This window comes from Shimia sp. Alg240-R146 (genome assembly GCF_947331465.1).
Lineage (GTDB): Bacteria > Pseudomonadota > Alphaproteobacteria > Rhodobacterales > Rhodobacteraceae > Shimia.
Genome location: NZ_CAMZOK010000001.1, coordinates 684,173 through 741,843 on the forward strand (window position 1 = coordinate 684,173; position 57,671 = coordinate 741,843).

53 protein-coding genes (1 of these 53 cut by a window edge) are annotated in these 57,671 nt (G+C 55.3%); 30 read left to right on the forward strand and 23 right to left on the reverse strand.

Annotated features, from left to right (window positions below; all coding sequences use genetic code 11):
* Together PG871_RS03205 and PG871_RS03210 are read left to right on the forward strand one after the other, a co-directional pair.
* Window positions 1–2,655 carry the 3' portion of a P-loop NTPase fold protein gene (locus PG871_RS03205; RefSeq protein WP_270725881.1) on the forward strand. The gene continues 852 nt to the left of window position 1, outside the view, so the window shows 2,655 of its 3,507 coding nt (coding positions 853–3,507); its start codon lies beyond the left edge, outside the window; the stop codon is at window positions 2,653–2,655.
* A 400-nt stretch (window positions 2,656–3,055) separates the two neighbouring features.
* Window positions 3,056–4,213 carry a hypothetical protein gene (locus tag PG871_RS03210; protein WP_270725882.1) on the forward strand — a complete coding sequence of 386 codons (1,158 nt, stop codon included), beginning with the start codon at window positions 3,056–3,058 and terminating at the stop codon, window positions 4,211–4,213.
* A 516-nt stretch (window positions 4,214–4,729) separates the two neighbouring features.
* On the opposite strand, the gene PG871_RS03215 is transcribed toward PG871_RS03210, so the two are convergent.
* From PG871_RS03215 to PG871_RS03245, 7 genes are read right to left on the reverse strand one after another with little or no spacing between them, the layout of a single operon-like run.
* Entirely contained in the window at window positions 4,730–5,602 is an 873-nt protein-coding gene (locus PG871_RS03215) for a dioxygenase family protein (protein WP_270725883.1), read from the reverse strand.
* Between the two features lie 11 nt (window positions 5,603–5,613).
* Window positions 5,614–6,918 (reverse strand): TRAP transporter large permease, encoded by a 1,305-nt coding sequence (locus PG871_RS03220; RefSeq protein ID WP_270725884.1) that lies wholly within the window; start codon window positions 6,916–6,918, stop codon window positions 5,614–5,616.
* A complete protein-coding gene (locus tag PG871_RS03225) occupies window positions 6,915–7,466 on the reverse strand; it encodes a TRAP transporter small permease subunit (protein WP_270725886.1) in 552 nt (183 codons plus the stop codon). Before PG871_RS03225 ends, PG871_RS03220 begins: the two co-directional genes overlap by 4 nt.
* A 34-nt stretch (window positions 7,467–7,500) precedes the next feature.
* Window positions 7,501–8,571 carry a C4-dicarboxylate TRAP transporter substrate-binding protein gene (locus PG871_RS03230; protein WP_270725887.1) on the reverse strand — a complete coding sequence of 357 codons (1,071 nt, stop codon included), beginning with the start codon at window positions 8,569–8,571 and terminating at the stop codon, window positions 7,501–7,503.
* 41 nt (window positions 8,572–8,612) lie between these two features.
* A complete protein-coding gene (locus tag PG871_RS03235; protein ID WP_054001081.1) occupies window positions 8,613–9,065 on the reverse strand; it encodes an OsmC family protein in 453 nt (150 codons plus the stop codon).
* Between the two features lie 24 nt (window positions 9,066–9,089).
* Window positions 9,090–9,755 (reverse strand): malonic semialdehyde reductase, encoded by a 666-nt coding sequence (locus tag PG871_RS03240; protein ID WP_270725890.1) that lies wholly within the window; start codon window positions 9,753–9,755, stop codon window positions 9,090–9,092.
* The gene (locus PG871_RS03245) at window positions 9,752–10,621 is read right to left on the reverse strand and encodes a fumarylacetoacetate hydrolase family protein (protein ID WP_270725892.1); all 870 of its coding nucleotides are present in this window, start codon (window positions 10,619–10,621) and stop codon (window positions 9,752–9,754) included. The genes PG871_RS03240 and PG871_RS03245 overlap by 4 nt, the downstream gene beginning before the upstream one ends.
* Before the next feature lie 84 nt (window positions 10,622–10,705).
* Between PG871_RS03245 and PG871_RS03250 the strand changes: the two genes are divergently transcribed.
* From PG871_RS03250 to PG871_RS03315, 14 genes are all read left to right on the forward strand, one after another.
* Complete coding sequence (locus tag PG871_RS03250; protein ID WP_270725894.1) at window positions 10,706–11,092, forward strand: YciI family protein; 387 nt, start codon at window positions 10,706–10,708, stop codon at window positions 11,090–11,092.
* Between the two features lie 53 nt (window positions 11,093–11,145).
* Window positions 11,146–11,802 carry a GntR family transcriptional regulator gene (locus PG871_RS03255; protein WP_270725896.1) on the forward strand — a complete coding sequence of 219 codons (657 nt, stop codon included), beginning with the start codon at window positions 11,146–11,148 and terminating at the stop codon, window positions 11,800–11,802.
* Between the two features lies 1 nt (window position 11,803).
* Complete coding sequence (locus tag PG871_RS03260; protein ID WP_270725898.1) at window positions 11,804–13,102, forward strand: malonyl-CoA decarboxylase; 1,299 nt, start codon at window positions 11,804–11,806, stop codon at window positions 13,100–13,102.
* Entirely contained in the window at window positions 13,099–14,598 is a 1,500-nt protein-coding gene (locus PG871_RS03265; RefSeq protein WP_270725901.1) for a malonate--CoA ligase, read from the forward strand. Before PG871_RS03260 ends, PG871_RS03265 begins: the two co-directional genes overlap by 4 nt.
* A 402-nt stretch (window positions 14,599–15,000) precedes the next feature.
* Window positions 15,001–15,618 (forward strand): D-sedoheptulose-7-phosphate isomerase, encoded by a 618-nt coding sequence (locus PG871_RS03270; protein ID WP_270725903.1) that lies wholly within the window; start codon window positions 15,001–15,003, stop codon window positions 15,616–15,618.
* A gap of 24 nt (window positions 15,619–15,642) precedes the next feature.
* The gene (locus PG871_RS03275) at window positions 15,643–16,980 is read left to right on the forward strand and encodes an HAD-IIIA family hydrolase (protein WP_270725905.1); all 1,338 of its coding nucleotides are present in this window, start codon (window positions 15,643–15,645) and stop codon (window positions 16,978–16,980) included.
* Window positions 16,977–17,969 (forward strand): GHMP family kinase ATP-binding protein, encoded by a 993-nt coding sequence (locus PG871_RS03280; protein WP_270725906.1) that lies wholly within the window; start codon window positions 16,977–16,979, stop codon window positions 17,967–17,969. The genes PG871_RS03275 and PG871_RS03280 overlap by 4 nt, the downstream gene beginning before the upstream one ends.
* Window positions 17,966–18,742: a sulfotransferase gene (locus tag PG871_RS03285; RefSeq protein WP_270725911.1), complete on the forward strand. Its 777-nt coding sequence runs from the start codon at window positions 17,966–17,968 to the stop codon at window positions 18,740–18,742. Before PG871_RS03280 ends, PG871_RS03285 begins: the two co-directional genes overlap by 4 nt.
* 17 nt (window positions 18,743–18,759) lie before the next feature.
* Window positions 18,760–19,524, forward strand: a complete 765-nt coding sequence (locus tag PG871_RS03290) for a hypothetical protein (RefSeq protein ID WP_270725914.1) — start codon at window positions 18,760–18,762, stop codon at window positions 19,522–19,524.
* Between the two features lie 12 nt (window positions 19,525–19,536).
* Window positions 19,537–20,349 carry a hypothetical protein gene (locus PG871_RS03295; protein ID WP_270725916.1) on the forward strand — a complete coding sequence of 271 codons (813 nt, stop codon included), beginning with the start codon at window positions 19,537–19,539 and terminating at the stop codon, window positions 20,347–20,349.
* Window positions 20,346–21,440: a hypothetical protein gene (locus PG871_RS03300; RefSeq protein WP_270725919.1), complete on the forward strand. Its 1,095-nt coding sequence runs from the start codon at window positions 20,346–20,348 to the stop codon at window positions 21,438–21,440. Before PG871_RS03295 ends, PG871_RS03300 begins: the two co-directional genes overlap by 4 nt.
* A 2-nt stretch (window positions 21,441–21,442) precedes the next feature.
* Window positions 21,443–22,450 (forward strand): hypothetical protein, encoded by a 1,008-nt coding sequence (locus PG871_RS03305; RefSeq protein WP_270725922.1) that lies wholly within the window; start codon window positions 21,443–21,445, stop codon window positions 22,448–22,450.
* A gap of 55 nt (window positions 22,451–22,505) precedes the next feature.
* Window positions 22,506–23,435, forward strand: coding sequence for a hypothetical protein (locus tag PG871_RS03310; protein ID WP_270725924.1), 930 nt, complete (start codon window positions 22,506–22,508; stop codon window positions 23,433–23,435).
* Window positions 23,436–23,664: 229 nt separating this feature from the next.
* The gene (locus PG871_RS03315; RefSeq protein WP_270725927.1) at window positions 23,665–24,552 is read left to right on the forward strand and encodes an FAD:protein FMN transferase; all 888 of its coding nucleotides are present in this window, start codon (window positions 23,665–23,667) and stop codon (window positions 24,550–24,552) included.
* A gap of 45 nt (window positions 24,553–24,597) precedes the next feature.
* On the opposite strand, the gene PG871_RS03320 is transcribed toward PG871_RS03315, so the two are convergent.
* The 7 genes from PG871_RS03320 to PG871_RS03350 all read right to left on the reverse strand — a co-directional run bounded on the left by PG871_RS03320 (window position 24,598) and on the right by PG871_RS03350 (window position 32,760).
* Entirely contained in the window at window positions 24,598–25,506 is a 909-nt protein-coding gene (locus tag PG871_RS03320) for a DMT family transporter (RefSeq protein ID WP_270725930.1), read from the reverse strand.
* The gene (locus PG871_RS03325; RefSeq protein WP_333559661.1) at window positions 25,499–26,494 is read right to left on the reverse strand and encodes an NAD(P)-dependent oxidoreductase; all 996 of its coding nucleotides are present in this window, start codon (window positions 26,492–26,494) and stop codon (window positions 25,499–25,501) included. Before PG871_RS03325 ends, PG871_RS03320 begins: the two co-directional genes overlap by 8 nt.
* Window positions 26,461–27,963 carry a UxaA family hydrolase gene (locus PG871_RS03330; RefSeq protein WP_270725932.1) on the reverse strand — a complete coding sequence of 501 codons (1,503 nt, stop codon included), beginning with the start codon at window positions 27,961–27,963 and terminating at the stop codon, window positions 26,461–26,463. The genes PG871_RS03325 and PG871_RS03330 overlap by 34 nt, the downstream gene beginning before the upstream one ends.
* A 12-nt stretch (window positions 27,964–27,975) precedes the next feature.
* Window positions 27,976–29,604, reverse strand: a complete 1,629-nt coding sequence (locus PG871_RS03335) for a TRAP transporter large permease (protein WP_270725934.1) — start codon at window positions 29,602–29,604, stop codon at window positions 27,976–27,978.
* Window positions 29,604–30,476, reverse strand: a complete 873-nt coding sequence (locus tag PG871_RS03340; protein ID WP_270725935.1) for a TRAP transporter small permease subunit — start codon at window positions 30,474–30,476, stop codon at window positions 29,604–29,606. Before PG871_RS03340 ends, PG871_RS03335 begins: the two co-directional genes overlap by 1 nt.
* 15 nt (window positions 30,477–30,491) lie before the next feature.
* A complete protein-coding gene (locus tag PG871_RS03345; protein WP_270725937.1) occupies window positions 30,492–31,658 on the reverse strand; it encodes a mandelate racemase/muconate lactonizing enzyme family protein in 1,167 nt (388 codons plus the stop codon).
* Window positions 31,659–31,743: 85 nt separating this feature from the next.
* Window positions 31,744–32,760 carry a TRAP transporter substrate-binding protein gene (locus tag PG871_RS03350; protein WP_270725939.1) on the reverse strand — a complete coding sequence of 339 codons (1,017 nt, stop codon included), beginning with the start codon at window positions 32,758–32,760 and terminating at the stop codon, window positions 31,744–31,746.
* A 191-nt stretch (window positions 32,761–32,951) separates the two neighbouring features.
* On the opposite strand from PG871_RS03350, the gene PG871_RS03355 reads away from it, so the two are divergent.
* On the forward strand, window positions 32,952–33,647 hold the full coding sequence (locus PG871_RS03355; protein WP_270725942.1) for a GntR family transcriptional regulator: 696 nt from the start codon (window positions 32,952–32,954) through the stop codon (window positions 33,645–33,647).
* On the opposite strand, the gene denD is transcribed toward PG871_RS03355, so the two are convergent.
* Both denD and PG871_RS03365 read right to left on the reverse strand, forming a co-directional pair.
* Complete coding sequence (denD, locus tag PG871_RS03360) at window positions 33,617–34,582, reverse strand: D-erythronate dehydrogenase (RefSeq protein ID WP_270725945.1); 966 nt, start codon at window positions 34,580–34,582, stop codon at window positions 33,617–33,619. The two genes, PG871_RS03355 and denD, sit on opposite strands and share 31 nt — an antisense overlap.
* Window positions 34,579–35,457: an NAD(P)-dependent oxidoreductase gene (locus PG871_RS03365; protein WP_270725948.1), complete on the reverse strand. Its 879-nt coding sequence runs from the start codon at window positions 35,455–35,457 to the stop codon at window positions 34,579–34,581. The genes denD and PG871_RS03365 overlap by 4 nt, the downstream gene beginning before the upstream one ends.
* 189 nt (window positions 35,458–35,646) lie before the next feature.
* On the opposite strand from PG871_RS03365, the gene PG871_RS03370 reads away from it, so the two are divergent.
* Both PG871_RS03370 and PG871_RS03375 read left to right on the forward strand, forming a co-directional pair.
* Window positions 35,647–37,443: an IlvD/Edd family dehydratase gene (locus PG871_RS03370; protein ID WP_270725951.1), complete on the forward strand. Its 1,797-nt coding sequence runs from the start codon at window positions 35,647–35,649 to the stop codon at window positions 37,441–37,443.
* Entirely contained in the window at window positions 37,444–38,400 is a 957-nt protein-coding gene (locus PG871_RS03375) for a 2-hydroxyacid dehydrogenase (protein ID WP_270725952.1), read from the forward strand.
* A gap of 7 nt (window positions 38,401–38,407) precedes the next feature.
* On the opposite strand, the gene PG871_RS03380 is transcribed toward PG871_RS03375, so the two are convergent.
* From PG871_RS03380 to PG871_RS03390, 3 genes are read right to left on the reverse strand one after another with little or no spacing between them, the layout of a single operon-like run.
* Window positions 38,408–39,172, reverse strand: coding sequence for an SDR family oxidoreductase (locus PG871_RS03380; protein WP_270728699.1), 765 nt, complete (start codon window positions 39,170–39,172; stop codon window positions 38,408–38,410).
* 2 nt (window positions 39,173–39,174) lie between these two features.
* Window positions 39,175–40,212, reverse strand: coding sequence for a zinc-dependent alcohol dehydrogenase (locus PG871_RS03385; RefSeq protein ID WP_270725954.1), 1,038 nt, complete (start codon window positions 40,210–40,212; stop codon window positions 39,175–39,177).
* 12 nt (window positions 40,213–40,224) lie between these two features.
* Window positions 40,225–41,316: a mandelate racemase/muconate lactonizing enzyme family protein gene (locus tag PG871_RS03390; protein WP_270725957.1), complete on the reverse strand. Its 1,092-nt coding sequence runs from the start codon at window positions 41,314–41,316 to the stop codon at window positions 40,225–40,227.
* A 193-nt stretch (window positions 41,317–41,509) separates the two neighbouring features.
* Here PG871_RS03390 and PG871_RS03395 point away from each other — a divergent pair, with 193 nt between their 5' ends.
* The 4 genes from PG871_RS03395 to PG871_RS03410 all read left to right on the forward strand — a co-directional run bounded on the left by PG871_RS03395 (window position 41,510) and on the right by PG871_RS03410 (window position 44,705).
* Complete coding sequence (locus PG871_RS03395) at window positions 41,510–42,226, forward strand: FCD domain-containing protein (protein WP_270725958.1); 717 nt, start codon at window positions 41,510–41,512, stop codon at window positions 42,224–42,226.
* 14 nt (window positions 42,227–42,240) lie between these two features.
* Window positions 42,241–43,263 (forward strand): Gfo/Idh/MocA family protein, encoded by a 1,023-nt coding sequence (locus PG871_RS03400; RefSeq protein ID WP_270725960.1) that lies wholly within the window; start codon window positions 42,241–42,243, stop codon window positions 43,261–43,263.
* 96 nt (window positions 43,264–43,359) lie between these two features.
* Window positions 43,360–43,968 (forward strand): OmpA family protein, encoded by a 609-nt coding sequence (locus PG871_RS03405; protein ID WP_270725963.1) that lies wholly within the window; start codon window positions 43,360–43,362, stop codon window positions 43,966–43,968.
* Window positions 43,969–43,994: 26 nt separating this feature from the next.
* A complete protein-coding gene (locus PG871_RS03410; RefSeq protein ID WP_270725966.1) occupies window positions 43,995–44,705 on the forward strand; it encodes a caspase family protein in 711 nt (236 codons plus the stop codon).
* Here the strand turns inward: PG871_RS03410 and PG871_RS03415 are convergent.
* Window positions 44,700–45,443, reverse strand: a complete 744-nt coding sequence (locus tag PG871_RS03415; RefSeq protein WP_270725968.1) for a family 16 glycosylhydrolase — start codon at window positions 45,441–45,443, stop codon at window positions 44,700–44,702. The genes PG871_RS03410 and PG871_RS03415 overlap by 6 nt on opposite strands.
* A 368-nt stretch (window positions 45,444–45,811) precedes the next feature.
* Between PG871_RS03415 and PG871_RS03420 the strand changes: the two genes are divergently transcribed.
* The gene (locus PG871_RS03420; RefSeq protein WP_270725971.1) at window positions 45,812–46,903 is read left to right on the forward strand and encodes a peptidoglycan-binding domain-containing protein; all 1,092 of its coding nucleotides are present in this window, start codon (window positions 45,812–45,814) and stop codon (window positions 46,901–46,903) included.
* A gap of 66 nt (window positions 46,904–46,969) precedes the next feature.
* Here the strand turns inward: PG871_RS03420 and PG871_RS03425 are convergent, their stop codons facing one another.
* Entirely contained in the window at window positions 46,970–47,497 is a 528-nt protein-coding gene (locus PG871_RS03425; protein ID WP_270725974.1) for an OmpA family protein, read from the reverse strand.
* A gap of 156 nt (window positions 47,498–47,653) precedes the next feature.
* On the opposite strand from PG871_RS03425, the gene PG871_RS03430 reads away from it, so the two are divergent.
* From PG871_RS03430 to PG871_RS03450, 5 genes are all read left to right on the forward strand, one after another.
* Window positions 47,654–48,796: an acyltransferase family protein gene (locus tag PG871_RS03430; RefSeq protein ID WP_270725976.1), complete on the forward strand. Its 1,143-nt coding sequence runs from the start codon at window positions 47,654–47,656 to the stop codon at window positions 48,794–48,796.
* 13 nt (window positions 48,797–48,809) lie between these two features.
* Window positions 48,810–50,306 (forward strand): sugar phosphate nucleotidyltransferase, encoded by a 1,497-nt coding sequence (locus PG871_RS03435; protein WP_270725977.1) that lies wholly within the window; start codon window positions 48,810–48,812, stop codon window positions 50,304–50,306.
* Window positions 50,303–51,061, forward strand: coding sequence for a hypothetical protein (locus PG871_RS03440; RefSeq protein ID WP_270725979.1), 759 nt, complete (start codon window positions 50,303–50,305; stop codon window positions 51,059–51,061). The genes PG871_RS03435 and PG871_RS03440 overlap by 4 nt, the downstream gene beginning before the upstream one ends.
* Before the next feature lie 137 nt (window positions 51,062–51,198).
* Entirely contained in the window at window positions 51,199–52,917 is a 1,719-nt protein-coding gene (locus PG871_RS03445; RefSeq protein WP_270725981.1) for a glycosyltransferase family 2 protein, read from the forward strand.
* On the forward strand, window positions 52,892–54,196 hold the full coding sequence (locus PG871_RS03450) for a DUF3131 domain-containing protein (protein ID WP_270725984.1): 1,305 nt from the start codon (window positions 52,892–52,894) through the stop codon (window positions 54,194–54,196). The genes PG871_RS03445 and PG871_RS03450 overlap by 26 nt, the downstream gene beginning before the upstream one ends.
* Before the next feature lie 104 nt (window positions 54,197–54,300).
* Here PG871_RS03450 and PG871_RS03455 read toward each other — a convergent pair whose 3' ends face one another.
* Window positions 54,301–55,428, reverse strand: a complete 1,128-nt coding sequence (locus PG871_RS03455) for a hypothetical protein (RefSeq protein WP_270725986.1) — start codon at window positions 55,426–55,428, stop codon at window positions 54,301–54,303.
* A 73-nt stretch (window positions 55,429–55,501) separates the two neighbouring features.
* Window positions 55,502–56,776: an ATP-binding cassette domain-containing protein gene (locus tag PG871_RS03460; protein WP_270725987.1), complete on the reverse strand. Its 1,275-nt coding sequence runs from the start codon at window positions 56,774–56,776 to the stop codon at window positions 55,502–55,504.
* 375 nt (window positions 56,777–57,151) lie between these two features.
* On the opposite strand from PG871_RS03460, the gene PG871_RS03465 reads away from it, so the two are divergent.
* Window positions 57,152–57,352, forward strand: a complete 201-nt coding sequence (locus tag PG871_RS03465) for a hypothetical protein (protein WP_270725989.1) — start codon at window positions 57,152–57,154, stop codon at window positions 57,350–57,352.
* Window positions 57,353–57,671: the final 319 nt, after the last annotated feature.

Here is a 57,671-nt window from a genome sequence, read left to right on the forward strand (position 1 = left end):
GTCCGTTCGATTTTTTCGAGAACCCATGGTGAGAAGAGTTCAGGGAAGCAACGCAAACACAAAGAAATAACCGCAATTGTCCCCTTTGCTCGGAAACAAATTGAAGCGGGAGTTAACGAAAGCGAAAGTAATGGCGATGGGTTCTCGACGTCGCACAGTCTCAGCAGCCTTGCTTCTCGGGAGTTGTTTTCAAAAACCTTTGACGAGGTGTTGGTTGTGGCACCGCCCGTCTTATCGAATGCAAGAGAGTTCTTCGCAGCGAAACTTGAAGAAGCGCTGCCAAGGCAGGTTTCGGCCGATGTTAGGTTTCGAACATATCGAATTTTTTGCGAACTCTTGAACGTTGAAGGCGGCACGACCACGCCGCGACAAATTGTTTCTTTCGTCAATGATCTGAGCGGACTTTACGAACTACATGATGGCAAATTCGAATTGCCAACAGTGGCAACTTTTCTGGCACATCAAGACCTTTTGTCAGAAAAACCATCAGTCTTGAATTCCGACAAAGGTTTGAATGAGAAAATCGTCGAACTGGCCGGTGACGAAAAGCTGGTTCAAAACTTGGCTGCGATGGTCTTCAACGTTGAAGTGGAACTGGCTTTTCAGATTTTGTTGGACGACGAGATTGCCAAAGCGATGATCGCTGAGGACGCTAGTCTACTAGTCAATTTGTCTGACGCGCCTGGTTTCGATTTGCGTGTTGACGATGTGCTTCAGGATAATGTCGAAGAATGGATGAGTACAGGTGAGTTTGGGAAGTCGGTGGGCAACATCTCAACGCTGCTCAAGACTTACAGTGGCGATGCAAAGAGCCACATAGTAAACTCCATTTTGGAGGCGTTTTGCCACGTAGAAACTATTCTGATTACGGACGATGAACATAAACCGTTTTTACCTATTTTCGAAATCGCTGATGAACAGCAAATATCAGGTGTTACGACGCATTTCATTGATGCAGTTTTTGCGGGTATTCATCAGCAAAAAAGCCACCGATACCTTGATGGCCAAAGTCTTTCTTCCGTACTTCGCCAGCTAAACGAAGCGCTTTCCCCATTAGCTGCGGGGAGAGAACTGCAGATCGCTCTAGGACGTCAAAGCCCGCCGAGTACGCCGGAGTTCATGTTCGGGCTAAGTTCAGAGATCAAAAAGGCTGGTTTTGAACTTTCAGATTTCGGTTCTGTTAGAATCGTCACACCAGACGACAGCGACTATTTTGAGACAGAGTTCACTAAATATCCGGCTCTAGCGATCCCAGCATTAACTCAATTTGAGGAAAACGGATTGCTCGACGATAATCAGTGGTTGAGCATTGCAAATTCATGCCTGTCATCGCTTCAAGAAGATGAGGTAGAGCCCGAGAACGTCGCAAATCTAATCGAAATCGTCGCTATGACTTGGCGAAAAATCGACGAAGATCGTCGAGATGAAATTGAACTCGACGATGCGCTCACCGAAGGCCTATTTTTTCACAATTTGGGGGAGGGTGAAACATCCTCTAGCAAAGTCGCACAGGCGAACTTGTTGTTTTTGTTGCAAAAAAAGATTGGGCAAGAGATTTCTATACCCACGACATTTCAAGAAGATGGAACACACTCTACTGACACTTCAGATGCATTCGAAACCTTCAATGCTACACTCAAGGGTGAGGTTGAAATCGGGGACGGCCAATCAAGGCGCATTGCAGATATGGCGATTGCTTCCGAGCAAGCTAGCCTCTGGATAAATTTTGGGAAGAAGCACCGCGAACATAGAGCCGTTTCTCAGGTCGTCTTCCAACTGTTCAGCGGAGAAGGCTTGCCAGCCATTGGGTTAAAGTCGTTACTTACCAATTTTGCCTACCTCCATGAGCTTCTTGCTGAAGCAGGTATGACCGACGCTCTTAGAAAATTTGCGGCGCAGCTAGAAAATGAGAATTTGGAAGAGCTTACATTGCAAGAACTGCCCACCGGCTTTCTTAGAGCCACAAACGCCGTGGGAGATGGCCTTTGGGAAGACTTGCACGGTCATGTCGACCGGCTGCTGAAGACTATTGCGTCGGATGAATGGTCGGAGCACATCGCCAAAATGGACCACAACGCACTTATTCTCATTGAGAAGTTGGATTCGTCTGGATGCGAATTGGACGGTGGTAAGTTCAGAAAGCCGTATGTAAGGGTTGTGAAAGATTTGCTCGCGGGGCGTTTGACCATCAGAGCCAGTACAGGGTCGCTTGATACTCTTTTGTCCGCTATTGATGAGCGGTACCATGGAGACATCTGGAGAACTTTGCGTGAAGAGGTGACGCACGTTACTGCTGAGTCCCTCGAAGTTGGTATGGAGTCGTTTCCGCAGTTGATCGCCAACGTTGCGCATCGCGGCGACAGAATTATGAAGGCGGAAAAGGACAACGTCATTCGTCAACTCCTGATTCCAGCTCTTGAAGGCCGGAATTCAGCCGCACTGCAAATCTTTATTGGAATGGGTTATGCGAAACTAAAGGACTTTCAGAATGCAGCCGAAACCAGCACAACCAAAATGCTGGAAGGGGCGTGGCAAAGCTTCTCCAATGCTGAGGAAGATCGCGATCTAATTCGTTCTGTTTCGGAAGCGATCTACGGTGTGAGAAAGACCAAATCTGTCTTCGACCCAAGTTTTTGGTTCCCTACCAAAAAATAAATTGGAATTGGGGATGTTAACTGTCCACTCGGCTTTCTGCTGCTTGAGTGTTCGCCGACTTATTGGTTTGTTCAAAGACATAACGGTTACTTGCTCTTACTTTCGCTATGAAATCTCAAACACTGCACGCCATTTTCCACTTTATTGCCGTCCGAGGGCGTCTACGACAAATCAGGTAATCCGCACATCTTGCTTCAAACACTCCCGCGATATTTCGCGAGCATAACCACCTTCCTTGACAACCTACCATCGATGGCGGATTGTCCAAAGTAGGCCCTTACGCGGGCCTGTGTGCCCGCCATGCGAAGCGATGCAGCGTTCATTCTTCAAACAATCACCTTGCAATATGCAGGGTCTGATTAGCAGCGGGCACCTAGTCGGATTCAGATGGAAATGAATCATGGCATCGAACCAAAAAATCAGAGACATCAAAAGACTCGCCAAGCGTTTTGCAAAGGCTCAACGCATCTCGCAACAAGAGGCACTCGACTTCTTCGCAACCGAATTTGGGTTCCGACGTTGGAACGGGTTGCAGATTGAATCCAAAAGAGGTTGGGCTGCGAAAGGAGAGGAGTTGGCAAGGCTGGAAAGCATGGTCGATGAGGCAAATCCGTTTGGCAACGAATGCGAAGGCAATTTCGGAGCGCTATTCGATACCTCGGACGCCGTTAAAACGGGGATACTTCAAGACCAGCACTACGAGTTGACCGTTTCCGCCGACGATATCCACATGGATGGCGAAGGCTGGCGCATCATTGTTCCGGAAGCACCGAACGCGTCCCCAATTGTTGAAATAGACCAAGGGTACTCAAAGACTAGCCCTGTCCGCAATTCTGAATTTTTGCGCGAGGCTGTCAAAATCGCTTGCAGGGAGAGCGAGAGCATTCACGCAAGAATAGCGTCTGATTGGCCTCGAAGATCGACCAAGCCGGACGCGAAAGGAGTGGTGCGCCATCCTTTGTTCCACAGCAAGGAAGGGGTTCGAAAAGACGGTGATACATGGTTTTGCTTGCACTGCAATGGCAAGATTAGCGGAATCCAAATTGCAAAAAATCTTTGGCATTGTCCTGCTTGCGGAGCATCTCCGATCGACATTTTTAGCGAGCCATTTTGGCTGGATGAGAGTGATGCGCCGCCGCAATTGATTGAGGGGCCAGCACAGGGTGGCCGCGGTGAACCAATTGTAAAAATAGTGGATAGAACAATGAAACTTGAACTCGATGAAGAGAAGGTAACCGCCCTCATAAGAAGCGCCTTGATGGACGATGCAAATAACTTCGCCGAGCGCCTCGGGGCGCAACTGGCTAGGGTGAGTGTGGATGAGGAAAATGACGTTTGGATCACATTTGAAACGCACTACTGGCCTGAAGAAAAACAACCAGTCCAAGCAATGGCCGTTGCAGAAGCGCTGGGCCTAAGTCTTGACTGCGATATGGTTTTCAATGACCCGCTCTTCGCTTGGCCCGGAATAGCGGAATTTAGTTCGAACACTTTGGAGTATACGAAGTCTATGATGGCGGCATATGAAGAGCATGCAGATCGCCGGAAGGCAAAGTAGACCTGAAAGTTATTTGGGGGGCAAGGCTATGCAATGACCTCCCATTTCAATCTGTGTTTCCCAGTGTTCGTTATATAGTCAGTCTTTTGACGGGCGATGCTGGCAGCGCGGCGAATGCGCGCCATTTTTTCGTGAAGAACGCGAGAATTCCGCTGGCTTGAGGGAGGGTGCCCGACCAAGAAAACAGGTTAATCAGGCGCAAAAAACTTCACAAAAGACGTGTGCCTGTTCGAGTGGTGTACCGGACACTACGCTCAAAGTACACCTCGCGCTTGGCCGTTTTTGTTTTTCAAAAACAATGGTTTGCGTCGTTTCTGGCGGCGTTTGACGACTCCTCCTGCCGGGGTCGCCACTCAATCTTCGTAAATATCTGTCTATCTTCAGCGCCTATGTGGACCGATAGGCGCTGCGTTAGTCATTCAGGGCTAGAGCCCGCCGGCGCCGGAAACCATCGTTCCGATGGAAACCAGGCCAATCATCCACTCACTCTCAAACGGGACCACTTACGTGGGCGGCTCAGGAACCCTCGGCGGCCAATGTCACGTCAAATTCCACATGCAGGAACGGCTCTGTCACCTTGCCGGACAGCTCCATTCCTTCAGGGAAATCGGCCGCTGGTTTCTTGTGATAGGTCATCACAAGGTCATCGCGCACGCCAAACACTGTGTCCTGATCCAGATAGGGATCATCCTCAGGGAAAATCTCTGTGACCAACGTGCGATATCCGGGGGCTTTGACGATGTAGTGCAGATGCGAGGGGCGCCATGGATGGCGACCGCAGGCACGCAGGATGTCGCCCACGGGACCGTCGGATGGCACGGTGTATTCCACTGGTTTGACGGTGGTAAATCCATACCGGCCGTCATCCCCCACAGTCATCAAACCATGAAACGAGAACGTGTCCTGTTCGTCGTCCTGGCTGGCATACATCCCATTGGGTGCGGTTTGCCAAATATCGAGTTCTGCCCCTGCAATTGGATTGCCTGCTTCGTCTTTGATCATGCCTTCGGCAAGCAAAACCGGCCCGCCATAATGGCGTTTCATATCACCTCCGATTGCCAAGGGCGGCGCGCCTGAAACGTGGAACGGCCCCAACACCGATGAACTGGTCGCGGTGGGACTGGAGTGCAGCATATCGACCAGAGACGACAGGCCGAGCACGTCAGAGGCCAGCACAAATTCATGGTGATCTTCAGTTTCAATGGCCGCACAGCCTTCGAGGAAAGCAATGCCGGTCCGCCATTCTTCATGGGTGAGGTTCGTTTCGCGGGCAAAGTCGTGCAGGTGGCGAACAAGCGCACCCATAACTTCGCGCACGCGCGGATTGGTGTCTTCGGACAAGTAGCCCATAAAAACATCGGTGATGTTGTCTTTGGTAACGTTGCGCATGAGATGGCTCCTTAGGTGAGAGCGAGGCTGAGAATTGGGAAGGCGATCAGGATGAACAGGATGATCAGCATGACGAAAGCAAACGGCAGTGCGCCCATGAAGACGTCTTTGAGCGATATCCTGTCATCGTTGATCGTGGATTTGATCACAAAGCAGGAAATCCCGAGCGGCGGTGTAAGCAGGCCGATCTCAGCGCCAACCACTGTGATGATGCCAAACCAGATGAGCGACATATCCAGCGCTTCGGCAAGCGGCAGGAACAATGGCACGACAATCAGGATGATCGACGCCGTGTCCAACAACGTTCCGAGAAACAACATCAGCACGACATAAAGCAACATGATGGTCCAGAACGATGATGTGTTGCCCGCCAACAGATCCTGGAGCTGATTGGGCAGTCCGGCAAGGCCTAGCATCCGGCTATAGATGGACGCCGCGGTGATCAGGAACAGGATGGCCGCCGTGATGTGGCCGGTTTCCAAAAGCGCGTCCCAGAATGCGCGGCGCGACATGGATTTGCGCACAACCGCGATCAACAGGGCGACCATGGCGCCGGTCGCGCCGGCCTCAACCGCGGTCAGCCAGCCGGTGTAGATGCCACCAAGAACAATGGTGATGAGACCCAATGTCGGCAAGGTTTTGGAGGCGATTTCGCGGCCAGACATCCATTCGGTGTCCGCAACAACGCGTCCGCCCACAAACCCTGGCGTAAAACGACCCATGAACCAGATTGCACCGACGTAAGCGACAGCAAGCAGGATGCCGGGAATAACGCCAGCGAGAAACATATCGCCCACTGATTGTTCGGCCACAAAGGAGTAGATGATCAACATCGCCGACGGCGGAATGATCATCCCCAGAACGGAGGACCCGGCCACAACACCGACGGCGAAACGAGGATTGTAATCCTGCGCCATCATCTGCGGCACCGACACTTTGGTGAACACAGAGGCCGAGGCGATGGATGATCCGGTGACGGCGGCAAACACCGCGTTTGCCCCGACCGTGGCCATGCCAATGCCACCTTTGACTTTGCGAAACCGCATGGTCATGACTTCGTAGATGTCTTTGCCTAGCCCCGCCTTCGAGACTATGAGCCCCATAAAGGTGAACAACGGAATGGTGGCAAAGCTGTATTCCATAGCGCTGTCGCCGACTGCAATTTTCAGCAGGTTCAGGGACAGAGTGAAGTTGTCGCGCATAATCCAGATGGACAGGAACGACACGACGCCCAAGGCCACCGGAATGTAGACGCCGGAGTAGATAAGAAAGACGATAGCAATGACCGAGATCAGGCCAATTTCGATCGGGGTCATTTGGACGCCTCATCATGTTCAGGGGCTCGGATCATCTCGGGGCGATCTTGCGCGCTGATGACCTTGAATACGAAGATCAGGCAAGACAGCGCTGTGCCGCTTGCTATGACCAATTTGACCGGCCACCAAGGCAGGGTGAACAAGCCGGGCACACCGAAGTAATCCTGTGTGTCCCACATGTGCAGGAATTCGGGGAATGTGACGTATGCAATCAAACCCATGAAGATAGCAGAGACCGCGTTGATGATGCGGCGCATGCTTCTAGCCACACCTGGACGGCGGGCGTGGATGACCCCAAGAAACCCGTCCGATCGGGTAAGCCGGTCCACCCGCACAACATCGGGCAACTGCAAAAACACAATCATCACTACAGAGAATTGCACAATCTCGTAGGTGCCACGCAGCGGTGCGTCAAACAGGCCACGAGCGATGACATCGACGTTTAGAATGACCACCAACGCCAGCACGACAAGCGTGCCTAAAGCGTTGGTGGCAATGGCAAATGAGTTGGCGACCCGGGACAGTCCAGAGGCGGCTGACTTTAGCATTTTTCGGGCCTTTCCTAGGTCGCCAAAACAGAGATTATTTCTTGGTCCAGTCGCGAACGCCGGTGTGTCCGGCATCGGCGAGTTTGCCAAGATAAGCCGCAAGCATTGCTGTGCCATCTTCGCCTTTGCCGTTCAGCGTTTCGGCCCATTCCTGTGCCACGTTTGGCATGGCATTGGCCCAAGCTGCACGATCTTCGGCAGACAGTTCGACAATTGTGCCACCAGCAGCGACATAGGCGTCACGCGATGCGGCTGCGCGATCCATGGCAATACCCGCAACGTGGTCACGGTACTGGATGGCAACATCTTGCAGGACCTCTTTTACGCCATCAGGCAGTTTGGCCCAATAATCCGCATTCACGGTCACTGTCTTGGAGTTCACAGCACCAAGGTCTGCGCGCAGCATGTAAGGCGCCACTTCGGCAATTTTGAATGTTTTGGCGGCTTCAGGCCAAAGCATTGCGCAATCTACCAGACCGGTTTGCACCATGTTGTAGAAATCGGTCAGACCGCCACGTACACCAGCAGCATCTTTGATGCCTTCCAAGTAGCGCAGGTTCAGGCCCGCACCGGCGATCTTGCGGCCTTCGAGATCAGAAACCGAGGAGACTTCTTCGGAGCAGAACACCTGATAGGTGTCCAGCACGACGCCGGTCGCCAGATAGACTTGGTTCTGGGCTGCAAATTCGTTCTGCATCGCAGGGAACTCACGTGCGATTTCGTCCACGGCCTGAGCCACAGCACGGGCATCTGTGGCAACGAATGGCGTTGAGCCGGAAATGCCTTGGCTTGGCAATTTCGAGGAATGGAAGATCGTGGTGACAATGCCGATGTCGCCAAGGCCCAACTGGACGCCTTCAAGCACGCCTTTGGGCTTTACGATCGACCCGCCATAGTTTTCCTGCCAGTTCATTTTGTATGCGCCGGCTTCGCCAAGCTGGCGGTCCACTTCGGGAATGAAGAAATTCGAGAATTCCTTTACCCACAAGGCCCGGTCCGGATAGCCATCGATCACGACAGCAGACACGCTTTCTTGCGCGACGGCCGGTACAGCCATAACAGCAGCCACAGCGGCGCCGATCAGGTTGATTTTGGTGCGTTTCATCATTTTTTCCTCCCAGAAAGTCAGGCCTTTCAGCCTCTTGATTAAACTTCGCCGGTTTTGACCCAATTCACAGTCAGGTCCGTTCCGGCCGCTTCGAACAATTTAGCAATCGCACAGTACTTTGCCGTTTCCGCGCCCACCTCTGCCAGTTCCTCCAAACTGGCAGAGGTGGTGCAATTCACCGTGAGTGTGATTTCGGGAAACGGCAGGTCGATCTCTTCTTCCATCAACACGCCGCGGCGGTCGAATTTGCAGTCCGCATCAATTGTGACTGTGCCCAGATCGACGCCCAGACGTTTGGCGTTCTTGTGGCCAATGACATTGGTGCAGGCGATCAGCGCGGTCAGCGCGGTTTCAGTCGGGGTCGCGCCCAGATTTGTGCCGCCACGTTCGGCAGGCTCATCAACTGTGACGTTCAGATCGCGGATTGGAATTTCCGTGCGCGCGGGTGTCGGACACTGAGCAGTGGTTTTGTAGGTCACTACAGTCTTCATTCGAATGGCCACGGTGGTCCCCCCTCAGGCGTATGTGCAGACTTGGTCAAAGGCGAATCGCGGCAATTTTTGAAACAACGCTGTTTCATCCGCGTAGCCAATGTTGCAAAGAAAGTTGGATTTCAGAGTTGTGCCTGCGAAGAATTCTTCGTCGACGATCTTGTTGGAAAAGCCCGACATGGCACCGACATCCAACCCGACCGCGCGAGCGGCGATCATGAAGTAGGCACCTTGCAGCGTGGCATTTCGGTCGGCCGTGTCCTCTACATAATCCGGCTTGCCATCAAACAGGTGGCGGCGGTCCTCATGTGGGAACAGAAACGGCAGTTCTTTCCAGAAATCCATGTCTTGCGCAATGATGGCAGTGACTGGCGCGCCCATCATCTTGGGCACGTTTTGTGGTTTTAGCGACTTGGCGAGTCGCGCTTTGCCCTCAGGCGTTTTCACAAACACAAACCGCGCCGGCAATGTGTTCATGCTGGTCGCGCCGTTGATGGTGATGTCGTAGATCTCTTCGAGCAAACCATCCGGAATGGGTTTGTCCGTCCAAGCGTAATGCGAGCGCGCCTGACGCAAAATCAGATCGATCGCATCGCCGGACAGTCGTCCGATACGACCACGCAGGTCGCGATGCTCTTGCTGAGCTTGGGCGCGCAACGCGTCCAGTTTTGCACCTGTTGGGGCATTCATTCTGCAGCAGCCTTTTCATCGATGATGGGGCTTGCACAAATGCCAATGCCTTCGATTTCAATCTCGACGGTCTCACCTGGTTTGAGCCAGCGTGGGTTGGGCTTTTTCGCATGTCCAACGCCAGGAGGGGTCCCCAGGGCAATCAAATCGCCGGGCTCAAGTGTGGTGTATTCCGAAATTGTCGCAATCACTTTGCGCGCATCCCAAATCATATTGGCGGTGTTGGAGCTTTGCAAAATCTCGGAGCCAACGCGGCTCTCGATCTTGAGACCGGCCGCGCCTTCGGGAACTTCATCAGGTGTGACTGTGAACGGGCCAATGGCGCCGGTGTCGTCAAAGTTCTTCCCCGGTGTCCATTGATGGGTTTTGCGCTGGTAGTTGCGCACCGATCCGTCGTTGAACACTGTGTAGCCAAAGACGTGATCAAGCGCGTCGGCTTCGGAGATGTGTCGCCCACCTTTACCGACGATCAGCATCAGTTCGGCTTCATAATCGAGTTGTTCGGAACAAGACGGGCGCACCATCGGCTTACCTGCAGCCATGATCGAATTTTTGCCGCGCATGAACAGAGCGGGATATTCTGGAATATCGTAGCCGCCCTCTTTGATGTGGTCAGTATAGTTCAGCCCCATGCAGATAATCGTACCAGGCGCCGCGACGGGCAAAGCCGGCGTGATCGAATCAACGGCGACCTTAGGCGCGGCTGCGATTTTCTCTGAAAGTGAGTCGGCAAGGCCCGGCTGTGAGATCACACCCATCAGGTCCGCACCCACAGAACTGTCCAAAGCCGTTAAATTAACGGCATTCTCTCCGTCTACAGCAAAAACAGAAGTGCCTTCTGTCGTCTCGCCCACCAGGTATTTCATTGTCGTCATCCTCGTCTGTTCTCTTGATTTCTGACGACTATTTTGTCATATGTCAAATAATATCGATATTTTTGGAGAGGCAAAATGGTTGCTTGGGCGGACTACAAATCAGAAGCAAAGAGCCGGGGCGCTTTGGCATTGGAGCTGTTCGTTGCGCACAGTACTCCGGCAAAATCACCGGAAGATGTGAAGGCATCGCTTGCAAACCACCTTGCTTATCAAGCGGATCTGGAACGTGCGGGACAACTGGCCTTTGCAGGCCCGATGTCGGATGAAACCGGAGAGCATATGCAGGGGGTCGGCCTGATCATCTATCGCGCCGACAGTTTGGAGGCCGCGCGGCAGTTGGCCGAAAATGACCCTATGCACAAAAGTGGCGCGCGCAGTTTCGTGCTGCGTCGCTGGCTGATAAACGAAGGCTCTCTTAACTTGTCGGTCGGGCTCTCGACCGGCGGGAGCACACTAAGTTAAAGGGTCTTGCACGCGATAAGCAGCAATTCGGGGACAATGCGATTATGAACGTTATGCCTGACAGAGACAGCAAAGAAACCTCAGCCACTCACGGGGCGTATCTGAAGCTGCGCGAGCTGATACTCACGGGTGAGTTGCCGCCGGGCGACAAGCTTAAGATCGAGCAGCTGCGCAAGCTTTTGGAGACCGGAGCGAGCCCTGTTCGTGAAGCGCTCAGTCTGCTGACATCTGACATGTTGGTGGAACGGATTGATCAGCGTGGCTTTCGCGCAGCACCTGTCGGCAAAGCCAACTTCGAAGAGATCCTGATGTTGCGCTGCACGCTTGAAGAAACGGCCTTGCGCGCATCAATCCGCAATGCCGATGCCGAATGGGAAGACCGCTTGGTGCTGCGCCATCACCACATGCAGCGCGCAGGCCTGCGCAAGGCGCCGGATTTTGAAGACGCGCACAAGGCCTTTCACATGGCGCTTTTGGACAATGCTCATCTGCCAATGCTCGAGCGCTACTGTTCGCAGCTTTATGACCTCAACATCCGCTACCGCTATCTGGCTGCGGGTGGCCCAAGCTATAAGAAACGTGACATCGCCGCTGAGCACCAGAATATTTTAGATGCGGCGCTCAATCGCGATGCGGATGCCGCAACGGCCCACCTCATCGACCATTACCGCAGCACCGGTGAATACCTCAGCAGTCAAATGGACGGCTAACATGCAACGAAACTGGTTTTTAGGCGATCTACTGTCACAATTGTTCGACCGCCGCGGTCAGATGCACGGCAAAGACGACGCCCGCTCCATTACCGAACTTTGTGAGGCACTGCTGTCCGCCGAGGGCGAAGTGTCCGGATTTCAATTGGCGTCCACCGTTTTGGATCGCTACCGCGCCCTAAGCGAAGACGACAAAGTCGCGTTTTTCAAATACCTGAACGACGCATTGGACATCGACGCCAATCAGGTTTCCGATCTTGCGTCTCAATACGCCAAAGAACACAACATCGATGCGTTCAAGGCGTTGAGCGCCGCTGCAGAGCCGCGCCGGCAGGAATTGTTGCGTCGCCTGAACCAACCAACCGGCGCAACCCAAGATTTGGTCGCGATGCGTGTGGATCTCTTGCGTATTCTAAAAACGCATCCCGATCTGCGGCGCACGGATCTTGATTTTGTGCATTTGCTGCGCAGTTGGTTTAACCGCGGCTTTCTGGTGTTGAAGCAAATCAGTTGGGACACACCCGCCCGAATTCTGGACAAGGTTGTGGCCTATGAAGCGGTCCACCAAATCAGCGACTTGGAAGATTTGCGTCGCAGGCTTTATCCGCCGGACCGCAGATGCTTTGCCTTCTTTCATCCCTCAATGCCGGATGAGCCGCTTATTTTTGTCGAAGTTGCCCTCACCGCCACCGTCCCCGGTTCGATCGATGAAGTGTTGTCCGAACAGCGCGACCCGCTTGACGCAGATCGGGCGGAAGTGGCCGTGTTCTATTCGATTTCGAACTGCCAAAAGGGACTTGCAGGGATCAGCTTTGGCAATTTCCTGATCAAGCAGGTGGTCAGCGAACTGGCGTTGGATCTTTCAGGTATCCAGACCTATGTGACCTTGTCGCCCATCCCCGGTTTGAACCGTTGGCTGGAAACCCAAAGGGATGACGAGGCCCACGGGCATATTGCAGAGGCCATCCTTGCAGGGACGGCCCGACCGGAAGATCAGCGCGCAATGACGGCGCGGTATCTGCTGACAGCCAAACGCAAAGACGGGGTGCCAATCGACCCTGTTGCCCGGTTTCATCTTGGAAACGGCGCCGAAGTACACGACATCCACGCGGGCGCCGACACCTCTGCCAACGGCATGGCGCAATCAAGCGGCGCGATGGTCAACTACCTTTACGATTTGAAAGTCACTGAACAAAACCACGAAGAATTCGCAACACACGCCACCATTGCCGCATCCCGTTCCGTGCAATCTCTGGCCAGTGCCGCGTTCGTCTCAAAAACCAAGGAAGCAACCGCATGACCAACACCCTATATGATGCATTGTTCGCACCACATGTTGGAAACCTCGCGCCGTTTCTTCACTGCGATGACGGCACAACGCTGAGCTATGACGCGTTTCTCAAACGGGCCGCGCAATTGGCCCACACCTTGTCTGATGCTGGCGTTCGATCCGGTGACCGCATCCTTGTGCAGGCGCCAAAACTCAGCGACACAATTGCGCTTTATGCGGCCGCCGTGCAGGCAGGCGCGGTCTACCTGCCATTGAATACGGCCTATACGCAGGCCGAATTGGAATACTTCATTGAAGACGCGGACCCCAGTTTGATTGTGTGCGATAGCAAAGACGAAGCGACCGTCGGCGCACTGGCAAAATCGCGCGGCACGCCTGTTTTGACTTTGGGCGGCGATGTCGGCAGCCTGAGCCGCACAGCTGATGACAAGCCGACCAGCTTTACAGCCGTTGAACGGGGACCGGATGATCTGGCGGCCTTGCTTTATACGTCGGGCACAACAGGCCGCTCCAAAGGTGCAATGCTCAGCCATAAGAACCTTCTGTCCAATGCCGTTTCGCTGACAGAATTGTGGGAGATCACCAGCAACGATCGGCTTGTTCACGCTTTGCCCATTTTTCACACGCACGGATTGTTCGTTGCAATGAACACCTCGCTGCTGGCAGGGGCAGAAGTGCGGCTGTGCGCGGCCTTTGATATCGACACCATCTTGGGCGAAGTTGCTCACTCTACACTCCTGATGGGCGTGCCGACGTTTTACACCCGACTTTTGGCCGATGCGCGATTCACAAAAGACTGCGTTCAGAACATGCGCCTCTTTGTGTCTGGCTCCGCGCCCCTATTGGCCGAAACCCATCGTGATTTTGAAGAGCGCACGGGTCATCGCATCCTTGAGCGCTACGGCATGACCGAGACCAACATGATCACCTCCAACCCTCTGAATGGCGCGCGCATTGCCGGCACCGTTGGCTATCCGCTGGCTGGCACAGAGGTGAAGATTACGGATCCGGACACGGGCGCGACCCAGCCGTTTGGAGAGATCGGCATGATTGAAGTGCGCGGGGATAATGTTTTCCAAGGCTATTGGAACATGCCGGAAAAGACCGCCGAAGAACTGCGGGCGAGTGGGTTTTTCCTGACCGGCGATCTGGGTGTACAAAGCGAGGATGGGCGGATTTCGATCGTCGGTCGCTCCAAAGACCTGATCATTTCAGGTGGCTACAACATCTACCCCAAAGAGATCGAGGATGTTCTCAACGACATGCCGGAAGTCAACGAAAGCGCAGTTTTTGGCGTCCCGAACCCGGACTTTGGCGAGAGCGTTATTGCCGCGATCGTTGCGGAGCAAGGTGGAACGCTCACGATTGAAGCCATGAAAGACCGCGTGCAAACACAATTGGCCCGATTCAAGCACCCGCGCGAATACCTGCTGCTCGAGGCGTTGCCCCGAAACACGATGGGCAAAGTGCAAAAGAACGTTTTGAGAGAGACTTACGGGTCCTAGCCCGCCCATTCCTGAATTTGCGCCTCATTGGCAATCGGCAAGCCCAGTGCCACCTCGAGCGAAGTGGCTCGGGAAAGGCAAGGTTCGCGTTGTTTTCGGAGAGTATGCGGCTTGTTGTCACAGATTTTTTTGCCGCTCCGGACTTAGGGCCCGGATTGCGATAAAAATTCAGCGCTTCAACCTTCGATCACGCCTGTCTGGGTGGATGTTTCATGTGCCATTACGCGTCTGAGGCCAAGCATTCTCTCGACAGAAAACGCTCAAATATCCTGCGACTATAACTACATGCAATGCTTCCGTTGTTCTGCTAGGATGCTGCCTGAGTATTGTATTGATTTTGGTTTTTGATTGGTTATTAGTTCGCTCAAGTGAGCTATGTTCCAGGTGTTTAGGGTGACTGTAATGTCTATTGATCCTCGTTTTCGAAACATCGTTTTTGGCGGCTCTTCCCCGCAAGATTACTTAAAAGACTACGCCGAATCGCTGAGCAACGGATTACGCTCGGTGGACGGTGACGCGCTCGCATCTGCAATCGCCGCGATCCAGACATGCGCCGAAAATGGCGGGACCCTTTATTTGGCTGGCAACGGCGGGTCTGCTGCAATTTGTGATCATTTGGTGTGCGACTTTGTCAAAGGCACCTACCACGAAGATCACCCGACGGTCCTGGCGGTTTCGATGACGGAAAACGTCGCGCTTTACACCGCTGTCGCGAACGATTTTGGCTTTGAAGGTGTGTTCGCTTTTCAGGTGAAGGCCCGTATGAAGCCGCAGGATGTGCTGCTGGCGGTGTCCTCTTCGGGGACCTCCAAGAACATTGTGCAAGCGATAGCTGCTGCCAAGGAAATCGGCGCGACGACGATTGGTCTGTCCGGGTTCAGCGGCGGTGGTCTCAAAACCGACAGTGACATTTCATTGCATGTCCCATTTGACAACTATGGCGTTGTTGAAGACGCGCACTCTGCGTTGCTGCATGTGATGGTGCAGCAAATTTCCAACGCCCGGGACGGGCGAGACTAAATCGGGGCTTGGGGGCCACGGTCAATGCACACAATTGAGAAACATTCTATCGCCGTAGCTCTTTTGCTCGGCGGCAAAGGCACGCGTCTTGGTCTGGACGGAATTCCTAAGCCGATGGTTGAAGTGCTTGGCACGCCGCTGCTGGAACACCACGTGGTGCAATTGCGCGATCAGGGGTTCACCAATCTCGTTTTCCTGACGGGTTATCAAAGCAACGTCATCGAGGCCCATTTTGGCGATGGGTCCAAATGGGGCGTGCAGATCAGCTATAGCGTCGAAGAAGAGCCTTTGGGCACGGCACGGGCAACGTGTGCTGCGCTTCCGATGTTGGGCAATGAATTTGTGCTGCTTTATGGTGATGTGGTTTGCGATGTGGATATCGCGCGTTTTGTAGAGCAGTCGCGTGAAAATGGCGGTCACGGCACGCTTGTTGTGCATCCCAATGATCACCCCCATGACAGTGATTTGGTGGTCACTGACCCTGACAGCCCACGCATTGCTGCTTTCCTTAACAAACCGCATGCCGAAGATCTGCGCACACGCAATCTCGTTAATGCAGGGCTGTATTATCTGAAACCGGACGTCTTTGAGGCCATCCCTGAAGGCGAAGAGCTGTTTGACTGGGGCCGCGACGTGTTTCCCAAGGCAGTCGCGGATGGCTACGAACTTTATGCTTACCGGTCAGCGGAATACATGAAGGACATTGGCACGCCTGCGCGCCTGCAAAAGGCGCAGCGCCACATCCTAAGCGGCAGCGTGGCGGCGCGGTCCATGCGTAATCCGCAGCGGGCCGTGTTTCTGGATCGTGACGGTGTGATCAACCGTGAAATCAACGGCGTTCACAAGCCGGATGATATGCAGGTTCTGCCCGCGGTTGGCAGCACGATTGCCAGCATCAACCAATCGCCCTTTTTGACGATTGGCATCACCAATCAACCGGACCTCGCCAAAGGGTTCTTCGGATTTGAAGACCTTGACGCTGTACACGCCGAGATGGACCGCCAATTGGTCGAGGATCATGCGTTTTTGGATGATTTGCTGTTTTGCCCACATCATCCTGAGACCGGATTTGACGGAGAAGTGGCCGCGCTCAAGCGGGTTTGCACTTGCCGCAAGCCGGCGCCGGGAATGCTGCTAAAAGCGGCGCAGCGCTACAATATTGATCTTTCTCGGTCTTATATGGTCGGTGATCGGCTGAGCGACCTTGTGGCGGCGGAGGCTGCGGGTGCAATACCAGTGCTTGTGCACCGAAATGGCGAGAAGGATTTACCGAAGGATGCGCGCGATGCGCATCCTGCCAAGTATGTGGCAATTGACCTCGCTTCGGCGTGGGAGTGGATTAAAGAGGATATGAGTGAATGATTGTTGTACGCACGCCATTTCGGATCAGCTTTGTCGGCGGCGGGACCGATCTTCCCTATTTCTTTGAGAAATTCGGCGGGTGCGTTTTGTCGATGGCCTTCAAGAAATACTCCTATCTGTCCCTCCACAAGGGCTTCCACGACCGCCAATCCGACATCAAGTATTCCCGCACCGAGACGGTGAAATCGATCGACGAGATCCAGCACCCGATCATCCGCGAGGTGTTTGGCATGTATGATATCAACGGTGTGGATTTCGCCAGCGCCGCCGATATCCCGGCGGGCACCGGCTTGGCCTCCTCGTCTGCGTTTACCTGCGGATTGCTGCGCTTGTGCGACACCTATACCGGTCGTACCCGCTCGCAGCTCGACATTGCCGAAGCCGCCTGTGACGTGGAAATCAATCGGCTGGGCGAACCCATTGGCAAGCAGGACCAATATGGGTGCGCGCTTCCGGGTTTGAAAAAGATCGAATTTGCCACCGATGGCAAGGTCACAGCTTCGCCGGTTCTGTTGGACGACAAAGCCGGATCGCGGTTACAGGACAGCCTGTTGATGGTCTATTGCGGCGGCAGCCGGTCAGCGTCCAAAATGCTGACTGAGCAGCAAAAACACGTCACAAGCTCTGAGCAGTTGAATGCGAACTTGCAGGAAATGGCGCAGCAAGCGCGCGATCTGACCGAATGCATTGCAACCGACCCGGATGTGCTGGGTGATTACCTGCGTGATGGTTGGGAGCGTAAAAAGCGCCTGTCTCCGCACGTGTCCAACCCCGAAATTGATGCGCTTTATGACCGGGCCTTGGCGGCCGGTGCGCGGGGCGGCAAATTGCTGGGCGCTGGCGGTGCGGGCTTCCTTTTGCTACACGCACCCGGTAACCGGGATGCGGTGCGCGACGCTCTCGCCGGTGAAAAAGTTGATACAGTACAGATGGATATGGCCGGTACTACGGTGATTTATAACGATCAGGACACTTTGGACGCAGCATGAGTTCACAAATAGTCATCTTGGGGTATCACCGCAGCGGCACCTCGGCTTTGTCTCAGAACTGTCAGGCGGCAGGCCTGTTTCTTGGTGATACGTTGTTGGGCGCCAAGCCTTCCAACCCCTTTGGCCACTTTGAGGACAAGAACTTTTTCCAAGTCAACGAGGCCATTCTCCAGACAAACCTTGCGCGGTGGGACATGCCCCATGACTTGGTGCCGGTGATCCGCCCCGAGATACGGCAAGTCGCGATGGAATTGGTGTCGCGCCGCAACGCACAGTATGATCTGTGGGGCTTCAAAGACCCCCGCACCTGTATCTTGCTGGACTTCTGGCACTCACTGCTGCCGGACCCAAAATATCTGGTGTGTTTGCGCCACTATACCACCTGTGTGGATTCCATCGTGCGACGCCACGTGTTGGATATCTATTCCCGCCAGCAACTGGGCCTTGACCAAAGCGTTGAGCAGTATTCGCTGGACTATAATGGTGTCTGCGCCAACTGGTGCGTCTACATGGCCAATCTTCTGACCTTTCTGGAAACCCGCGATGCCGACAGAATGGTGGTGCGGATCGACAAAATGCCCAAGGAAATCTCGATCATTGGGGAAATGAACGACGCGTTCGGGGTCGGTCTGGACCCAATTCCGCTCAGCCAGACTTTCAGGCCCGAGGTCTTTCAGGGCAAAGAAATTGACGATCTGCCGCTTGATCCGGCCGTAAAAGAAACCGCCGATAAATTGTGGGCCCGTCTGGACACCCACATTTCGCTGCAATAACCGACAAAGGTCCTGTGATGACAAAACCCGAAGACGCCGATCCAAAGCCGGGCAAAATGGTCCAGGCAGAAGTTGTCACCCTTCCGGTGTTTCCAGCAGTGGACCCGGTAAGCCGCCTTCAAGCGGTTGCCCTTGCAGGTAAGTTGCCGGTCAAACTCCAGTTCAAAGAAGTGAACAAGACGGGCACACGAGACAACAAGCCCTTTGAATTGCCATTGGCCGATTTGATCGAAGGGCTCAAAATCAAGATGTTCAACGAGAGCATTCCGGATCAATCGGTATACGACCTTTTGTTTGAAGACCGCCTACAGGAGCATCTGTCAAAACAACTTCTCAGCGGTGCCAAACTTGAGGAGTTGACCCAGGCGCTCAAAGTCAAAGCCTTTGAAGATGGCCTCGAAGATCAGACGACATTCGATTTGCTGTTTGATGAACAGGCCCAAAAAGGTTTGGCGGGAAAAAACCTCGGGCCAAGCGAACTTGAAGAGCTTATCGAAGCTATCAAGATCAAGATGTTTGACGATGGTGTTGCGGATCAGGACGTCTTTGACACGTTGTTTGAGGACAGATTGCAGCCGCATCTGTCAAACAAGTATTTTCAGGACATGAAATTTGATGACGTTCTCGAGATGCTCAAAATTAAAATGTTTGACGAGAAAGTTGGCGATGAAGAGGTGTTCACCCGCCTGTTCGAAGGCCGGCTCTCGACAAGCTGGGCGGGCAAGAAATTAACGTCGGCAAAGTCGATTGCGCGTGCCGTGGCCCGCAAGAACCGCAACTAGACGGAGCGCCTTATGTCCTGTGTGTTCATCGGTCCAGATGCAGTTGTCCGCAAGCTGACCCAACCCAACGTCAGCCCGGTTGATTGGAAGGACCCCGCCTCGTTCCAAAAATCGTTGCGGTTTGCGACCCGATTGGTTGTGGCTGGGCTGCGCGGCTTGTCGGATCGTGATTTTCTGGCGATCAACCAGCTCCCGACGGTCTTTGTTCTGACCTCCGGTGTCGATCTGACACACCTGATTATGCACATTCAGCACGGTCGCCTGTGCCTGACGCCGTGGGATCGGATTGTCTGTCTGGGTGACGTGGATCCGCATTTTTTTCGCGCCCCGTGGATCGGGTTCTTTAACGGTGGGCTGACGCTCGAACCGTCGTTGTTTGCGGCACTGAAAGAAACCCCATGGGGATCGCTGCCGGCACCTGCGGGCTTTGACAAGATTGCCAAACCGACGCTGATAAAATTTGCGATCAAGATGCGCGCCGTCAACACCTTTCCGTTTTCACCTGTGGTGGCAGGGTCCAAGAGCGCACTCGGTCTGATCGATTGTTGTTTTGATGTGACGGATGCAGTGGTTTCAGGCGCCGAGATGATGCCGCCCGATGCCCTGATTGCCGCCCCCGAAGAGATTGAAGCCACGCTAAGTGCCCATCCGCAGGCCACGCTTTTGGTGTGTCCGGCCATCGTGAATGGTGACATCCCGATGGAGCTGATCCATCGTCGCGTGGCTTTGGCGGCTCGCCGGCCTGTGAACCTTTTGAATGTGAATGCCATCGGCACCCTTCCGGATCAGTCTGTACTGGCCGGGCTGACCTATGAGCTTGGATGACCGTTATGAAGTGCTTTATCGTTTGCAATATGTTTCCGGCGCTGGTGTCAAATGTGGTGCGCGCGCCGGGATTGCGTGCAGAGCAACTTGCTTTTCAGGCGCGGCCACATTTTGATCAGGTTCAATATCTTATGCTGCGGTCACGCTACGACCTGTTGTGTCGTGGACCGCAAGTCACAAGCAACCTGACGGCGCATCGCGATTTTCTGGTGATTGATGATGCTCGGGTGAAGGATTTCCTCAACCGGCAGCCGCCTTCGGTTTTTGTGTTCAGTCAGCCAGAGATGGCCGGCATGCTGTCCCCGGCGATCAAACGCCACACCGTTGTTTATGATATCCTCGCGCCAAAAGAGCTGGAGCTGCGCAGCGGCAAGGCCGACGCCACCCAGATTGCCACCGCCAAGCGCCGCCATCAGACGTTCCTGAAATTTGCAGACAGGGTTCTGGTGAACGGTGAAAAAAACCGGTTGTTGTTTGAAAGTGATCTGGCTGACCAAAAAGATGTGGTGACAAACGCTTTCTGCCCGCTGACACCGCCCTCTGATAGCCCCGAGCCGCCAAAGCGCGACCATATCCTGTTTTTCTCCAGCGCGCAGAAATGGACACAAAACACTCCGTTTCTGGATGCTATGGCAGAGCTGATGGAAACCAAAAGTGATGTCAAAGCGGTGCTGATGTCTCCGCTCAAACACCACGAAGATCCGGAAAGCCTGGCGATTTCGCAACTGATCCAGATACCCAATGTGCGGCGGATCAAATCCTTGTCCTATCCGGCTCATGTGTCGCTTTTGGAGCGCTGCGCCGGGGTCATGGATTGGTCGATCGTTAATGATGAAAGGGTCAATTCGACGTCGACCCGCCTAATACAGGCGGTTGGCAGCGGCGCAGCGATTTTTGGCAACGCCGGCACGGGCCTTGATGCGTTTTGGGGGGGGTATCCGGGGGCCACGTCACAGGATGCGCCGAACGCGGCAAAGCTGGAGGCCTTTATCGACGACGCGCTAGCGGGTACATTTGCCCCTGATCTGGAGCGCGCTGGCAATTGGAATCGCCAACTTCTTGAGAACCCATCTGTGTTTGGAGGTCTGTAGTAATGATGAGAATGGTATTTTTTGTGCCCACGGATAAACCCGTTGGAGGCATTGCAAAAGTGTTGGACTATGCGGTGCATGCCGCACGGCAAAATCTGGAAGTTGTGTTTTGCTGCAATGACTTTCACTTTGAAAACTTATCCAGTGCGCTGTTTAAAAAGCCCTACTTCCAGCAATATGGCGGCACTATCCGGATTTGCGACAGCGCGACGTTGGACCCTAAAGACACCGACATTTTGTTCTTCACTCTGCCTTCCAGTCACGAACGCCTAAGCACGCTGTATGCCGCTGCCGGGTGTCGCAATATGCCGTATATCCACTTGCTGCAAAACGTGCGCCTGTCCAACACCGCGTTTGACAACGGCTATTCCTATCGCCTGTTGCCCAAACCTTTGCACCGGATTTGCATCACGCAGGAAGTGGTCAACTCCGTAGCGCCCTTTGTCGATCACCCTGACGACATGGAGCTGATCCCGCACGGATTTGATTTTGCGGCCTTCGATTCTGCGCCTCAACAAGACGACCCGATCATGATCAATTTTAACACGTTCAAAGGCGACTTGGGCCGCGAAATTGTTCGTCCCTTCAACCAAGATCCGCGTGTGGAAAAGGTTCGGGTGTCGTCGACCGGCATCAGCTGGAAAAAACTGCAAAACAACTACAAGAAGTCCAGCCTGTTCCTAGGAACACCGTTGCCGGAAGAAGGTCTGTATCTTCCGGGACTTGAAGCAATGGCCGCTGGTCAGCTCGTCATAACACCAGACGCTTTCGGCAACCGGTTCTACTGCGATTTTTCAGAGAACTGCGCGTTGGTCCCCTGGGGGGACGTCGACGCGTATCGAACGCAAATCGAGTGGGCGATCGAAAATTGGACCGGCGCGGCCTTTGAGATGCGCAAAAAGGCCCATGCAAAGGCTGCAGGGCTGGGGCTTGAAACAGAATGCAGCCGTTTCGCAGACAGCCTCAAGGCGCGCTATGCCGATAGAGGTATGGCTCTTGAATGCGCATGATGTCACCTTATAAGGGTCTGGTAAATCTCGATTTCTGCACTACAGTGAGCCCACCATGGCACCCAAAAGACATCTCTTTTTGCATTGCGGCTATCCGCGCACAGGTACGACGAGCTTTCAAAGCATTCTCGACCTGAACCGCAATGGGCTTGCGAGCAACGGCTACTGCGTGCCGCCCACGGTAGGGAACCGGCACCGCCATCTACAGGCCGGTGTGCAACTCTCGTTGACCGCCAATGTGCAGAAGCTGATCCAACTGCCCGAAGGCTGTGAGCCCGAAGCACATTTGGACAATTGGCTGACCGGCATTGTGGCTGATGCGCCGGATTTTGAGCGCTTCATCATGTCCGAAGAGACACTCGCGAAGGGCGACTTCGGCAAGATTGCAGGGTTTGAAGCCCAACTCAGAAAGCACTTTGACGAAATAACCATCCTGATCTGTTTCCGCCCGCACGGCTCCTACCTGCGCAGCGACTTTTCCAATCGGGTTCGCGCCGGATATTTTTCCAAAGCATTCAGAGCCTATGCCACCGCTCAAACCGAGCAACCGTTCATGTCTTATTGTGACGTTTTGTCGAGGTTCATGGAGGTCTTTGGCGCCGATAACGTCAAGGCGGTCGCCTACAACCCCAAAGGCGACGATAGCTCTCACAGTCAGCTTTTCGCGGCGATGGGTCTCGATTTAACCCGACTGAGGCAACCGCCAAGCGCGCTCAACAGGTCGCTTAGCCCGCAAACTATCGATCTCAAGCGCCGTATGAACCGCCGGTTGGAGATCAGCTTGAAGGAAATGGGTCTGCAAGCGCCGGGCGTTTTCCATGATGCGTTGATGGCCAACATCGAGGATGCGATGCGGCACACGCGCCAGATCGGGACAGATGTCGACGAACAACCGTTTGATGTGCCTTCCCGCCTTAACGTTCAGTGGGATGCCGATTGGGACCGCCTGACCGGCCCCGAGTTCTCGACGCAGTTCAAGATTTAGAAAACTGACGATCCGCGCCATTTCCTTAAACGGCGTCGGGTAGGATCCGGACTTCAGGGTTTGGTTTTGTGGGTGCGCATGCACCTTTTGGCCGGCGCCCCGGTTGCAGTTGGCAAGGCTGCGCGGGATATTGTACTTTTGGGATGATATTCGTGAAACCGCACGAGGCTACCCCGGACAGAACGGCCTTTGGCGCCGTTGATCTTGAAGCACCATTGGAGACCCCAGCATGAGTCTTTTGAACCGCCGTCGTTTCCTTGCGATCTCCGCTTGTGCTGTTTCAAGCGTCGCAGGCCCGTCAAGTGCAGCCCCGGCAGAATGGCGCGGCATCGCGCTTGGCGCGCAATCCAGCCTCAAGATTTCCGGACTGTCACAAGCCGAGGCCGAAGGGGTTTTTGCCGAGATCAAAGCGGAGCTGGATCGGCTGGAGAAGATATTCTCGCTATATCACGACAGTGAGCTGACTCGTCTCAACCGCGAGGGCACGCTAGCTGCGCCTGCGCCAGAGTTGCTGGAGGTTCTCGGTCTGGCGGATCAACTGCATCGCGCCAGCGACGGGGCGTTTGATCCAACGGTACAGGTGCTTTGGAATGCCCATGCCACAGGAGGCGATCTGACCAAGGCAGCGGCGTTGGTGCGCTGGTCAGATGTCAGCTTTGACACCCAAGCCGTGACGTTTGCGCGGCCCGGAATGGCATTGACGCTCAATGGCATTGCTCAAGGCGCGATTACCGATTGCATCGCGGCGCTTCTGGTCGCGCGTGGCCTGCGCAACGTGTTGATCGATATGGGGGAAATTGTAGCCCTTGGCGAACGTGAAACAGGCGCACCATGGCGTGTCGGCGTGATCACACCGGACGGTACTTTGGTGCGTAAACTGACGCTCAAAGACCGCGCTTTGGCCACCTCGGCACCCGACGGATTCCGCCTGCCCGATGGAGCGTCCCACATTCTGAACCCTCAAGGCGGCGCGCCGGTGCAGGCATTGGCCAGCATCGCGGCACCTTCCGCGGCACTGGCGGATGGCCTATCCACCGCGGCCTGCCTTATGACTCCTGAAAAGACCGAAAAGATGGTCGAACAATTCGCGGGGGCCGAGGTTGTCTCGACCATTTGACACGTGAACGCGCTGCGCGGGGTGCGTGGCCCGACTGAACGATGATTATTGAATGGCACGTCGCTCGCTCTGGCGCCGATGGTGCCAGATCAGGATGCCTGACAGGGTGATCAGGCCCGCGCCCATCGCCGTTGGCAGGTCGGGCGCATCGCCAAATACAACCGCGCTCATGATCGCCATATAGATCAGATAGCTGTAGGAAAACGGCATCAGAAAATGTGCTTCGGCCATTTTATGTGCCCGGATCAGCATCTCGTGCCCCGCCCAGGCAAAGGTACCGATGGCCCCCATCAGCAGCCACTCACGTGGTGTGTCGGGTGTGGTCCAGACCGCCATCGCCAGCGGGGCCAATACGACCGTGCCAACCAACCCCAACGCCAATTGCATAATTGCGGGCGACACATCCGCCGCCAGCTTGCGCGTCAGAATCGAATAAAACGCCATCCCCAAGGCGGGGATCAACATCATAGCCGCAGCCCATTCCATCTGCGCATCAAACGGGCGGATCACCACCAGAACGCCTGCAAAACCGATACCGACAAAGCCCCATTGTCGCGCACCGATGTGTTCGCCTAGCAAGGGGCCAGACAGCAGGCAGACAAATATCGGGGCTGAAAACATGATCGCCGAGGTCACGGTCAGGGACAGGAAGCGCAGCGCGAAAAAATTAACCATTGTCGCCCCGACAAGGATCATCGCGCGCAAAAACAGCACTCCCCAGATCCGGCGTGGCAGGCGCAGCGATGCCCGCTCGCCTCGGGCCACGGTCACACAGGTGATCGCGCATTGCACCGCATAACGCATAAAGGCCAATTGCAAAGCGCCAAAACCTGCGGCCAACAGCCACTTTGTCGAGGTGTCTGTCAGAGTAAACAAGGCATTGGCCGCCAGCATTAAGCCCACGGCGAAGGTGGCCACACTCGGGCCACCCGCGCCTTGGGGCGTGTTAGCCATTTTTGAATTGCGCCACGTAGTGTTCCAGCACTTCGGGCACAAGATTTTCGCCCATGCCCGCATCCACCGCGCCTTGCAGCGCATCCAACGTGTTGCCGCCCATCAGCGTCTCAAGGCCCGCGTCTTTGGTCATCTGCACATAGTAGCCCACGTCTTTGGTCGCGTTCTTGATCGAGAACTGCATCTTGGAGGCATCGCCCTTAAGCGCATAACCGGCGATGAAATCCATCATCATCGAATGCAGCGGGCCAGAGGACACAACGTTGTAAAGGTCCTGACGTTCGATGCCCATTTTATCGGCCATCGCAAAGCCTTCGGTCAGGCCGTTGACCATGCATTGCGCAAAGAAGTTGTTGATCAGTTTGGTGGCATGGCCCGCGCCAAGTGGCCCAAGGTGGAAAACGTTCTCTCCCAGATCGTCGAGCACCGGTTTGACCTTATCAAACGCGGCCTTGTCGCCTGCGCCCATGATGTTGAGCAGTCCGTCAATCGCCTGTTGTGGCGTACGGCCCAGCGGTGCGTCCAGATAGGCGCTGCCGGCAGCGGCAGTTTCCGCGCCAAGCGCTTGGGTGGAAGCGGGCAGGGAGGTGCCAAAGTCGATAACCGTGCCGCCCGGTTTCAGGCCCGCCAGGATGCCATCCGGCCCGCGCATCAGGCTTTCGACTTGCGCGCTGGTGGCCACGCACAGCATGACAATGTCGCTGGCTTCCGCAACTTCGCGGGCGTTGGAGACCTCGGTTGCACCTGCGGCGACGACCTCGTCCACCAGAGGGCGCGACCGGTTCGCGGTTACGGTGACGTTGTAGCCAGTGTTGAGTAGGCGTTTCACCATTGCGCTGCCCATTAGGCCAATGCCGATATATCCGATGTTGGGTTTGCTCATGTCTCGGTTCCTTTTCTTCTGGTGCGGTCGGGGCGGCTTGCCGCGACCTGAATGGGAGTGTCTGTCGCGGCTTACATCACCGCGCCGATTTGCCAGGGGACGAATTCATAATCGCCTAGTCCCTGCGCCTCGGATTTGCTTTCGGTGCCGCTGGCGACGGCGAGGATCATCTCGTAAATCTCACGTCCTTTGTCCGTCAGACTGGTGTCTCCTGTCAGGATTGTGCCCGCGTCCACGTCCATGTCTTCGGACATCTTGCTGGCGAGTTCGCTGTTGGTCGCGATCTTGATCGTCGGAGCAGGTTTGGAGCCGAAGGCGGACCCACGTCCGGTTGTGAAGCACACGATATTGCATCCGCTGGCGATCTGCCCTGTGACAGACGCCGGATCATAGCCTGGACTGTCCATAAACATCAGCCCCGCCTCGCGGATGGGTTCGGCGTATTTCAGCACACCATTGAGCGGCGAGGTGCCCGCTTTGGCCACGGCGCCCAAAGATTTCTCCAAAATGGTCGTCAGCCCGCCCGCCTTGTTGCCCGGCGATGGGTTGTTGTTGATCGAGCCGCGGTTTCGCTCGGTGTAGTCCTCCCACCAGTGGATAAGGCCGATCAGCTTTTCACCGGTGGCTTGGTCTTTCGCCCGCTCAGTCAACAAATGCTCGGCGCCATAAACCTCTGGCGTTTCCGCCAAGACCGTCGTGCCGCCTTGAGCGACCAGCAGATCGCTGGCGTGCCCCAAGGCAGGGTTCGCCGTGATGCCCGACCACGCGTCCGAGCCGCCACATTGCAGCGCCACTTTCAACTCCGAGGCCGGACAAGGTTCGCGTCGCGCCTCGTTGGCCAGCGGCAACATTGCGCGCACCTTGGCTATTCCGGCCTCCACCGTTTTGCGCAGCCCAGCCACGTTCTGGATGTTCATCGTCTGAAACAGCGGGCCGTGTTTCAGCCCGTAAGCCTCCAACAACCAGTCAATCTGGTTCATCTCGCAGCCCAACCCCACCATCAGCACACCGCCATGGTTGGGGTGGCGCGCATAGCCCCACATTACGCGTTGCAGGGCTTCAAATCCGTCGCCAGAGTCGGCCATGCCGCACCCTGTGCCATGCACATAGGCCACGACGCCGTCCACGTTGGGGTAGGCCGCCATTTCCTCGGGCCCAAACGCCGCCGCGATCATCCGCGCGGCCGTGGCTGAACAGTTCACCGAGGTGACGACCGCGATATAGTTGCGCGTTCCTACGCTGCCATTTTCGCGGCGATAGCCCATAAAGCGGTCGATGTTCGATGCCGACGCTGGCGGGTGAAGGTTGGTTGAAAAGCGATAGTCGCCCGCAACCCCGCGAAAGGCCACGTTGTCGGTGTGAACATGTGCACCCACCTCAATCGCCTCGGTCGCGTAGCCGATCGTTTGGCCGTATTTGCGCACCGCCGCGCCATTGGCTGTGGCTACCACGCAGACCTTGTGCCCGCGCGGGATCGCCGCAGAGACCGTCACGCCATCCACCACCGCGCCGACTTCCAGACGGGTGGTGGCGACGGCGACGGTATCGCTGTCAGCGAATTTCACAAGCGACATGTCGGACCTTTCTCAGAGCAAGACAGTGACGATATTGGGCCAGATCAACAGCACTGCCAAGGCCGTCATCTGAATTCCGATGAATGGCAAGAAGCCTTTGAAAATATCGGTCAAAGAGATATGCGCCGGGGCCACGGATTTCAGATAGAACGCCGCCGGTCCAAAGGGGGGCGACAGGAAGCTGACTTGCATGTTCATACAGAACAGGACCCCGAACCAAATCGAAACGTGATGCGGTGCCAGCTGGCCGATAAACCCGATTTCCTCAATCGGCAGTCGTTTCACAATCGGCAGGAAGACCGGAATGATCAGCAAAACAATGCCCACCCAATCCATAAACGCGCCCATAAACAGCAGGATCACCATCATCGTCAGCAGGACCAGCATCGTCGGCATCTCGCTGCCCACAATCAGGTTGGCGATATAGTTCGGCCCACCCGCAAGCGTATACGCCCCCGCCAGTGCCGCCGCACCAACCGTGACCCAGATGATCGTACCGGTTGAGCGCAACGTGCGCATCAGGCTGTCCCAGATCAGCGCCACCGACGCTTCGCCGCGCGCCACTGCGATGATGAACACGGCCAATGCGCCCATGCCAGCGGCCTCGGTGATGCCGGTGATGCCGCCATAGATCGAGCCAAGCACAACGCCGATCACGGTGAACGGCGGCACAAGGCCTTTGCCATGCTCCCAGCCGGCTTTGGTGCGTTCGCGGCCAAAGACAAGGAACGCCATCACCGCCGCGCCGGCCACAAAGATCGCCAAAGGCATCAGGTGATACCCCATGCCAAGTGTGATCGGATCGGCAATAAGATCAGGATCTGCGTTGATGCCAGTCAAGGTGAAATAGAGTGCCCGGAGAAACAGGAGCGAGCCAAAGCCCATGCCCATAACACACAGAAACGCGCCAAACATGCCGAGTTTCTGCACGCCCGTCGGATCACCCGGTTGTGGGTCCGGCAGCGGTGCGTCCTCGGGGCGGATCTGCGTACGGATCACGATGTACAGAATGATGAAACTCGCCAGCATGAACCCCGGCACAAAGGCACCGGTAAACAGCGCCTTGATCGAGGTTTCTGTAATCAGACCATAGATGATCAGAACAATCGACGGCGGGATCATTGTGCCCAAAGACCCTGATGCACAGATCGTACCAATTGCGAGGTTCTGGTTATAGCCAAGCCGCAGCATCTGGGGCAGGGCGATTAGGCCCAGCAGAACCACTTCGCCACCAATGATGCCCGACATCGCCGCCATGATCACCGCCATCAGCGAGGTCACAATCGCCACGCCACCGCGCACACGGCTGAGCCAGAAATCAAGTGAGGTGTACATCTGTTTGGCGATGCCAGAGCGCTCCAGCAAAGCCGCCATAAAGATAAACAGCGGCACGGATATCAGCACGTATTCCGTCAACAGATCGAATATCTTCTGCGTTAGAATATATAGCGCACCGGTGCCCGGTCGGCTGGTCAACATGCCCTCGCCAAAGGTCCACGGCTGCAACAAAAGCGTGGGTTCAAATTTCATCACCAGCACAACAAGTGCCAGCACAGCAGAGGCAAAGCCAAGCGGCATGCCAATGGCCAAAAGGATGATCAGGCCAAAGACCAGAACAAGTGAAATTGTGCCAATATCCATTAGTCTGATCCAACGCTTTTCTTGAGAATTTCCAGCTCTTCCTGGTCAATGTCGTCCGCGGCCGTGTGCACCTCGGGTTCCAAATTCCAGTCCGAGATCACGTTGATCACCGCCTGCACTGCGATCAGCGCCACGATGATCAAAATCATCGGCTGCACGGTTGCGGGAATGGGGGGATCAAAGGCTGTGCCGAACATCTCCCACTTGTAGAATTTGGTGATGAAGACCTGTTTGTAGCTTCCAAAGATCAGGAAGCCTGCGAAGACCACAATCAACGCAGCCCCCATCACGTCGAAACACCGCTGCGCCCAACGAGGCACAACGTCATAGAGCAGAAAAATACGGATGTGACAGCGTTGCTGCATCGCATAAAGGCCTGAGAACAGGAACACATATCCCGCAAACCAAAGTGTCAGCTCGTTGGCCCACAGCGTGGGCGCCTCAATGGCGTAACGCAGGAACACTTCATAGAGCATTACCAGCGTCATCGAGATGATCAGGATCATCGTGATGCGTCCGACAAACAGCGCGGTGCGGTCAATCGGGCGCCAGTTCTGAAACTCCATGGGTGCGACGCGTATAGTGCGCGTGCCAATGACAAAGATGATGGGCAGCAAAATCAACGCCAGCCAGTCCAGAATGTCGGCATACCCGCCAAACAGACCGGGCATATCCGGCGTGACGTCCTTGCGATAATGCAGCTGGCTCATTTGCTCCACGAGGCTGTCGCTCGCGGGTGGGATGAAACTCAGGATGTAGGCGGGTGTGTGCCACACCGCCCAACCCGCACAGACGAGGAACGCAAATGGCACAAGCCATTCAATCAGCGCCCCCGTTGATACGATCGGTGATCTCTCTGTTGTGTCGGTCACGACGCCCTCCCCGCGCTATGCCACCTTATGGTGTTCTATGAACGCTCGGTCCGGTGTGACACCGATCCCTGCGCCCGTCGGGATTTTGACCCGACCGTTGTTGTTTTTGACCTGCGCCTGAATATTGAGCGGCTCTTGCAACAGGTTGTCACGGAATTTGTTGTCCGTGGTGTCAAATTCCAGCATGGGCTCCCAAGGGTGCAATCCTCCCGGCAACGGCGGCATCGCGGCCAGCAACTGCAAGTTGGTCGCCACCGCTATGGCGCTGCCCCACACATGGTTTATGACTGGCGTGAAATGGGCGTGACACAGCGCCAAAACCCGCAAATATTCGCTGATCCCGCCCAAGGCGCAGACCTCGGGCTGGGCTATATCGAGCGCGCGCGCTTCCAAAAGGCTGCGCCAGCCCCAGCGGTTGAACTCCGCCTCGCCGCCAGAAATGTTGACCTTTAGCTGCGCGCGCAATTCGCGATAGCCGTCCAGATCTTCGGGGGCGATAGGCTCTTCAAACCAATAGGCGTCCAACTCTTCCAGCCCACGGCCCACATAAAGCGCGTCGCTGGTGGTGTAACAGTGATTTGCGTCGGCCATGAATTTGAACGTCGGGCCAACGCCTTCGCGGACTGCTGCCGCCAGCGCGACATCTTCTTTCGGACCGAGCCCGACTTTCATCTTTGTCGCGACAAAGCCGGCATCGCGGATCGCGGCGGCCTCGTCGATAAATCTTGCCCGCAGGCTGTCGAAACTCTCAGGCCGCAGCATCATGCCGTATCCGTAAACCGGCACATCTTCGCGGTGACGTCCGCCGATCATCTGCGAAATCGGCAGGTCCGCAATCTTGCCCGCGATGTCCCACAGCGCAATATCGACGCCGGACAACGACTGCATCGGCATACCCTTTTGGCCGTGGTCGCGCAGCAGATTGTAAACTTTGTGCCAGATCACATCGCGATCCAGCGGGTCCATCCCAAGCACCATTGGCTGGATCACCGTTTCCACAATCGCCTTATTGGCCAGCGCCACGTTGCCCGGACCAAAGCATTCGCCCCAACCGGTCACGCCCTCATCGGTGGTGACTTCGACCAGATGCGCGCTGCGTTTGTCGTAGTATTGCTGCGAATATCCGAGCACTTCCGGCATGTCGTATTGCAGGACGTGGCTGGTGATTTTGGTGATTTTCATGGGATTATCAGTGCATTACCGCAGGAAACCTGCTGAGTGTTGTCGGCCGCGAGGGGAAGCAGCCGACAACGGGGAGGCAGCGCGATCAGTCCGCAGACATTGCGCCCATGCCGACCAGGAAGTCGATGTGGCTCTGCAACAGCGCCTTGGCTTCCGGTGTGGTGGCGAACTCCTGCCAGCCTGCTTTCACAGCAGCGCGGAACTTGCCGAGTTCCTCAGGGGACCACTCATAAAGGTTGACGCCTTTGTCACGCAGCACTTTGGCGTTTTGGGCGTTCTTGACCTCGTTTATGGTTGCATTGTGCAGCGCGAGGCTGTCCATCGCCACTTCCATGATCTTCTTGTGCGATGCTGGCATTGCGTCCCACACGTCCTTGCGGCACGCGAGGTGGTCAGCAGGCATCGAGTGGAAGCCCGGATAGTTGGTGTGCTCGGCGATGTCATAGAGACCCAGACCGATGTTGTTGGTCAGGTTGGCCGCATCTGCACCGTCAATGATACCGGTTTCAAGCGCGGTAAAGATCTCGTTGAAATCCATCACGATGGGCGAGGCGCCAAGGTTTTTGAACACCAATGTTGCCATGCCGGGGGGCGAGCGGAATTTCCAGTCTTTGAAGTCTTCTACGCCACGGATCGGACGTGTGGACGCCAGTGATTCAGGACCAGGGATCCACCAACCAACAAATTCCATGTTGTGCGCGTTGTAGAGATCATTCACCGCCGCGCGGCCGTTGCCGTGCAGCAACCAAGCCATCTGCTGGTAGGGGTTGGAATAACCACCCATCAAATCGCCGGTGAACTGGAACGCAGGGTTTTTACCGGTCTGGTATGCACCGCCAGTCATGTCGCAATCCAGAATGCCGGTTGCGGCCGCGTCAAATGTCTCAGCCGATTTTACGACCGAGGATGAGTAGAACATCTCGATTGCGATGTCTCCACCGGACATTTCCATCACGTCGTTGACATATTTCTCCGCCAGTTGGCCCGACAGGGTTTCCGGCGAGAAGTGTGTTTGAATACGCAAAGTTGTGGTCTGAGCAGACAGCGCAGATGCGCCGACGGTCAGCGCGGTTGCCACCGCGAACAGTTTATTGGCCTTCATAGATCTTTTCCTCCCTAGATCTGTCGTGTCGAGTCCCAACGGTTTGCCGTTGATGTATTTGGTATGACCAAACTAGGTGCCGTTCGGTAATGTGGCAACAAAATAGTTGAAATATCGAAATTTTCGAGATTTTATTCGACTCTCAAAATATTTTTGGTGTGACCATATTGGCTGAGGGTGGGCCGTAGACGATGATGAGTATCTACGACGCGATGCGCGACCGGTTGGTGAATGGACATTTCAAACCAGAACAACGACTTAAGGCAACTGACCTTGGGGTTGAGTTCGGATGTTCCGCCAGCGCTATGCGCGAAACCCTGTTTCGCCTGTCCACTGTGGGTTTGGTCGATTTTCAGGAACAGCGTGGTTTTCGTTTGCCCGCCAGCTCTCTGAAGTTGCAACAGGAACTCACGCAGATGCGCATTTTGCTGGAATGTGAAGGTGTCTGTTTGTCGATTCGCTTTGGCGATTTGGGATGGGAGGCGCGTCTGACCGCAGCCCACCACAAGCTGCGCCACATCGAATCGCGGGTCAAAGTTGACACCACAGATCGCGATACCCTGATCCTATGGACGCAGGCGGAGTTGGAGTTCCACCAGACCCTGCTCGAGGCTTGCGGCTCTACGCTGCTGATGACGATGCACGAAATGGTCTATCAACAGTTTCGCCAACAGTTGATCACCAATGATCGCATGTTCCGCTTCGTGCCAGAAAACATCGATCAGCATCAGGACATCATCGACGCGGCCCTCGGACGCGACGAAGAGCTGGTCTGCAAGCGACTGATCACCCACCTGTCCCGCAGCCTTGTGGATGCAGAAGCCGCGCCTTTGAACGTCAGCCAAGCCGCCCGCCGTCAGCCGGGTGTGAAATCTTCTTCCAGATAAACCGCGACAATCTCGTCAAAATCGCGCTCGGCCTCAAACCCCAAATTGGGGGCTCGTTTGGGCGCAAAATCACGCGGCCAGCCTGCGACGATGGCGGCTATATCTGCGTCCGGCTTAACATCAATCAAATCAACGGCGGATTGACCGGCAACACTGCGCAGCGCTTCAATTTGTTCCTCGACCGTGGCGCTCAAACCCGGCATGTTCAACGCCCGGCGGCCTGACAGTTTGGCGCTGTCCAACGTCGCGGCGTGGGTCAGAAACCCCGCCGCAGAGCGGGGCGATGCGTGCCAGTGCCGCACAGTTGTCGGTACCGGAAGCACGGCACGCTGGCCATTCAACGGCTCGCGAATGATGCCTGAGAAAAAGCTGGAGGCGGCAAGGTTCGCCGCACCTGGCCGCACACAGATTGTCGGCAGTCGAATCGAGATCCCGTCGACAAACCCTTTGCGACTGAAATCGGAGATCAGCGTCTCACAAATCAACTTTTGCGCGCCATAGCTGGTCTGCGGCGCACACAGAAAGTCGTCGTCAATTTTGTCGGGGAAAGGCCCGCCAAACACGGCAATCGACGAGGTAAACACCAAACGCGGACAATAACCGTCCTGCGCATTTAAGGCTCGGATCGCTTCCAGCATTTCCCACACGGGCGCCATGTTTTGCGCGTACCCCTTATCAAAATCGGTCTCGGCTTCGCCAGACACAATCGAGGCGAGATGAAAGATCACGTCCGGCTTTTGCCCGATCAATCCGCGCAACGCAGCAGTGTCAGTCAGCGTTGCCTCAACATACGTCACACCCGCAGCGGGATTGGCTGGTGCGACGATATCGCAGACGGTTATTGTCTGATGCGCCGCAAGAGGCGTGCCTTGCAGTCGCGCAATCAGTTTGCGCCCAACCATGCCAGCGCCGCCAAAGATCAGAATACTTGTCATGAGCTTATCCCATTCAGGTCGCGCAGTTCTTCGTAGAGGCCCGAATGGTCGCGCTCGCCGCCATCTAAATCATCGACATAACGCTGAAACCGCGCCCGCACCTGTTCCGTCATCGGCAGATGTAGCGACACTGACGCCGCTTCTTCCAGTGCATTGTTGAGGTCTTTCACCTGCAGCCGCGACAGACCGCCGGGATCAAAATCACGGTTTGTCATGCGTGCGCCGTGTTGTTGCAAGATCGTGCTGTCGGCAAATCCGCCCTTGAGCGCATCCCGCACCGCCGCCGGATCGGCACCGCCTTCTTCAAGCAGCAACATCGCCTCTGCCACCGCGCCGATGGTGGTGGCAACGATTGCCTGATTTGCCAACTTGGCCAGCTGTCCGGCCCCAACGGGCCCAACCCGCACAGGCCGCCCCATCAGGCCCAACACCGGCGCGACACGGGCAAAGGTCTCCGGCGTGCCGCCAGCCATAATGGCCAGCGTCGCCTGCTCCGCGCCTTTGGTGCCGCCTGACACCGGCGCATCGACAAAGCCGACACCTTGCGCGGCCAGGTCCTCTGCGACGGCACGGGCATCCGCCGGCTTGGTGCTCGACATATCGATCCAAACAGCGTCGGTCCGCAGCGCGGCCCGACAGGCGTTGACCAAGGTCTGCGTAATGGCGCCATCCGCAACCATACTGATCACCACCCCGGCGTCCGCGACAGCTTCGGGCGCTGAGTTGGCCACTGTGATGCCCTGATTTTCCAGTCCGACGCATTTGTCGGCGCTGCGGTTCCAGACCGTCAGCGGCACGTCGCCGCGCATCAGATTGAGCGCCATAGGTCGACCCATGAGACCCACGCCAAGCAAGGCTGTTTTGGGCTGTGACATCGCAATTTTCCTCCCGCCAAAAATTGGCTCTGTTGCCAATACTGACAGCATGCGCTTGACTGTCGCAAGATTTCTCGGTGATTTAAGCGCCAATGTTAGCGCGTAAACTGTGCGGCGCTGCGACCAAAACCGCACTGTCGCGATGCCGACGCAATACCGACATGATACCGACGGGTCAGGGAGGACCTCATGGCTAAGATCACCAAAGACCAACTGCGTTCGCGCAAATGGTTCAACGACCCTGAAGATCAGGAAATGACTGCGCTTTATCTGGAGCGGTACCTAAACTACGGGTTGACCCGCGAAGAGCTGCAAAGTGGCAAGCCGATCATTGGCATTGCCCAGACCGGTAGCGACCTAAGTCCCTGTAATCGCCACCATATCGAGCTTACGAAGCGCGTGCGGGACGGGGTGATTGCAGCCGGTGGCACTGTGATTGAAATCCCGGTGCACCCTATTCAGGAAACCGGAAAACGCCCCACGGCAATGCTGGATCGCAACCTCGCTTACCTGTCTTTGGTTGAGACGCTTTTTGGCTATCCCATTGATGGCGTTGTTCTAAATATCGGCTGTGACAAGACAACTCCAGCTCTGCTGATGGCCGCCGCAACCGTCAACATTCCAGCGATTGCCTTGTCGGTTGGCCCCATGCTGAACGGTTGGTTCCGTGGCGAACGCACAGGTTCCGGCACCATCGTCTGGAAAGCCCGCGAGCTGCATGCTGCTGGCGAAATCGACGACGAAGGTTTCATGGACGTGGTTGCTTCCAGCGCTCCTTCTGTGGGGTATTGCAATACCATGGGCACAGCGACCACGATGAACTCTCTGGCCGAAGCTTTGGGGATGCAGTTGCCAGGTTCTGCGGCGATTCCGGCACCTTATCGTGAGCGCGGGCAGATTTCTTATGAGACCGGCAAGCGCATCGTGGACATGGTTTGGGATGATCTGCGTCCCTCTGACATTATGACCCGCGAGGCCTTTGAAAACGCAATTGCAATCAACTCCGCGATTGGCGGCTCAACCAATGCGCCGATCCATTTGAACGCCATTGCCCGGCATCTGGATGTGCCGCTGGACAACAATGATTGGCAGAATATTGGCCATAAAGTACCGCTTTTGGTGAACTTGCAGCCAGCAGGTGAATACCTTGGCGAGGACTATCACCGTGCTGGCGGGGTGCCTGCTGTGGTGTCGGAGCTGATGAAGGCAGGGCTATTGCCACATCCCGATGCGATCACGGCAAATGGCCAAAGCATGGGCGCAAACTGCGGTGGGCGTGAAGTGATCAATCCGGATGTGATTAAGTCGGCCGATGCGCCGATCGTCGCCGAAGCAGGGTTTATCAATCTCACCGGCAACTTGTTTGACAGTGCAATAATGAAGACTTCGGTGATCTCGAATGAGTTCCGGGCCAAATATCTGTCGAACCCCGACGACCCGGAGGCGTTTGAAGGCCGTGCGGTGGTGTTTGACGGGCCCGAGGATTTTTATGCGCGCATCGATGATCCTGCTGAAAATATTGACGAAAATTGCGTTCTCTTCATGCGTGGAGCGGGGCCGAAAGGCTATCCCGGGGGGGCCGAGGTAGTGAATATGCGCGCGCCGTCCTATTTGTTGAAACAGGGCATTAACGAGTTGCCTTGTGTCGGGGACGGTCGGCAATCGGGAACGTCCGGGTCGCCTTCGATCCTGAATGCATCACCTGAGGCCGCAGACGGCGGCGGTCTGGCGCTTTTGCAGACTGGTGATCGGGTTCGGTTTGACTTGGGCAAATGCACAGCAGACATGCTGGTGGATTTTGAAGAGTTGCAAAAACGCGCCTCGGATTTGGTGGCGCGTGGCGGGTATGCAGTGCCTGAAAGCCAGTCGCCGTGGCAGCAATACTTCCGCGAGATGGTGCAGCCGTTCGACAAAGGCATGACCCTGCGGGACGCGCCGAATTATCGTGACATTGCCCGCAAACACACGCCAAGGAATAATCATTAAATGACTGATTTACTTGTTCTTTGTTCTGTAACGGACGACATGCGCGCGCGGTTGGATGCCGGTTTCACATATCAGCTTGCCAAGGATTTGGACGATGTCGATGCGTGGCTCGAAACCCAAGGCGCTGAGGTGAAATACTTGCTGACGGATGGTCATATCGGCGTGCCGCAAAACGTGCTGACCGGGTTGCCAAACCTCAAAGCGATCAGTTCTTATGGCGTAGGATATGACAGCATCGATACGTCGATCACCAACGCACGGGGGCTTCCGGTCTCGCATACACCTAGCGTGTTGGACGACGAAGTCGCGACGACCGCTTTGTTGTTGTATCTCAGTGTGATGCGAAATTTTCCGGCCGAGATTGCGCAGGCCAGATCGGGGGCTTGGGAGGCGGAAGGCGGACTTGGTCTGTCGAGGTCTGCCGACAATCGCAAGATTGGTATCCTAGGTCTTGGGCGTATCGGCAAGGCGTTGGCCCGCAAGCTGGAACCATTTGGAACGGACATTTGTTACACTGGGCGCAGCAAACAGGATGTGCCCTACACATATTTTGCGGACCTGAGCGAAATGGCATCTGAGGTGGATGCTCTAATCTGTATCGCACCGGGCGGTGCTGCGACGCATCATCTGGTCAATGCCGCCGTACTGCGTGCATTGGGGCCGCAAGGTGTGTTGGTCAACGTCGGACGGGGGTCAGTTGTTGATGAGTCCGCATTGATGGCGGCATTGGCAGCCGGAGACGTTGGTGGCGCCGGTTTGGACGTGTTTGAAAATGAACCGCATATTCCGCAGGGCTTGCGCGATGCCCCAAATGTGGTGGTGACGCCGCATATTGGGAGCGCCACGGTCGAAACGCGCCGTGCCATGGGCGACTTGTCGATTGATAATCTGCTGGAGATGAAGGCAAAGGGGCGAATGATCACCCCCGTGCCGGAATGTGCGCATTTGTTTGAATGATGGGGCGTTAGCGCCCCATCCACCCACCATCTACAACAAGAATTTCACCGTTCACATAGCTGCTCGCGCCAGAGGCTAGGAAGACTACCGGACCGGCAAAATCCTCCGGTGTGCCCCAGCGGCCTTGCGGGATACGCTCCAGAATGGCCTTGGAGCGTGCAGCGTCGTCCTGGAGCGCTTGGGTGTTGTCGGTGGCAATATAGCCTGGCGCAATGGCGTTGACGTTCACGCCTTTGCCTGCCCATTCGTTGGCCAACGCCTTGGTCAGTTGGCCGATACCACCTTTGGATGCCGCATACCCCGGCACTGTAATGCCGCCTTGGAACGTCAACAGTGAGGCGGTGAAGATGATTTTGCCGGAACCGCGCGCAACCATGCCTTTTCCGATTTCGCGGCTGAGGACAAATTGCGCCGAAAGGTTCACTTCTACCACCTCGTCCCACCACTCATCGGGGTGCTCGGCAGCCGGTTTGCGTTTGATGGTGCCGGCATTGTTTACGAGGATGTCGGGCGCGACCCCGTCCGCTTCAAGTTGGGCCACAAAGGTATGCAGCGCAGCGCGATCTGAAAAGTCACATTGATAGGCGCGGAAGCTCCGGCCCATCGCGGTGACCGCCTTTTCAACCGCAGATCCGCTGGTTTCGAGTGAAGCGCTGACGCCAATGATGTCGGCACCCGCAGAGGCAAGGGCTTCGGCCATACCGCGACCAATGCCCCGCTTGCAGCCGGTGACAAGGGCGGTTTTTCCGGAAAGGTCAAAGCTTGAAAGGATAGTCATGCGTCTTCTCCGACTTGGATGAGGCTTTTCATTGCGGTGGGGCTTTTGTCTAGTGATTCAAAGGCCTTTTGGATATCGTCCAATGGGCTGACGTCGGTGATCACACGTTCGGAATCGATCGCGCCAGAGATCACCAGTTTGATGGCTTTTTCATAATCTTCGGGCTCGTAAACCCTTGCGCCGATCAGTTTTAACTCGCGCCAGAAAAACTGGAATAGGTCGATCTGCGGTTTTTGCGCGTGGATCGCGACCATGACAATGCGCGCGCGGGTGGCGGCGCAGGCGGTCATGGCGTCCACGCCGGGCTGCGTGCCGGAAACCTCAAAAACCACATCGGCGCCCTTGTCGCCGGTGCGGGCGTTAATGGCGGTGGGCAAGTCGGTTTCTGCCGGGTTGATCGTGTCAAATCCCATAGCCTCGGCGATGGCGAGGCGGTGCGTGTTCACTTCGGAAATCACCACGTTCCCGCCTGCATCCCGCGCAACCATCGCGCAAAGAATGCCGATGGGGCCGCCACCGATGACGAGCACGTCCTCACCTTGCGTCAGACCCGACAGGCGGACATCGTGGCAGGCTACGGCGACCGGTTCTATCAATGCGGCATGGTCCATGCGTATGTCGTCAGGCAGAACATGCAATGTGTGGGCCGGCACGTTCCACACCTCCTGCATCGCGCCGTTGGTATCAAGGCCGAGGAATTTCAGGTTGTGGCAGATGTGGATGTGGCCAGCGTTGCAAGCCGGACAATCGCCACAATGATCCAGCGGGCGCACAACAACCTTTTGACCCGGAGATACGTTTGTGACGCCGTCGCCGACAGCCTCGACGGAGCCGGACATTTCATGCCCGATGATCCGCTCAAAGCCGACGCGGGCATCCATATTGCCGTGATAAACGTGCATGTCGGTGCCGCAGATGCCGCAAAAAGCGATGCGCACGGCGACCTCGCCCGCGCCCGGCGCGACTGCGACGATGGGCTCTACGGTAAAGGTTTTGTCGCCCCGATAGTGGGCAGCTTTGATATGCGTGTTCATGGTGTGACCCTTTCAGGCGTTGTGAGTGTCGCGCAGTTTGTCCCAATCAAACGTTACCCCGGTGCCGGGGGTGTTGGGCGCAACTGCAAGATGGTTTTCGACCACCAGCGGACGTGTGGTGTATTGATCGATCGGGAAGCTGTGAACCTCAAGCCAGCCCGGGTTGGGGCGAGCGGAGACGAGGCTGACGTGCAGTTCCTGCATGCCGTGGCTGCAAATCGGAATGTTGTGGCCAATGGACTGTTCGGCGACCTGTAGCCAGCCGGTGATACCGCCACAATTGGAGGCATCAGGCTGAATAAAGCTGAGCGCCGCATCGCGGAAGGCATATTCAAATTCATGCAATGTGTGCAGGTTTTCTCCCATAGCAAGCGGCATGCCAGTGGTGCGGGCGATTTCGCCAAAGCCGTGATAGTCGTCCGGAATAGTTGGTTCCTCAAACCACAAGAGATCAAAGGGTTCGAAAGCGTGGCAAGCCTCGATGGCTTGTGGAACCGACATTGCATAATTGGCGTCGACCATAAACGCGCGATCAGGACCAAGCACATCGCGGATGGCGGCGATACGGGCGACATCGTCGGCAAGCTTGGGCTGCCCAATTTTGATTTTCACGGCGTTAAACCCAGACGCCAGATATCCTTTGGTCTGGTTGATCAGTTTTTCTAACGGGAAGTTCAGGTCAATACCGCCGCAATATGCCTTGCAACGGTCGGACGCGCCGCCGGCCATTTTCCACAATGGTTGGTCGGCCTTTTTACACCGGATGTCCCAGAGCGCGATATCAACTGCGGAAATCGCAAAAGAGGCCACGCCACCACGGGCGACATAGTGCATATGCCATTGCATAGCGTCATAGAGTACTTCGACGTCAGTGGCATCACGCCCCATAAGGAAAGGGGCCAGATCGTGATGGATCATAGCCGCGATCGAACGTCCACCGCGCCCGCCAGTATACGTATAGCCAGTGCCTTCGGCGCCGTCGCTAAGGCGTAGCGTGACAGTGATCAACTCAAAATGGGTATGGTCGCCGTGTTTTGCGTCAGTAAGCACTTCTGCCAGCGGCACATTGAAGCGCTGCACGTCGACATCCTTGATTGTCGTCATTGTGACTGTCCCTCATACACTTGGCTTCGCGTTGGATCTGTAGGGGATTCGCGCAAAGCTTGATGTTTGGTATGACAAAAAATATCCATCACGTCGAGAGTTCGGGAAAAACTTGGCGTTTACTTGGCTTTTGGTTGAGTTTTTGTCATACAAAAGTCACGACGCGCGGTGGTCGCGTCAGGAGGCACGTGGAATGCAAAACCTTTCCGAAGCTACACAAAAGAAACGCGCCGCAGATCGATTGATCCGCACGTTTGAACAGCAAATACTTGATGGAACACTCAAAGATGGCGACCCTTTGCCACCGGAACGCGAGATCGTTCAGGAATATGGGGTGAGCCGTACGGTTGTTCGGGAAGCCGTGGTGGCCTTGTCCAACAAGGGGCTGGTCGAGGCCAAACCGCGGTTTCGACCAGTGGTTCGTAAGCCTGGTTATGACACTGCCATTGAAACCGTTGGGTCCGTTGTTGAAAGCCTGATCCGACAGTCCGGCGGTGTCCGCAATCTGTTTGACTTGCGGATAATGATGGAGGTCGCATTGGTCCGCGAAGCTGCGCTGAGCGCAAATAGGGACCAGATTTCCCAAATGAAAGAAGCGCTTGCGGCCAACGAAGCTGCGATTGACGACTCGGAGTTGTTTTACGAAACCGACGTAGATTTTCATGGGGTACTTTATCAGATTCCCGACAACGCTGTGCTGCCGTCTATCCACAAAGCTTATACCGGTTGGCTGTCGCATCATTGGCGTCAGATGCCACGGTTGCCGGACCGAAACCGCATAAACTTTGAGTCTCATAGCCGCATTTTCGAAGCGATTTTGCATCGCGATTCAGATGAAGCGGAACGGGCGTTGCGCAAGCATATGGCCGATGCCTGGCGGCAAGTGCGGGCAACGTTTGGCGAAATATAACGAGGGGTGCTGACATGCGGATTGCGGTATTCGGTGCCGGCCTTATTGGACGGAAACACGCGGAGCTGGTGGCAAGGCGCGGTCACCTTGTCGCGCTTGTCGATCCGGATCCTGCTGCGGATGCGTTGGCGCAGCAATTGGGCTGCGCATATTTTTCATCTCCTGAAGAATGCTTGGACGCAGTGCATTTGGATGGCGTTATCATTGCAACGCCAAATCAGTTGCATGTGAAACACGCACGCTTGTGCATGTCATATCGACTGCCAATGTTAATCGAGAAACCAATATCAGGGCAGGCCTCTGATGCTCGGGCCTTGGTAGCGGAGACAGAGGCGGCGGGCATTCCCATTTTGGTAGGGCATCACCGGCGCCACAATCCCATGGCCCAGCGTGCAGCACGCGCGGTTCAGGACGGAGATCTGGGGAAAATTGTCGCCGTAACCGGCCACTTCCTGCTTTATAAGCCTGACGATTATTTTGACGTCGCTTGGCGGCGGCGGCCGGGCGCGGGTCCGATTTTCATCAATCTAATCCATGATGTCGATTTGATGCGGTTTTTTGTCGGAGAAGTCGCCGAAGTTATGGCGATGCAATCGTCGGAGGCGCGTGGCTTTGAAGTTGAGGACACTGCCAGCCTGTTGTTTCGGTTCGAAAACGGGGCGCTGGGCAGCTTTGTGCTTTCTGATGCTGCGGTGTCGCCGTGGTCTTGGGAATTTACCGCCGGCGAGAACCCAGCCTATCCCAATGTGTCTGCGAGCGCCTATCAGATTGCTGGTACGCATGGGGCGCTGTCGGTGCCAGATTTGCAGTTGTGGCGTCACCCGCAAAAACGCAGTTGGTGGGAGCCCATCGAGAACCGCGCACTTTCAGTTGCAAAAGGTGATCCATTTGAGCGGCAGTTTTCTCATTTCCTGAAAGTCTGTGACGGCGCCACACCTCTGGTTTCGGCACGGGAGGGGCTGCGTAGTTTGGAGGTTGTCGAAGCCGCCAAACAGGCGGCGGCAACAGGTGCATTGGTGAGATTGGATCATTCCTAGGCTTATCAATTCGAATTTTCGGAGCTTCCTGAACCTTTGATTAAGGGTTTTGCCGCAAATTAGGCGCAGTTTGTTTGGTAAATTCGAGGCCTTGGTTTGTTTAGGTTCGCCCATTTGTTTCTAAGCGCTCCGGCGTGGATTATCGCTGTTTTGTTCTCAAGCACGCCATTGTCTGCCGAAGTACGTGAGTTGCCGATTGCCGCAGACCGTTGCGCCATTTTCTATGCCTTGACGGGTCGGGTTGATGCCGGGTGCGCGATGCCAGATCCGTTGGCACAGGGACCGCTACGCAGGCTACCGAATGGCTCTGAGTTCTCCAAAAAAGCTGCACCGCTGCGGGGGATCGCTGAGGAGCAGGGGTACTTTGTGAGATTCGCCTTTAACTCGGACAGTCTGACATCGGAGTATACCGCACATCTGGACCGCTTGGCGCAGGTCCTTGGCAGCAGTGCGCTGGATGGCAGTTGTTTCAAGTTGGTTGGACACACAGACACAGTTGGTGGATTGAGCTACAACTTGGCGCTGTCAGAACGACGCGCTTCGCAGGTGGCGGCCTATCTGGTGGCTAAGGGCGGAGTGCCGTTGGCGCGGCTTGGGACCGAAGCCCGAGGCGAGGCAGTAGGCCTGCCTGGCGTGCCCGGCGCGCATCCCTTGAACCGACGGGTGGAGATTTTGGCCAAACGCCAAACCAGCGACGGGTGCTGAGATGTGGCATTCTTGGGGTGTGTTTGTTGTGGCTGAGTTTTGTAAATGTCGCGGCTGCGCAAAACAGCCACGTCGCCTTGGTTATCGGAAACGGTCACTATCGGGATCTGCCGAACCTACCAAATGCAACGAGAGATGCGCGTTTGATCGCGCATATGCTTAAGCGCCTTGGGTACAAGACCGTTTTGGTCACCGACACGACCCGTGAACAGATGTTAGGCGCGGTCGAGCAGGTACGGGTCTTTGCAAAGAATGCGTCGCAAGTAGTGATTTACTATTCCGGCCATGGTGTGGAAATCAACGGAGCCAGTCTGATTTTGATGCAAGACGCGCCCAAGAAAGGACTGCATCAATTGAGACATGCTGTTTCAGTATCGGAATTGATCAGCGTTTTTGCCGATCAACCGAGGCAAAAGATTGTTCTTTTGGACGCCTGTCGCGATAACCCGCTTTTGATTGGTGCCAATTTGTCCGGCCAAACGGATCAGCACATAATGGCAGGCACGTTCCTTGGTTTTGCCGCCCAACCAGGAGGTTCGGCTTTTGATGGCAAAGCCCGTATCGGCCCTTTTGCCCGTGCCGTGGTTACCGAGTTGGCGCAACCAGTTCAGCCAATTGAGGATTTGATGCGCAACGTGCGTCTGCGCGTTGTGACGGAAACCGGGGGCCAGCAAGTGCCGTGGAGCATGAATTCGCTGATGCGCCCGGCATACTTGAGCAGCCGGCCAGGACTATGAAGTGAAGTCGTAGTTGTCCGCCATCGGGATGAAGCGAATGGCCCCGATGAAAGCGTTGGCCCTTGTCTCAACGCTGGGCGTTCCGGACCAAGCGTCTAAAGAGGGATCAGCAGCCCAAATGTTTGCGAAGAGAAAACTGGGCTCTGAGGGCAGGTCAGCTTCCTGCTGGGTAATTTCGAAAACCATCTGATCTTCGACGAACCATCGAATGCGATCAGGCAGCCATTCGAATGCATAGAGCCGTGGTTTGGTGGCCGCATCAAACCCCAAGTCAATGAAATGATTGGTGAGCACCCCATCCACAAACCAAGCCGCATGCAGGCGCGTGGTGTCCTTGCCCAGGAACTCGATGTCGATTTCGTCGTGGCGTGTGCCATAGTAGGCGCCGGTGTATGTGAAGAATCCGGTGATAACGCCGTCGCGCCGAGCCGGCTGCATAACCACTTCGTATCGGCCAAAATGAGTTGGCGTTTCTCTGCGTATTGAGGCGCCTTCAAACCGGTTTTTTCCCGTGGATTTTGGTGAAAGATACAGGTGAGCCCCATTGTTCAGGTGAATCTGATCTAGGGACCAATCCGTATCAAAATGCGGATGGGAAAATTCGTAATTCGCCACATGCCATCCGTCTGGATGTGAGGCCTTGAAGGTTTCGACAAATCCTTCTGCTGCCGTTGCCAAAGACGCATTTAAGACCACGATCAACCCTCCCAGAACGCTCAACACCGACCAACGCCACATATCCAAGCCTTTCCCGATTAAGGTTAATGAAAGTTAAGGTTAATGAGCATCTGGTGCCCGCCCGCGCTCATTTGCAAGAGAGACATTTCTTCATGGTTAATGGAGGCAATTGCCCGTCTACATTGGCTCGGCGGCTGACTGCTCTTAAGACTTAAGCAATCCCGATCGTGTAGAATTTCACCATATTTGTTTGGGATTTTGTGATGCGTATTGAGTTTTCCGGCTTGCGCAAGTCTTTAAGTGTATTGGCCATTTTATTGATGAGCAGCGGCTGCATAGGTCCGCATGCCACGTTAGCGCCGTCCGTTGCGCAGCCCGACACTCGCCCAGCGCGTAATTTTACATCGTTTTCGCAGGCGCTTGGTTGCATGGACCAGCTTTTGGCGCAATCGGGCAAGGGGTCGGTTCTAATTTCGTCCTCTGGCTTTCCTGATGAAACAGACGATATCGACGTTGGTGCAGACGATATGTTGATTAACGCGATCAATCAGATGAATCGCAGCAAGCCACGGTATGTTTTCCTTGATCAGGCACGAATTTCGGGGTTCGGTCAGTTGGAAATTGTGACCACACGCAAAAAGGACGAGATCAAACCGCGACTTTATGTGCGTGGATCCATCAGCCAGGTCGATGATGAACCTTCCGACAACGCTCTGACTGTTGGGTATAACAGAGGTGGAGAAACAGGCATCACTGACACCTACATTCGCGGCTCTCGCAGTCTCTCGGTGGTTTCGGTCGACATGCATTTGGTCGAGTTTCCCAGTCGACGGGTGTTGCCGGGGGCGTCCGTTGCCAATTCTATGGTGGTTACAAAACGGCGGTTCGAAGCGGGTGCATTCGGGATAATTCAGGCAGGCACTTTCGGTAGTCCCTTGCGGATTGAGCGGGTTGAAAGTCGCAGCCAAGCTGTACGCAATTTGATCGAAGTTGGTGCGATCGAACTGTTGGGGCGTCACGCCGGGGTTCCATTTTGGACCTGCTTGGATGCGCCGACAACCGATGCGAAAAATAACGAAGCGCATGAACGCCAAACCCGCAAAGGTTCAGAGGCCGCGCGTATCGCCGAAGCTCAGGATCATTTGACCCGCCTTGGCATGCTTCGTGGAGGTGAGAACGGCGTGCTGGATGCGCAAACCCGGCGGGCTCTGAGTACCTTTCAAGGACAGCACAATCTGCTGCCTAATGGCGTTGTCGATTTTGATACGCTGCAGGAACTGCGTCGTCTGGCGGGACTTAAAGTGCCAGCAGGGTCAAATATATCTTTGACGCCGCAGGTCAAAAAGCCTTCTCCTGTTGTCGTATCTGCCAAACCACCCAAGACCCGCCCGCTGCCAGCAGTCCAGCCCGAACCCACAATCGCGCCGTCCCGAGACCCGGAATGTATTGAAGAAGGTGATTGCAAAGAAGTGTACAAGAACCTGTATCACTTTCTTAAAACACTGGAGAGTGGCGGGTAAAAAAAGGGCCCGCCTCGCGGCGGGCCAGCGTGTCTGGCGAGAGAGACGACACGCATCCAAGCGCGTTTAGGGACAATCCCGCGCCAGAATTTCTACACGTCTGTTAAAGGGTGAGCGGCCCGACATACCTGGCAGAGGGGTTCCTTCGCCATGAGCCGAAACTTCGCGAACGCGGGTCGCATCAGACAATCCGGCTCGAAGGGCAGAGGCGACGGCCTCCGCCCTTTTTTTTGAAAGGTCTTCGTTGCGATCTGAGGATCCGGTCGTGTCGGAATGCCCAATCAGATGCAAACAAGCGCGCGACATAACCGAGGTTTCCAGGACCTGCACCAAGGCGGCCAGTTGCAGTCGAGCGTCATCGTCCAAAACGGCGCCACCACGCGTGAAAAAGACGTGACTTTCGCGTGTTTCGTCGCTGATGGCTGTTGCTTGCAAGGCGGTCGGGGGCTCATCCGTGAGGGCACATTCCTCGCTTCTGACACCGTATTGCTCATATACGCGGGCGCAGAGTTCCTGTGGGGTCATGGCATTCACACCGGTGGCGTGGAAAGCGCAGAGAACAAGCGGGAATCCCGCAAAAAAATACGTGTTCATAAAAATCTCCTTGCCTCAATGGTTAAGCCAAAGCCGCTAACGAAGCATGAACGCATAGAGAACAAAAGTGGAAAAAATGTAGTCGCGTTTACCGAATCTTTGGGGATTGCCGCAAATCTGGACCGAAGTTTTTGAGTTACAGATTTAGGTGATTTTATGGGTAGTGACCCAGCAATTGTTCATCGGCATACGTGGATAGATGCGCTGCGTCTGTTTGCAGGTCTGTCGATGGTGGGGCTGCATTTGACGGCGGACCCAAACGGTCAACCCTTTGCAGACGCAACGGCTCAGGAGCGATTGGTCCCGATGCTGCTAAGGGCAATTTTGTACACTGCCCGCACCGAGCTCTTTCTGATGATCTCCGTCCTATTGTTACTGATGTCGTTAGATCGGCGTTCGCGCAGTTATAGTGACGTGATGCATCAACAGGCCCGACGGCTGCTTGTGCCTTTTCTGTTTTGGACCGGCTTCTACGCGCTCTACGGCTTGATAAAGGCTCAGGCGTTTGGGTACTTTGCGAACGAGATTGCCCGGGTGACAGACCCTACTCGTTGGGTCGGATTTTTGGTGTTGGGTGATGTGAAGTATCACATGCACTTCGTGCCTACTTTGTTTGCACTTTTGCTGTTCTTTCCTTTGTTTCGCGTTGCGGAACGGCACCCGATTTTTGGCCTTTCTGTCATTGTGACACTTCTTGTTAAGCGTCATGTCGAAGGGGTCGTTTATTCAGAGCTCTGGGCAAGCGACGCTCTGCCTTTTGTGGTGCGACTGGTCAAGGTTACGACCTATGTTGGGTATGGTATGGCAGCGGGCGCCGTTCTTGGACTCTGGCGCGGTGTGTCGGCGCAAGATCGCGTCAGATGGGTGCCGACATTGGCGCTGTTCGCAAGTTTTCTGTTCGTTTTTAAGCTGATTTCCACGTGGCATGTGGTTCAATCCGGCGCTTGGGATTTCACCTATGAGCCACGGTATTGGGCGGATTTTTTGATGCCCGTGCTCTTGTTGCTGATGTGCATGTGCCTCGCCGAGCGGTCTTGGCCAATGTGGATTTCTCAGGTGTCCAAGTATTCCTTCGGCATCTATCTTTGTCATCCGATTTTCTTGGATGTGGCAGAGATCTTTCTGCGCACATTTGCGGTGTCGCCAGCTGTGCAAGTGTTCGCAAAGCTCGCTTGGACGCTGCCTGCAACGTGCGGTTTTGTTTTCATTCTTTCCAGAATTCCTGCGCTCGCTTGGACGATAGGGCTCGGCCCTTTGCCGCGCCTTCGTCGCGTTCAAGACGCACAATTTTATTCATAATAGGAGATAGAATATGCTCACAAATTGCGAAGACATTGGACAGATTTCCATTCTAAAGATCGCAAGCAGTCGATTGACGGCGGCTGATCTTGGCCCTTTGAAAAGTGCGACGGACCGCATGTTGGACCGGGGACGGAACACAATTTTGCTGGATCTTGGAGGTGTCCGTAGGGTTGCGCGTTCCGGGCTCGCAGCGCTGGTGGAGTTGCAAAGTGCCATGCCGCGCACCTCAAAGTTGGCGTTCTATGGCGCCCGGCCCCATGTGGCGGGGGAGATCATGCGATGCCCTCTGTCGTCTCTGCTTAGCTATCACGAAACACGTGAGGCCGCATTGAACACACCGGAGGTTCTCCAGCAACGGCTCGCTGGCCTCAAGGCTGTTATCCTCTGTGCGGGCGCCGGTACCAGAATGCGTCCTTTGTCGCACGAGACACCTAAACCGATGTTGGACATCGCCGGAAAGCCGGTTCTGACGCGAGTTATGGATCATCTGGGTCGGTTCGGTATCCGGGATTTTATCCTCAACCCTGGCCATCACGCGCCATGCATCCATCATGCATTTGCGACAACGGCAAGACGCTCTGTTCAGTACGTGAATGAAGGTGGATACGTTGGCGGAACATGGCATCCCGCGCCGATGGGGTCAGCGTCTACTTTGGTGCGCCTGCAGACACGCCAAACCGCATTTGAAGATGATTTCGTGGTGCTTTGTGGAGACGCGATCACCGACATTGACATGTGCGGGCTTGTTGATGCGCACCGCGCGTCCGGTGCAGAAGTGACAATCGCGGCCCAGCATGTCCCGCGTGAGGAAACCGGGAAGTATGGCGTCCTTGTTACGAATGCGACGGGCAAAGTGCTCGAGTTTTGCGAAAAGCCATCTCCTCGGGACGCGCGCTCCACTTTGGTCAGTACGGGCATCTATGTGTTCAGCCCTCGCGCCTTGAAAGGGTTGCCGGATCGGGCAGGTTTTGACATCGGCAACGATCTGTTGCCCCGAATATTGGCGCGAGGCGGTTCAATACAAACTTATGACGCCCCATTTGTGTGGGCGGATCTTGGCAATGCCAAAGACTACTTTGACACCCTCGAACGGGTGATGAAGGGGGAAATTCCGGGCACGACTCCTGCGGGCGCGCTTGACCGAAACGGGGTTTGGGTGTCGCCGTCCGCCAAAATATCGCGTCGCGCGGTTGTGATTGGCCCTTGTTATGTTGGCCCCGGCGCTGAAATCTGCGCGGGCGCGCACATCGAAGGACCGACAGTGGTCGGTGCTGGCGCCAAGATCAGCGGCCGAACGGTTCTCAAAAACGCGATTGTTCAGCCGGATACGCTCGTAAGCTCGGGCACGTGGGTCTCGGATATGATTGTCGGTCAGGATTGGGCTTTGAACATTGACCAGAACACAGCACTTCCCCAGACTATTCAACCGCTGGAAGGCGTGTTTTCAACTGCGAAAATCGCGTTGCCGGACGAGGACATGCGTCTGACTCAAGGGCTCATGGGATGAGAGGCGCTGTCTGGGCACTAGCTGCGGTCGCCGCCCTCTTGACGGGCGGCGCTGTCGCGGCAGAGGACCGGTTTTGGATTCTGTGGGAACGCATTAACTTCATTGGCCAGCATTGTCCTGACGGGGCCAGCTGTCTTGTGAAAAAGTCTTATACCAGCCGACCTCTGGAAACCGAGAACGAAGCCTTTATCTACCGACTTTTCGGTGTAAGCGGCGGAGGTTCCAACAGAGCGTTTGCGGTTGGTGAGCACCCCGATGCGCCCACCGTCTGTTCCGCCAATCAATCAAGCCTGACGTTGGGGTTTGATCCGGAGGCTCTTCCAAGGTCGGAAAAGGTAGAGGTGCTCCGTGGAGTGAAAGCCGTCCATGTGGATCTCACGGGCCTGCGTTCGCCCCCAGGGTTTTCCGATGGTTTCGGAGAAAGAGTGCATCAAAGGTTTGTCAGGATCCTGACAGGCGCAGGCATTCGCGTGGTGGACAAGGATGCGGTCGCACACCTTCCGGGTCAGCCGGTCATGAATCTCTACTTTTCGTTCACCGACCCCGATCATGATTGCGACTATGAATACTCGGTTTTTGCATCGCTCAGCCAGAATGTGCTTTTGGCTCGGGATCTAAGGATAAAGATCCCAGCAGGTGTCTGGTCATTTTCAACTGGCAGTACCGAAAAGGACCATACCGGCACGGAGGAAGACGCGATTTTGCGCATTGCCGAGGCGTTTGTGCGTGATCACAGCAGGGTCAATAACCGTTGACTGCAGCCACATTTTTTTCCGAAATTGGAAGCCCGTAGATGTCCGAGATTTACTTTCGACAGTTCGAAAATCGTACGCCGCCCGCAATGCCCGCAATGTCGCGGACACAGGAAGTCCGTTGGCATTTTTTGGCAGGAATGTCGGTTGCAATTGGACTGTGGTATCTGGTCTGGCGCTGGGGGACATCTTTGAACCCGGACGCATGGTGGTTTTCGGTCATTGTTGCGAGCGCCGAGACGTTATTTTTCCTTGGGACGCTGTTGTTTTTCTACGACATTTGGCGTGAACAGGACACGCCTCAACGACTGCCGCCTTCAACGCGTAACGAAGCGCAACTGGACGGAGAGCATGGGCCAATTGGGGTCGATGTGTTTATCACAACATACGACGAAGAATGCGCCTTGGTCGCTCCTTCGATTGTTGCGGCCAACAACTTGATCGTGCCTGATAATATAGCCGTGCGTGTTTACCTTCTGGATGACGGCAATCGGACCGGGATGGCAAAAATCGCGAAGGAATTTGGTGTCACCTACTTAAGCCGTGACACAAACTTGGGGTTCAAGGCCGGCAATCTGCGCAACGCGCTTTTTCAGTCTCGCGGTGACTTTGTGGTTATTTGCGATGCAGATACCCGACTGTTTCCAACGTTTCTGCAGAACACGCTTGGTTATTTCCGTGATCCGAAAGCGGCCTGGGTGCAGACGCCCCATTGGTTTTACGACATCCCGGAAGGAGAACGCTGGGAGCACTGGGGTGCTCGGCATGGTGGCCGTTTCTTGGCCAAGTGCTCGTATTTTTTTCGGTTCGTTTCTGGAAAGCTCCGCGCCGGGGCCGATCCGTTTTTGTCAGACCCAAGGGTGTTTTTTGACGTGATCCAACGCAGGCGCAATCGCCACGGCGCTTCGTTTTGCTGTGGTGCAGGTTCAATCCATAGGCGTGAGGCAGTGTTTGAGCAGGCGATGAAGCGCAAGGCGCGCGATACACGCGCCTTGGCTCAAAACTTTGGGGACTCATCGCCGTCTGCGGCGATGCCTTGTGTTCCACTCGAGCCCTATCGATTTCATGTGTCAGAAGACATTTATACGTCAATTCTGATGCATGCCGACCGCGAGTCGAACTGGATTTCGGTTTACCATCCAAATGTCGAAGCGCGTATGCTTTCGCCCTGGTCGATGAAGGCTTGGGCCTCGCAGAAACTTAAATACGCGGGCGGCACTTTTGACATTATGCTGCGCGACAATCCAATTTTCCAGCGCGGTATGCGTTGGCAAATCAAACTGCATTACGCAGCGACATTCGGATCATACCTTTCTGTGCTCTGGGCTCCGGTTTTGCTTTTGGCACCTGCCTTTGCCCTCGTTACTGGATTGTCCCCCATCGCAGCCTTTACGCCTGCTTTTTTCGCTCATTTCCTGCCCGCCATTCTGGTTTCGGAATTGGCCATACTTGCCGCCTGCAAGGGGCATGACATTGGTGCTGGAAGGGCACTTGGGATGGCATCGCTTCCGATAAATCTGCGCGCACTTTCCCTGGTTTTACGCGGAAAGAAACCACAGTTCCCTCCGACCTCCAAGAAACCCGGCGAAAGCGAAGGGTGGCGCTATATCCGAGCACATCTTGTCCTGTTGGGAGTGTTGGCGTTTGCGGGGGTGTTTGGTTGCGTACAAGGCCTCTGGGGTGAGGCTGGGTACGGTACATCGATGCTGTGGGTCAACTTGTTCTGGCTGGCGTGGAATATGTCTTTGTTGGGACGATTGGCCCTAGCGGCTTTATGGCGGCCGGACATCGCCATTGCCGCCGCTCAAATTTCCAAAGGATCGGAGACGTCTGATGATTTCGACACCGCACCAGTTTAAGAACCGCGGCAGCTTGGTTTTTCTCGGAGGGTTGGCTTTGGCTGCCGGCCTCGCCCTTTATTCCGAAACTAATTTTTCGCTTGAAGGGGGCAGAAGATTTTTAGAACCGCTCCAACTCGCGGAGGTGCCCGCAAATGCGTCACAGGTTTTGTCAGAGGAAGACTTGGAAGACGCGGAGGTGGCTTGGCGATATTTCGAACAGAATTTTCGACCCGAAACCGGCCTCGTGGATTCTGTTTCCGGCTTCCCGTCGACAACGCTTTGGGATCAGGGGAGTTATTTGCTCGCATTGCTATCGGCGCGTGGTCTCGACATCATCAGTGAGGCCCGGTTTCAAAACAGGAGCTCTGCTTTGCTGGACGCGTTGGAGCAATTGGAGCTGTTCGAAGGTCGATTGCCCAACAAGGTGTATCACACCGAAACTTTGGAAATGGTCACTTATGAAAACAGCCCGTCTGCGGAAGGCATCGGCTGGTCTGCGCTGGATTTGGCACGTTTATTGATGTCGCTCCGCGTTTTGGAGATGCGCCGCCCGGATGTAGGCCCCCGCATTCGGGCCCTGCTGGCGACATGGGATTTGAACGCAATGACCGGTCAAGGCCGACTATATGGCGCGACGCGTGAAGCCGGTGAGACAGTGTATTTGCAGGAGGGCCGGATAGGGTATGAGCAATATGGCGCGCGCGCAGCCGCGCTTTGGGGGTTGGACGTCCTGGAGGCTAGCAGCGCGCGGACAATTATGGATTGGACAAAAGTGTCCTCAGTTGAGGTCCCAGTCGACATCCGTCGCGCGCGCCAATTTGGCGCTATAACACCAACGTTAAGTGAGCCTTACTTGTTGCAGGCATTTGAGCTAGGCTTGAACGCCGAAGGCAGGCTGTTGGCTAGTCGAATTTACAAGGCGCAGGAAGCGCGCTTCGACCGAACTGGCAAGATTACAATGGTGTCAGAGGATCACATCGATCAGGCACCACATTTTCTGTATAGCTCGGTTTTCAGCAATGGCGATCCTTGGGCGGTCGTGGCGGAAACAGGAGCGCGTTACGACGAGTTGCGCTCGGTGAGTCTGAAGGCTGCATTTGGGTGGGACGCACTATTAGGGACCGATTATACGCATCAGGCGCGCTCGTATCTGCAGGAGCTGAAACGCACCGACGGTTGGGCCACTGGACGATATGAAGCTGATGGCCGAGTAAACGAGATCGTGACTCTCAACACCAATGCGGTTGTACTCGAAGCGATGCATTTCATTGCAAAAGGTCCCCTCTCGCAAAATTGAAACACACGACTGTCAGATCTATGCGCCCAAAGGCGCGTATACCTGACACTCGGCCGGCGCACGCCCGTGTCCAAGTGAGCGGCCTTTTGTGAATGAGAGCGCTGCTAAAAGTACGATCTTATGCGCTCAATCGAGGGACGTACCACAGAAATGAGAGTGGAGTCCGCAAGTTTTGCCGTGATTGTGGATCGCCCTAAACCGCCACGTAAATGTGAAACAACTTGTTGCATATTGCCGGTCTTCAAGCTGTCCAAGCGGAGTTCCAGTCCAACCAGTGCCAGAGGTTCGCCGGCGTCCGACGTGAAGACCCTCTGAATGCCCGTTGCATGAGCTGCCAACGGAGGCTGCGTACTGGGTAGACCGGAAAATCGAACAAATACCCGTGCGCCTTGAGGCAACAATTCTGCCTGATTTATTGGCATGGTCATTGTTGCACTGTAATGCCCTGGCAGCTCAGTCTCCAGATGCACCAAAGTGGTGTCTGCAACAAATCCTTCGTGCAGTGGAAGATGCCTTACACGAGTAACCCTACCAGGCTGTGGGGCTATCAGATGAGGCGTTTTGTAGTAGCTTTCAAAAAAGCTGATTTTTCGATTGAGGTCGCGAGCTTCGATTTCCAGACTGCGCACATCGGCTTGAACTTTTCTGTCTTGCGACAAGACTTCTTCCGCCATTTCCAAATCCAGCTCAGCCACTGCGGCATCCAGAGCCCCACGTTCGATCGCGGCGCGTAGCGATAAAACGCGGCGGAATGCAGGTGGGGTCAGTCGCAGTCTTTCAAGGGCCTCGCGATGTGTGATGGCAGCACGCGTTGATAGTTCCTGCCGGGTTTGCGTCAACCTTTCGCGTGCAAGAGCGTTCTCGCGGTGCCGCAGGCGACAGCGACGCAATGCTGCTTTGGCCTCTAAGTTGGCCCCGTTTTGCGAGTCGGTTTCTTCTACGGGAAGGCGCAACGTCATCGCGCTGCTCAACAGGCACTCCCGCTCTAGGGCGTTCACGGCCGCCACAGATCTTAGATGCGAAATTTGACCTTCCAATTGCTTCTGGTCAAAAAGTGCAACTCGCTGCCCCTGTTTTACATCTTCGCCTTCATGAACCAACACTGCTGCAAGCGGAATTTGGGCCGGAAGCACAAGGGGCTGGCGCGAGAGTGTTGGGTCAAATTGGCCTTGGAACTGGCGCGTATCGGAAAAGGTAACCGCTTCGGAAAACAACACTCCGCTCACCGCCAACAGGCCGGCTGTCGAAACGGCCCATCCGAGCCACAACACACCTTTGGCATTGGTTCGGCGCGGTGCGCGCGGATCAATGGACGGTCGTGTCATCTTTGCTCGCCTTGCTTTGGGTCTGTTTTCGCGGATCGTAGGTTTTTACCGACACTTGAAGGGTGCCTGCTTCATCGTCGTTGGAGGCCTCAACTTCGAGCGCGTCCCGGATGATTTTGGCGAGAGGCGAGAGGCGTTCACCTTGAACAGAGGTCTTTGCGGCGGCGCGAGCTTTGGACATTGCACCGCTGGACAGAGACAGGCTCGGGTCCGTGAGCGTAAGGAGGCAGTGACCCGAGAAGTGTTTAAATCCAAAGGAAATTTTATCCAAATCCGCATCTCGTTTCGATGCCATCGTACATGCGACGGATAGCATTTCGTTTGCAATCATGCAGATCGCGCGGCGGTTTGCTTCGTCGCCGTCCCGACGAAAGTGAGAGCTGAGCCAGGCATCCAGTGCCTCTTCGCTTTCCAGCTCTCTTTCGGTGACAAACTTGTTCCAACCCGTGGATTGGCGAGCGCGAATTTCGCTGCTTTCTGCGTATTCGATCAAGCGCCCGTTTTGCATGACGAGGATCTTGTCGCACATGTCGAGAAGTTGCCGGCTGTCGGTAACAAAAATGCCGATTCCCCCGAGCTTTGTGTCTGCCAAAACACGATTGCCTAAAGCCCCAATAAGTTTCTCTGAGGCACCGTCTTCCGGACGGTCAAACAAATACAATCGAGGTCGAAGTGCCAGCGCCCGGGCAAAGGACATGGCTTTTTGTTCGCCAGCCGACAATTGGGTCACATCCTGAGTATGTGTGATGTGATCGACCGTATCGGTCGTGAAAACCAATGATTTTAAAATTCGTCGGGCCCTTTCCTGGCGGCTGGCATCGCCAAAACAGGTTAGATTGTCGTTGCCGCCGCCGGGCACCACCGATGGCTGCGGAGGAATGTGAACGGCTGAAAATTCTTGTTCACGCCCGCTGCGGTCCCAAAGGTTTGTACCATTGAGCACCACTCGACCGGTGATGTGCAGCGCAGCCAAGTCATGTGGGGCAAGGATGGCGCGCATCAATGTTGATTTTCCCGCGAAGCTGTCGCCGGTAATCCCAACAAGACTGCCTGGTTCGATGGAGAAGGACACGGAAGTTAGCAACGCTTTGCCATCGGAGGTGCGGGCGCTCAGCTGGCTTACGTAAAGACCTGTTTCAGGATCTTCTCCTGACTCAGAGTCTTCAGCTGGAAGGAGAGTTACAGATGATGCGCGCCCTTCCAATTCCGGATCAGATTTCGCTGTTTGGCGGGCAAATGCGGCAAATGAATCCACTGACCAATACGTCAACAACCCGATCGCCGCGATAGCGGACGGGGCCAGAACCCCACGCGCAACCAGCCAACTGGCGACCGCGCTGCCCCCGACAAGTGCGCCAAGACCTAGCGCTGTTTGAAACCCTTGCAATAAAGCGGCATCGCGTGGTTTTGCATTTGCCAATTCGAGCGCACGTTGATCGCGACCACCAAGGAAAGAGGGAGCCTCTTGGGAGATGAACTCCCACAATGGCTCTGGTCGAAACGTTTTGCCACCTATGTGGCAAGTCGACCACGCCAAAAGCGCACCAATAACAAAAGGTAGCGCCAAGTAGGGGTGCAAGAGTGCGAAAACCACTCCGGAGAAAACCCCTAGTAGAGCCTTTCCGGCCACTTGATTCCGGTTTCGAATGTAGCGAAAGCCAGCGAGGGCGCGTGCGTGGCCCACCTCAAAAATCAATATGCCTACGATAGGCACAAGCGCGCCGGTCACCAGCAAAGCCGCGACGATTTCCTGTCCCTGCATGGCGACCAAATCAAAAAGAAAAACCGAGAAAATTGCCACCGCAAACAGACAGACGCCGCCGCCAAGTGAAAACAATGTGGAAAGCAACAATGCCCAAAACGGCGTCGCCCGGTCGCGAAACCGCACGGGCGCCGGGTCAGAAGCATTTAGTGATTCAAGGGAAACAGCCGGAATTCTCCGGTCGGGTGAACTATCTGACATAAACAAAAACCTCAAATGTGGGTCTGTTTTACGGCAGAGGAGTTAAGAAAGCTTTTCAGTCTTCCCCAACAGAGGCCCCGATCCTGAGGATGGCGGCCGTGATTCGAGTTGTTGGATAGCCCGATTCAATAGGGATATTTTTATAGGTGTCTGTAAATAAAAGAATATAACCGATTTTCGTTGTTGG

Excerpts from the sequence above, each read along its gene's own strand:
- PG871_RS03420 (WP_270725971.1), top strand. The coding sequence starts at position 45,812 with ATGGACCAGCTTTTGGCGCAATCGGGCAAGGGGTCGGTTCTAATTTCG.
- PG871_RS03395 (WP_270725958.1), top strand. The coding sequence starts at position 41,510 with ATGCAAAACCTTTCCGAAGCTACACAAAAGAAACGCGCCGCAGATCGA.
- PG871_RS03255 (WP_270725896.1), top strand. The coding sequence starts at position 11,146 with ATGCCTGACAGAGACAGCAAAGAAACCTCAGCCACTCACGGGGCGTAT.
- PG871_RS03270 (WP_270725903.1), top strand. The coding sequence starts at position 15,001 with ATGTCTATTGATCCTCGTTTTCGAAACATCGTTTTTGGCGGCTCTTCC.
- PG871_RS03355 (WP_270725942.1), top strand. The coding sequence starts at position 32,952 with ATGATGAGTATCTACGACGCGATGCGCGACCGGTTGGTGAATGGACAT.
- PG871_RS03415 (WP_270725968.1), bottom strand. The coding sequence starts at position 45,443 with ATGTGGCGTTGGTCGGTGTTGAGCGTTCTGGGAGGGTTGATCGTGGTC.
- PG871_RS03335 (WP_270725934.1), bottom strand. The coding sequence starts at position 29,604 with ATGGATATTGGCACAATTTCACTTGTTCTGGTCTTTGGCCTGATCATC.
- PG871_RS03390 (WP_270725957.1), bottom strand. The coding sequence starts at position 41,316 with ATGACGACAATCAAGGATGTCGACGTGCAGCGCTTCAATGTGCCGCTG.
- PG871_RS03440 (WP_270725979.1), top strand. The coding sequence starts at position 50,303 with ATGAGAGGCGCTGTCTGGGCACTAGCTGCGGTCGCCGCCCTCTTGACG.
- PG871_RS03430 (WP_270725976.1), top strand. The coding sequence starts at position 47,654 with ATGGGTAGTGACCCAGCAATTGTTCATCGGCATACGTGGATAGATGCG.
- PG871_RS03400 (WP_270725960.1), top strand. The coding sequence starts at position 42,241 with ATGCGGATTGCGGTATTCGGTGCCGGCCTTATTGGACGGAAACACGCG.
- PG871_RS03265 (WP_270725901.1), top strand. The coding sequence starts at position 13,099 with ATGACCAACACCCTATATGATGCATTGTTCGCACCACATGTTGGAAAC.
- PG871_RS03315 (WP_270725927.1), top strand. The coding sequence starts at position 23,665 with ATGAGTCTTTTGAACCGCCGTCGTTTCCTTGCGATCTCCGCTTGTGCT.
- PG871_RS03295 (WP_270725916.1), top strand. The coding sequence starts at position 19,537 with ATGTCCTGTGTGTTCATCGGTCCAGATGCAGTTGTCCGCAAGCTGACC.
- PG871_RS03245 (WP_270725892.1), bottom strand. The coding sequence starts at position 10,621 with ATGAAATACCTGGTGGGCGAGACGACAGAAGGCACTTCTGTTTTTGCT.
- PG871_RS03435 (WP_270725977.1), top strand. The coding sequence starts at position 48,810 with ATGCTCACAAATTGCGAAGACATTGGACAGATTTCCATTCTAAAGATC.
- PG871_RS03310 (WP_270725924.1), top strand. The coding sequence starts at position 22,506 with ATGGCACCCAAAAGACATCTCTTTTTGCATTGCGGCTATCCGCGCACA.
- PG871_RS03280 (WP_270725906.1), top strand. The coding sequence starts at position 16,977 with ATGATTGTTGTACGCACGCCATTTCGGATCAGCTTTGTCGGCGGCGGG.
- PG871_RS03450 (WP_270725984.1), top strand. The coding sequence starts at position 52,892 with ATGATTTCGACACCGCACCAGTTTAAGAACCGCGGCAGCTTGGTTTTT.
- PG871_RS03230 (WP_270725887.1), bottom strand. The coding sequence starts at position 8,571 with ATGAAACGCACCAAAATCAACCTGATCGGCGCCGCTGTGGCTGCTGTT.
- PG871_RS03225 (WP_270725886.1), bottom strand. The coding sequence starts at position 7,466 with ATGCTAAAGTCAGCCGCCTCTGGACTGTCCCGGGTCGCCAACTCATTT.
- PG871_RS03350 (WP_270725939.1), bottom strand. The coding sequence starts at position 32,760 with ATGAAGGCCAATAAACTGTTCGCGGTGGCAACCGCGCTGACCGTCGGC.
- PG871_RS03375 (WP_270725952.1), top strand. The coding sequence starts at position 37,444 with ATGACTGATTTACTTGTTCTTTGTTCTGTAACGGACGACATGCGCGCG.
- PG871_RS03215 (WP_270725883.1), bottom strand. The coding sequence starts at position 5,602 with ATGCGCAACGTTACCAAAGACAACATCACCGATGTTTTTATGGGCTAC.
- PG871_RS03250 (WP_270725894.1), top strand. The coding sequence starts at position 10,706 with ATGGTTGCTTGGGCGGACTACAAATCAGAAGCAAAGAGCCGGGGCGCT.
- PG871_RS03235 (WP_054001081.1), bottom strand. The coding sequence starts at position 9,065 with ATGAAGACTGTAGTGACCTACAAAACCACTGCTCAGTGTCCGACACCC.
- PG871_RS03370 (WP_270725951.1), top strand. The coding sequence starts at position 35,647 with ATGGCTAAGATCACCAAAGACCAACTGCGTTCGCGCAAATGGTTCAAC.
- PG871_RS03210 (WP_270725882.1), top strand. The coding sequence starts at position 3,056 with ATGGCATCGAACCAAAAAATCAGAGACATCAAAAGACTCGCCAAGCGT.
- PG871_RS03240 (WP_270725890.1), bottom strand. The coding sequence starts at position 9,755 with ATGAATGCCCCAACAGGTGCAAAACTGGACGCGTTGCGCGCCCAAGCT.
- PG871_RS03445 (WP_270725981.1), top strand. The coding sequence starts at position 51,199 with ATGTCGGTTGCAATTGGACTGTGGTATCTGGTCTGGCGCTGGGGGACA.
- denD (WP_270725945.1), bottom strand. The coding sequence starts at position 34,582 with ATGACAAGTATTCTGATCTTTGGCGGCGCTGGCATGGTTGGGCGCAAA.
- PG871_RS03290 (WP_270725914.1), top strand. The coding sequence starts at position 18,760 with ATGACAAAACCCGAAGACGCCGATCCAAAGCCGGGCAAAATGGTCCAG.
- PG871_RS03425 (WP_270725974.1), bottom strand. The coding sequence starts at position 47,497 with ATGAACACGTATTTTTTTGCGGGATTCCCGCTTGTTCTCTGCGCTTTC.
- PG871_RS03330 (WP_270725932.1), bottom strand. The coding sequence starts at position 27,963 with ATGTCGCTTGTGAAATTCGCTGACAGCGATACCGTCGCCGTCGCCACC.
- PG871_RS03260 (WP_270725898.1), top strand. The coding sequence starts at position 11,804 with ATGCAACGAAACTGGTTTTTAGGCGATCTACTGTCACAATTGTTCGAC.
- PG871_RS03385 (WP_270725954.1), bottom strand. The coding sequence starts at position 40,212 with ATGAACACGCATATCAAAGCTGCCCACTATCGGGGCGACAAAACCTTT.
- PG871_RS03285 (WP_270725911.1), top strand. The coding sequence starts at position 17,966 with ATGAGTTCACAAATAGTCATCTTGGGGTATCACCGCAGCGGCACCTCG.
- PG871_RS03365 (WP_270725948.1), bottom strand. The coding sequence starts at position 35,457 with ATGTCACAGCCCAAAACAGCCTTGCTTGGCGTGGGTCTCATGGGTCGA.
- PG871_RS03305 (WP_270725922.1), top strand. The coding sequence starts at position 21,443 with ATGATGAGAATGGTATTTTTTGTGCCCACGGATAAACCCGTTGGAGGC.
- PG871_RS03345 (WP_270725937.1), bottom strand. The coding sequence starts at position 31,658 with ATGAAAATCACCAAAATCACCAGCCACGTCCTGCAATACGACATGCCG.
- PG871_RS03320 (WP_270725930.1), bottom strand. The coding sequence starts at position 25,506 with ATGGCTAACACGCCCCAAGGCGCGGGTGGCCCGAGTGTGGCCACCTTC.
- PG871_RS03275 (WP_270725905.1), top strand. The coding sequence starts at position 15,643 with ATGCACACAATTGAGAAACATTCTATCGCCGTAGCTCTTTTGCTCGGC.
- PG871_RS03300 (WP_270725919.1), top strand. The coding sequence starts at position 20,346 with ATGACCGTTATGAAGTGCTTTATCGTTTGCAATATGTTTCCGGCGCTG.
- PG871_RS03220 (WP_270725884.1), bottom strand. The coding sequence starts at position 6,918 with ATGACCCCGATCGAAATTGGCCTGATCTCGGTCATTGCTATCGTCTTT.